General features: G+C 64.0%; 58 protein-coding genes (1 of these 58 running past the window's edge). 32 read left to right on the top strand and 26 right to left on the bottom strand.

Translation table 11 applies throughout. The annotated features are described in order from the left end of the window. Together AB6802_RS22290 and phnF are read right to left on the bottom strand one after the other, a co-directional pair. Positions 1-113, bottom strand: partial view of a hypothetical protein gene (locus AB6802_RS22290; protein ID WP_371012336.1) — the 5' end (the start) only. Its footprint begins 868 nt before the window's first position; 113 of the gene's 981 nt are visible here — the first part of the coding sequence; the start codon lies at positions 111-113; its stop codon lies beyond the left edge, outside the window. A gap of 175 nt (positions 114-288) precedes the next feature. After that, a complete protein-coding gene (gene phnF / locus AB6802_RS22285; protein WP_371012335.1) occupies positions 289-1,035 on the bottom strand; it encodes a phosphonate metabolism transcriptional regulator PhnF in 747 nt (248 codons plus the stop codon). A gap of 127 nt (positions 1,036-1,162) precedes the next feature. Here phnF and phnG point away from each other — a divergent pair, with 127 nt between their 5' ends. From phnG to AB6802_RS22270, 3 genes are read left to right on the top strand one after another with little or no spacing between them, the layout of a single operon-like run. Then, entirely contained in the window at positions 1,163-1,624 is a 462-nt protein-coding gene (gene phnG / locus AB6802_RS22280) for a phosphonate C-P lyase system protein PhnG (RefSeq protein WP_371012334.1), read from the top strand. Continuing rightward, positions 1,624-2,238, top strand: coding sequence for a phosphonate C-P lyase system protein PhnH (gene phnH, locus AB6802_RS22275; protein ID WP_371012333.1), 615 nt, complete (start codon positions 1,624-1,626; stop codon positions 2,236-2,238). Before phnG ends, phnH begins: the two co-directional genes overlap by 1 nt. Before the next feature lies 1 nt (position 2,239). Continuing rightward, positions 2,240-3,355, top strand: coding sequence for a carbon-phosphorus lyase complex subunit PhnI (locus tag AB6802_RS22270; protein ID WP_371012332.1), 1,116 nt, complete (start codon positions 2,240-2,242; stop codon positions 3,353-3,355). A gap of 2 nt (positions 3,356-3,357) precedes the next feature. Here the strand turns inward: AB6802_RS22270 and AB6802_RS22265 are convergent, their stop codons facing one another. Beyond that, complete coding sequence (locus tag AB6802_RS22265; RefSeq protein WP_188131508.1) at positions 3,358-3,531, bottom strand: hypothetical protein; 174 nt, start codon at positions 3,529-3,531, stop codon at positions 3,358-3,360. Positions 3,532-3,590: 59 nt separating this feature from the next. Here AB6802_RS22265 and AB6802_RS22260 point away from each other — a divergent pair, with 59 nt between their 5' ends. From AB6802_RS22260 to phnE (AB6802_RS22220), 9 genes are all read left to right on the top strand, one after another. Next, entirely contained in the window at positions 3,591-4,490 is a 900-nt protein-coding gene (locus AB6802_RS22260; protein WP_371012331.1) for an alpha-D-ribose 1-methylphosphonate 5-phosphate C-P-lyase PhnJ, read from the top strand. After that, positions 4,487-5,263, top strand: a complete 777-nt coding sequence (phnK, locus tag AB6802_RS22255; protein WP_065009749.1) for a phosphonate C-P lyase system protein PhnK — start codon at positions 4,487-4,489, stop codon at positions 5,261-5,263. Before AB6802_RS22260 ends, phnK begins: the two co-directional genes overlap by 4 nt. Before the next feature lie 68 nt (positions 5,264-5,331). Next, positions 5,332-6,039 carry a phosphonate C-P lyase system protein PhnL gene (gene phnL / locus AB6802_RS22250; protein ID WP_371012330.1) on the top strand — a complete coding sequence of 236 codons (708 nt, stop codon included), beginning with the start codon at positions 5,332-5,334 and terminating at the stop codon, positions 6,037-6,039. After that, positions 6,036-6,650 (top strand): DapH/DapD/GlmU-related protein, encoded by a 615-nt coding sequence (locus AB6802_RS22245; RefSeq protein WP_371012329.1) that lies wholly within the window; start codon positions 6,036-6,038, stop codon positions 6,648-6,650. The genes phnL and AB6802_RS22245 overlap by 4 nt, the downstream gene beginning before the upstream one ends. Positions 6,651-6,716: 66 nt before the next feature. After that, a complete protein-coding gene (locus tag AB6802_RS22240) occupies positions 6,717-7,427 on the top strand; it encodes a DUF1868 domain-containing protein (RefSeq protein ID WP_371012328.1) in 711 nt (236 codons plus the stop codon). Between the two features lie 116 nt (positions 7,428-7,543). Continuing rightward, positions 7,544-8,401: a phosphonate ABC transporter ATP-binding protein gene (phnC, locus tag AB6802_RS22235; protein ID WP_371012327.1), complete on the top strand. Its 858-nt coding sequence runs from the start codon at positions 7,544-7,546 to the stop codon at positions 8,399-8,401. A 148-nt stretch (positions 8,402-8,549) separates the two neighbouring features. Beyond that, positions 8,550-9,458, top strand: a complete 909-nt coding sequence (gene phnD / locus AB6802_RS22230; protein ID WP_371012326.1) for a phosphonate ABC transporter substrate-binding protein — start codon at positions 8,550-8,552, stop codon at positions 9,456-9,458. Between the two features lie 56 nt (positions 9,459-9,514). After that, positions 9,515-10,471 (top strand): phosphonate ABC transporter, permease protein PhnE, encoded by a 957-nt coding sequence (gene phnE / locus AB6802_RS22225; RefSeq protein ID WP_371012325.1) that lies wholly within the window; start codon positions 9,515-9,517, stop codon positions 10,469-10,471. A 1-nt stretch (position 10,472) separates the two neighbouring features. Next, positions 10,473-11,837 carry a phosphonate ABC transporter, permease protein PhnE gene (gene phnE / locus AB6802_RS22220; protein WP_371012324.1) on the top strand — a complete coding sequence of 455 codons (1,365 nt, stop codon included), beginning with the start codon at positions 10,473-10,475 and terminating at the stop codon, positions 11,835-11,837. Positions 11,838-12,113: 276 nt separating this feature from the next. Here phnE (AB6802_RS22220) and AB6802_RS22215 read toward each other — a convergent pair whose 3' ends face one another. The 3 genes from AB6802_RS22215 to AB6802_RS22205 form a co-directional block, all read right to left on the bottom strand. Further along, entirely contained in the window at positions 12,114-12,965 is an 852-nt protein-coding gene (locus AB6802_RS22215; RefSeq protein ID WP_371012323.1) for a sugar phosphate isomerase/epimerase family protein, read from the bottom strand. 212 nt (positions 12,966-13,177) lie between these two features. Then, on the bottom strand, positions 13,178-14,365 hold the full coding sequence (locus AB6802_RS22210) for a Gfo/Idh/MocA family protein (protein WP_371012322.1): 1,188 nt from the start codon (positions 14,363-14,365) through the stop codon (positions 13,178-13,180). Positions 14,366-14,515: 150 nt separating this feature from the next. Then, positions 14,516-15,571: a sugar phosphate isomerase/epimerase family protein gene (locus tag AB6802_RS22205; RefSeq protein WP_371012321.1), complete on the bottom strand. Its 1,056-nt coding sequence runs from the start codon at positions 15,569-15,571 to the stop codon at positions 14,516-14,518. 400 nt (positions 15,572-15,971) lie between these two features. On the opposite strand from AB6802_RS22205, the gene AB6802_RS22200 reads away from it, so the two are divergent. The 5 genes from AB6802_RS22200 to AB6802_RS22180 are packed head-to-tail and all read left to right on the top strand — an operon-like array spanning position 15,972 to position 20,216. After that, a complete protein-coding gene (locus tag AB6802_RS22200) occupies positions 15,972-16,859 on the top strand; it encodes a sugar phosphate isomerase/epimerase family protein (protein WP_371012320.1) in 888 nt (295 codons plus the stop codon). Positions 16,860-16,915: 56 nt separating this feature from the next. Next, entirely contained in the window at positions 16,916-18,085 is a 1,170-nt protein-coding gene (locus AB6802_RS22195) for a mandelate racemase/muconate lactonizing enzyme family protein (RefSeq protein ID WP_371012319.1), read from the top strand. 2 nt (positions 18,086-18,087) lie between these two features. Beyond that, the gene (locus tag AB6802_RS22190; RefSeq protein WP_371012318.1) at positions 18,088-18,804 is read left to right on the top strand and encodes a FadR/GntR family transcriptional regulator; all 717 of its coding nucleotides are present in this window, start codon (positions 18,088-18,090) and stop codon (positions 18,802-18,804) included. A 5-nt stretch (positions 18,805-18,809) separates the two neighbouring features. Continuing rightward, positions 18,810-19,790 carry a hydroxyacid dehydrogenase gene (locus AB6802_RS22185; protein WP_371012317.1) on the top strand — a complete coding sequence of 327 codons (981 nt, stop codon included), beginning with the start codon at positions 18,810-18,812 and terminating at the stop codon, positions 19,788-19,790. A gap of 39 nt (positions 19,791-19,829) precedes the next feature. Beyond that, positions 19,830-20,216: a hypothetical protein gene (locus AB6802_RS22180; protein WP_371012316.1), complete on the top strand. Its 387-nt coding sequence runs from the start codon at positions 19,830-19,832 to the stop codon at positions 20,214-20,216. A 21-nt stretch (positions 20,217-20,237) separates the two neighbouring features. Here AB6802_RS22180 and AB6802_RS22175 read toward each other — a convergent pair whose 3' ends face one another. Next, positions 20,238-21,533, bottom strand: coding sequence for an amidase (locus AB6802_RS22175; RefSeq protein ID WP_371012315.1), 1,296 nt, complete (start codon positions 21,531-21,533; stop codon positions 20,238-20,240). 171 nt (positions 21,534-21,704) lie between these two features. Between AB6802_RS22175 and AB6802_RS22170 the strand changes: the two genes are divergently transcribed. Next, on the top strand, positions 21,705-22,052 hold the full coding sequence (locus AB6802_RS22170) for a GFA family protein (protein ID WP_371012314.1): 348 nt from the start codon (positions 21,705-21,707) through the stop codon (positions 22,050-22,052). Between the two features lies 1 nt (position 22,053). Here AB6802_RS22170 and AB6802_RS22165 read toward each other — a convergent pair whose 3' ends face one another. After that, the gene (locus AB6802_RS22165; protein WP_371012313.1) at positions 22,054-22,962 is read right to left on the bottom strand and encodes an SDR family oxidoreductase; all 909 of its coding nucleotides are present in this window, start codon (positions 22,960-22,962) and stop codon (positions 22,054-22,056) included. A gap of 97 nt (positions 22,963-23,059) precedes the next feature. Between AB6802_RS22165 and AB6802_RS22160 the strand changes: the two genes are divergently transcribed. Next, complete coding sequence (locus AB6802_RS22160) at positions 23,060-23,638, top strand: TetR/AcrR family transcriptional regulator (RefSeq protein WP_371012555.1); 579 nt, start codon at positions 23,060-23,062, stop codon at positions 23,636-23,638. Positions 23,639-23,678: 40 nt separating this feature from the next. On the opposite strand, the gene AB6802_RS22155 is transcribed toward AB6802_RS22160, so the two are convergent. Next, positions 23,679-24,878, bottom strand: coding sequence for an MFS transporter (locus AB6802_RS22155; RefSeq protein WP_371012312.1), 1,200 nt, complete (start codon positions 24,876-24,878; stop codon positions 23,679-23,681). Between the two features lie 169 nt (positions 24,879-25,047). On the opposite strand from AB6802_RS22155, the gene AB6802_RS22150 reads away from it, so the two are divergent. Beyond that, positions 25,048-26,025, top strand: coding sequence for an AraC family transcriptional regulator (locus tag AB6802_RS22150; protein WP_371012311.1), 978 nt, complete (start codon positions 25,048-25,050; stop codon positions 26,023-26,025). 101 nt (positions 26,026-26,126) lie between these two features. Then, on the top strand, positions 26,127-26,558 hold the full coding sequence (locus tag AB6802_RS22145) for a DUF4437 domain-containing protein (protein WP_371012310.1): 432 nt from the start codon (positions 26,127-26,129) through the stop codon (positions 26,556-26,558). Between the two features lie 40 nt (positions 26,559-26,598). On the opposite strand, the gene AB6802_RS22140 is transcribed toward AB6802_RS22145, so the two are convergent. The 7 genes from AB6802_RS22140 to AB6802_RS22110 all read right to left on the bottom strand — a co-directional run bounded on the left by AB6802_RS22140 (position 26,599) and on the right by AB6802_RS22110 (position 33,323). After that, positions 26,599-27,684 carry an ABC transporter ATP-binding protein gene (locus AB6802_RS22140; RefSeq protein WP_371012309.1) on the bottom strand — a complete coding sequence of 362 codons (1,086 nt, stop codon included), beginning with the start codon at positions 27,682-27,684 and terminating at the stop codon, positions 26,599-26,601. Further along, on the bottom strand, positions 27,684-28,787 hold the full coding sequence (locus AB6802_RS22135) for an ABC transporter ATP-binding protein (protein WP_371012308.1): 1,104 nt from the start codon (positions 28,785-28,787) through the stop codon (positions 27,684-27,686). Before AB6802_RS22135 ends, AB6802_RS22140 begins: the two co-directional genes overlap by 1 nt. After that, a complete protein-coding gene (locus tag AB6802_RS22130; protein ID WP_371012307.1) occupies positions 28,784-29,020 on the bottom strand; it encodes a hypothetical protein in 237 nt (78 codons plus the stop codon). Before AB6802_RS22130 ends, AB6802_RS22135 begins: the two co-directional genes overlap by 4 nt. Next, positions 29,017-29,976, bottom strand: a complete 960-nt coding sequence (locus tag AB6802_RS22125) for a carbohydrate ABC transporter permease (RefSeq protein WP_371012306.1) — start codon at positions 29,974-29,976, stop codon at positions 29,017-29,019. The genes AB6802_RS22130 and AB6802_RS22125 overlap by 4 nt, the downstream gene beginning before the upstream one ends. 3 nt (positions 29,977-29,979) lie before the next feature. After that, entirely contained in the window at positions 29,980-30,885 is a 906-nt protein-coding gene (locus AB6802_RS22120; protein ID WP_371012305.1) for a carbohydrate ABC transporter permease, read from the bottom strand. A gap of 69 nt (positions 30,886-30,954) precedes the next feature. After that, positions 30,955-32,271 (bottom strand): ABC transporter substrate-binding protein, encoded by a 1,317-nt coding sequence (locus tag AB6802_RS22115; RefSeq protein WP_371012304.1) that lies wholly within the window; start codon positions 32,269-32,271, stop codon positions 30,955-30,957. Between the two features lie 356 nt (positions 32,272-32,627). Next, the gene (locus AB6802_RS22110; RefSeq protein WP_371012303.1) at positions 32,628-33,323 is read right to left on the bottom strand and encodes a TetR/AcrR family transcriptional regulator; all 696 of its coding nucleotides are present in this window, start codon (positions 33,321-33,323) and stop codon (positions 32,628-32,630) included. 109 nt (positions 33,324-33,432) lie between these two features. Between AB6802_RS22110 and AB6802_RS22105 the strand changes: the two genes are divergently transcribed. The 3 genes from AB6802_RS22105 to AB6802_RS22095 are packed head-to-tail and all read left to right on the top strand — an operon-like array spanning position 33,433 to position 35,922. Then, positions 33,433-34,629: a Tm-1-like ATP-binding domain-containing protein gene (locus tag AB6802_RS22105; protein ID WP_371012302.1), complete on the top strand. Its 1,197-nt coding sequence runs from the start codon at positions 33,433-33,435 to the stop codon at positions 34,627-34,629. A gap of 6 nt (positions 34,630-34,635) precedes the next feature. After that, positions 34,636-35,502, top strand: coding sequence for a phosphoenolpyruvate hydrolase family protein (locus AB6802_RS22100; RefSeq protein ID WP_371012301.1), 867 nt, complete (start codon positions 34,636-34,638; stop codon positions 35,500-35,502). A gap of 3 nt (positions 35,503-35,505) precedes the next feature. Next, positions 35,506-35,922 (top strand): cupin domain-containing protein, encoded by a 417-nt coding sequence (locus AB6802_RS22095; protein ID WP_371012300.1) that lies wholly within the window; start codon positions 35,506-35,508, stop codon positions 35,920-35,922. A 75-nt stretch (positions 35,923-35,997) separates the two neighbouring features. On the opposite strand, the gene AB6802_RS22090 is transcribed toward AB6802_RS22095, so the two are convergent. Next, the gene (locus tag AB6802_RS22090; protein WP_371012299.1) at positions 35,998-37,188 is read right to left on the bottom strand and encodes a M24 family metallopeptidase; all 1,191 of its coding nucleotides are present in this window, start codon (positions 37,186-37,188) and stop codon (positions 35,998-36,000) included. A 344-nt stretch (positions 37,189-37,532) separates the two neighbouring features. Here AB6802_RS22090 and AB6802_RS22085 point away from each other — a divergent pair, with 344 nt between their 5' ends. The 6 genes from AB6802_RS22085 to AB6802_RS22060 all read left to right on the top strand — a co-directional run bounded on the left by AB6802_RS22085 (position 37,533) and on the right by AB6802_RS22060 (position 43,303). Further along, entirely contained in the window at positions 37,533-39,143 is a 1,611-nt protein-coding gene (locus AB6802_RS22085) for an ABC transporter substrate-binding protein (protein WP_371012298.1), read from the top strand. A 258-nt stretch (positions 39,144-39,401) separates the two neighbouring features. Beyond that, a complete protein-coding gene (locus tag AB6802_RS22080) occupies positions 39,402-40,388 on the top strand; it encodes an ABC transporter permease (protein ID WP_371012297.1) in 987 nt (328 codons plus the stop codon). Continuing rightward, positions 40,385-41,215 carry an ABC transporter permease gene (locus tag AB6802_RS22075; protein WP_371012296.1) on the top strand — a complete coding sequence of 277 codons (831 nt, stop codon included), beginning with the start codon at positions 40,385-40,387 and terminating at the stop codon, positions 41,213-41,215. The genes AB6802_RS22080 and AB6802_RS22075 overlap by 4 nt, the downstream gene beginning before the upstream one ends. Next, on the top strand, positions 41,212-42,021 hold the full coding sequence (locus AB6802_RS22070; protein WP_371012295.1) for an ABC transporter ATP-binding protein: 810 nt from the start codon (positions 41,212-41,214) through the stop codon (positions 42,019-42,021). Before AB6802_RS22075 ends, AB6802_RS22070 begins: the two co-directional genes overlap by 4 nt. Continuing rightward, positions 42,018-42,797 carry an ATP-binding cassette domain-containing protein gene (locus AB6802_RS22065; RefSeq protein ID WP_371012294.1) on the top strand — a complete coding sequence of 260 codons (780 nt, stop codon included), beginning with the start codon at positions 42,018-42,020 and terminating at the stop codon, positions 42,795-42,797. The genes AB6802_RS22070 and AB6802_RS22065 overlap by 4 nt, the downstream gene beginning before the upstream one ends. Continuing rightward, positions 42,794-43,303, top strand: a complete 510-nt coding sequence (locus AB6802_RS22060) for an L-2-amino-thiazoline-4-carboxylic acid hydrolase (protein ID WP_371012293.1) — start codon at positions 42,794-42,796, stop codon at positions 43,301-43,303. The genes AB6802_RS22065 and AB6802_RS22060 overlap by 4 nt, the downstream gene beginning before the upstream one ends. A gap of 16 nt (positions 43,304-43,319) precedes the next feature. Here the strand turns inward: AB6802_RS22060 and AB6802_RS22055 are convergent, their stop codons facing one another. From AB6802_RS22055 to AB6802_RS22020, 8 genes are all read right to left on the bottom strand, one after another. Next, on the bottom strand, positions 43,320-44,102 hold the full coding sequence (locus AB6802_RS22055; protein WP_371012292.1) for a DeoR/GlpR family DNA-binding transcription regulator: 783 nt from the start codon (positions 44,100-44,102) through the stop codon (positions 43,320-43,322). A 167-nt stretch (positions 44,103-44,269) separates the two neighbouring features. Further along, a complete protein-coding gene (locus tag AB6802_RS22050; protein ID WP_371012291.1) occupies positions 44,270-45,571 on the bottom strand; it encodes an NAD(P)/FAD-dependent oxidoreductase in 1,302 nt (433 codons plus the stop codon). Between the two features lie 2 nt (positions 45,572-45,573). Further along, the gene (locus AB6802_RS22045; protein ID WP_371012290.1) at positions 45,574-46,947 is read right to left on the bottom strand and encodes a glutamine synthetase family protein; all 1,374 of its coding nucleotides are present in this window, start codon (positions 46,945-46,947) and stop codon (positions 45,574-45,576) included. A 408-nt stretch (positions 46,948-47,355) separates the two neighbouring features. Beyond that, positions 47,356-48,117: an SDR family NAD(P)-dependent oxidoreductase gene (locus AB6802_RS22040; RefSeq protein ID WP_371012289.1), complete on the bottom strand. Its 762-nt coding sequence runs from the start codon at positions 48,115-48,117 to the stop codon at positions 47,356-47,358. Positions 48,118-48,128: 11 nt separating this feature from the next. Then, entirely contained in the window at positions 48,129-48,941 is an 813-nt protein-coding gene (locus tag AB6802_RS22035; RefSeq protein ID WP_371012288.1) for an ABC transporter permease, read from the bottom strand. Beyond that, positions 48,941-49,834: an ABC transporter permease gene (locus AB6802_RS22030; protein WP_371012287.1), complete on the bottom strand. Its 894-nt coding sequence runs from the start codon at positions 49,832-49,834 to the stop codon at positions 48,941-48,943. The genes AB6802_RS22035 and AB6802_RS22030 overlap by 1 nt, the downstream gene beginning before the upstream one ends. A gap of 47 nt (positions 49,835-49,881) precedes the next feature. Continuing rightward, positions 49,882-51,045, bottom strand: a complete 1,164-nt coding sequence (locus AB6802_RS22025) for a PotD/PotF family extracellular solute-binding protein (protein WP_371012286.1) — start codon at positions 51,043-51,045, stop codon at positions 49,882-49,884. Further along, positions 51,026-52,162 carry an ABC transporter ATP-binding protein gene (locus AB6802_RS22020; RefSeq protein ID WP_371012285.1) on the bottom strand — a complete coding sequence of 379 codons (1,137 nt, stop codon included), beginning with the start codon at positions 52,160-52,162 and terminating at the stop codon, positions 51,026-51,028. Before AB6802_RS22020 ends, AB6802_RS22025 begins: the two co-directional genes overlap by 20 nt. 119 nt (positions 52,163-52,281) lie before the next feature. Here AB6802_RS22020 and AB6802_RS22015 point away from each other — a divergent pair, with 119 nt between their 5' ends. Further along, entirely contained in the window at positions 52,282-53,094 is an 813-nt protein-coding gene (locus tag AB6802_RS22015; protein WP_371012284.1) for a LuxR C-terminal-related transcriptional regulator, read from the top strand. 6 nt (positions 53,095-53,100) lie between these two features. Here the strand turns inward: AB6802_RS22015 and uxuA are convergent, their stop codons facing one another. Further along, positions 53,101-54,285: a mannonate dehydratase gene (uxuA, locus tag AB6802_RS22010; RefSeq protein WP_371012283.1), complete on the bottom strand. Its 1,185-nt coding sequence runs from the start codon at positions 54,283-54,285 to the stop codon at positions 53,101-53,103. 229 nt (positions 54,286-54,514) lie between these two features. Here uxuA and AB6802_RS22005 point away from each other — a divergent pair, with 229 nt between their 5' ends. Beyond that, complete coding sequence (locus tag AB6802_RS22005; RefSeq protein ID WP_371012282.1) at positions 54,515-55,213, top strand: GntR family transcriptional regulator; 699 nt, start codon at positions 54,515-54,517, stop codon at positions 55,211-55,213. The last annotated feature ends 169 nt before the right edge of the window (positions 55,214-55,382 follow it).

The following is a 55,382-nucleotide window of genomic DNA, read 5'->3' as shown; positions in this document are numbered from 1 at the left end:
TCCGCGTCGTTGGCGGTGGTGGAGTAGCCAGCGACCTGTCCGCCCTCGTTGATGGCACAGCCATAACTTTGGCTTCCGCCGAGCGTGCCGAGATCCGTTAGGCTGAAGGTCACGGGCGGGGGGCTCCCGCCCGTACAGCCGCCGAGAGCACCCATAAGCATGAGGGTGGGCAGATGCAGAGCGGGCCAACACTTGGACTTCAGCATCCTGCGGCACCCACCAGAGGTTTTGCTCATCGGACGTGGCAGTGGCGCAGGTATTATACTCTTGTCCCGCTTTCGCGGCTAGCTAATCGCCGGCTGACAGCCTGAGCTCCACCCGCTCGGCCGGAAAGCGTGATTCCGCGAACTGGATCGGCTGGCCGTCGAGCGTCACGTTGACGGCGACGGTCACCAGCACGATAGCGCCCGGCTGCAGATCGAGCGCGGCGAGATCGTCGGCGTCGGCATGACGCGCCGACAGCACCGTGGAGTGCCGCAGATAGTCATTGACGCCGAAGCGCTTGAGCGAGGCGGTGATCGACCCGGTTTCCGCCATGGCGACCTCGATGCCGGCGAAGCGCTTGGCGTCGAACCACGTGGTGGCGCGCGAGATCGGATGCCCATCGGCCTCGCCGCGCGTCTCCAGCCGGATCACTGCTGCGCCCCTGGCAATGCCCAGCGCCTCGGCGATGCGCCGGCTGGCCGGCTCGGTCGAGGAAGACAAAAGCGCGATGTGCCGTTCGGTCGTCTGCCCTTGCAGGCCCGTCGAGAAGCGCGTGCGCGCGCCGATCGGATAGGAAAGCCGCTTGCGTGACAAAACGAAGGTGCCGCGCCCTTGCTCGGCCCGGAGCACACCCTCCTGCACCAGCGCCGCAATGGCGCTGCGCACCGTGTGTCGGTTGACGCCATAGCGTTCGGCCAATGCGACCTCGGGCGGCAGCGCGGTATTCTCGGCGAAATCGCCATTCGCTATTCCCTGCAGTATCCTGTCGGCGATCTGCCGCCACAGCGATACGCCATTGCGCCGCTCTATACTGCTGGCCAGTCCGATCATTCAGCGCCCCCCAGGCGATTTTTCGAGCCTGTCATCCACCCGTCATGGACACCCGCTACGAGGTAAGTATAATTTGTATAGTTGTCTATATCAATAGACAAATTTGAGTCATGCAAGGAGCTGCATCATGCGAGGACAGGAAGCACGCGAGCAGGCGGAGCGGAAAGCCGTGATGGCAACGCTCGCGCATGCCGCGGCCGATGAGATCGCGCGTCTGTGGGACGGCTCCGGCCTGCCCTCGGACGCCGAATTGCTGCGCGGTCCTGAAACCGGGCTGGTGACGGTGCGCGGGCGGATTGGCGGCGGCGGCGCGCCCTTCAATGTCGGCGAGGCGACAGTCACCCGCGCCACGGTGCGCCTGCCTTCGGGCCAGATTGGTCACAGCTATTCGCTCGGTCGCGACAAGAAAAAAGCCCGGCTTGCGGCCATCGCCGATGCGCTCTGGCAGGACCCGGCGCAGCGCGAGGCGGTCGAGTCAAAGCTCGTTGCGCCGTTGCGCGCGGCGCTCGATGCGGCACGTGAAAAACGCCGCGTCGAGACGGCGGCGACGAAAGTCGATTTCTTCACCATGGTGCGCGGAGAGGACTGATGGATATCGCCACGCAATCGATCGACGGCGGCTTCGCCGAGCCAGTCTTCAACGCCCAGACCGTGTTCCGCGCCATCATGGACGCCATGGCACGCCCCGGCACGGTCCAGACCCTGCCCTCGCTTGCGCATCCGCCCGCGCCGCTGTCGGCGATCGCCGGCGCGGTGGCGCTGGCGCTGTGCGACAACGACACGCCGGTCTGGCTCGATCCGCCGCTGCAGGCAGCCGCCTCCGTCAAGGCATGGCTCGGCTTTCATTCGGGCGCGCCTTTGGCCAACACGCCGGCCGACGCCCATTTCGCTTTGGTTGCCAACCCGGCCGAGATGGCGGCGCTCGACGGCTTTGCCCAAGGCACGCAGGAATATCCTGACCGCTCGACGACGCTGATCCTTCTGGTCGACGATCTCGCTTCGGGCCCGGCGCTCCTGCTCGAAGGCCCTGGCATCGAGAAGACCTCCATGATCGCGCCACCCGGCATGCCGCGCCATTTCGTCGAGCAGTGGAAGCAGAACAACCAGCGCTTTCCGCGCGGCGTCGACATCATCCTGACGGGACGGGACGGCAGTCTCACCTGCCTGCCGCGCACCACCCGCATCAAGACGATGGAGGCCTGACATGTATGTCGCGGTAAAGGGCGGCGAGGCCGCCATCGCCAATGCGCACCGCCTGCTTGCCGAGCGCCGCCGCGGCGACCGATCGGTGCCGGCGCTGCGTCTCGATCAGATCGTCGAACAGCTGGCGCTCGGCGTCGACCGGGTGATGAGTGAAGGCTCGCTCTACGACCGTGAGCTTGCCGCCTTGGCGGTCGTCCAGGCGCGCGGCGATATGATCGAGGCGATCTTCCTGGTGCGCGCCTACCGCACCACGCTACCACGCTTCGGCTACACCAACCCGGTCGACACCGGCGCCATGCAGGTCGAGCGCCGCGTCTCGGCGACGTACAAGGACCTGCCCGGCGGCCAGGTGCTTGGGCCCACCTTCGACTACACGCATCGTCTCCTCGATCCCGAGCTTGCCGCCGGCGCCGAGGTCGAGACGCCGGTTGAGCGCCCGGTCGAAGCCGAAGCCATGCCGCGCGTCTCCGCGATCCTCGCCCATGAAGGGCTGATCGAGGCCGATGGCGACATGCCGCGCGACCACCTGCCCGGCGACATCACACGCGAGCCGCTGCAATTCCCGATGGCGCGCGACATCCGCCTGCAGGCGCTGTCGCGTGGCGATGAAGGTTTCCTGCTGGCGCTCGGCTATTCGACGCAGCGTGGCTATGCCCGCAACCATCCTTTCGTCGGCGAGATCCGCATCGGCGAGGTCGAGCTCGAGCTCGACGTGCCGGAACTGCCCTTCGCCGTGCCGCTGGGCTCGATCCGCGTCACCGAATGCCAGATGGTCAACCAGTTCAAGGGCTCGGCAAAGGCGCCGCCGCAATTCACCCGCGGCTACGGCCTGGTCTTCGGCCAGAGCGAGCGCAAGGCGATGGCCATGGCGCTCTGCGACCGGGCGCTGCGCGCCGGCGAGCTCGGCGAGGATGTCGTCGCCGCCGCGCAGGACGAGGAATTCGTCATCTCGCATTCCGACAACGTGCAGGCGACCGGCTTCGTCGAGCACCTGAAGCTGCCGCATTACGTCGACTTCCAGGCCGAGCTCGGCCTGGTTCGCCGCATGCGGGCTGAATACGAGGCGCGCGAAAACGAGGACAAGGCTGCCGAGGAGAAGCGGGAGGCTGCGGAATGACCCTAACGTCCGCCGCCACCGAACCACAGGCCGATAAAGCCACGCGCGCCGGCAACGGTCTCGCCGCGTGGAGGCGCCTTTGGCGCGGGCAGAACCATCTTCCACAGCACAAAAGCCACGATGCCGGCAAACACCAGCAGCAGCACGCCAAGATGCAACCAACCGGTAGAATCCATGTGGGCCTGCCCCCGCGTCTTGAGCACCAATACCTTAGCACAGAGCGGACGTGATCGCCATGACCGACATCGCCACCTACAACTTCGCCTATCTCGATGAGCAGACCAAGCGGATGATCCGCAGGGCGATCCTCAAAGGCATCGCCATTCCCGGCTACCAGGTGCCGTTCGCCTCGCGCGAGATGCCGATGCCTTACGGCTGGGGCACCGGCGGCGTGCAGGTCACGGCCTCGATCATCGGGCCCGATGATGTGCTCAAGGTCATCGACCAGGGCGCCGACGACACCACCAACGCCGTCTCGATCCGCGCCTTCTTCAAGAAGGTCGCCAATGTCGCCGTCACCACCGAGACGGCCAAGGCCTCGATCATCCAGACCCGCCACCGCATTCCGGAACAGCCGCTGACCGCCGGCCAGGTGCTGGTGTTCCAGGTGCCGATCCCCGAGCCGCTGCGCTTTCTCGAGCCGCGCGAGACCGAAACGCGCAAAATGCATGCGCTCGAGGAATATGGCCTGATGCATGTCAAGCTCTATGAGGACATCGCCCGGCACGGCCGCATCGCCACCACCTACGCCTATCCGGTCAAGGTCGAGGGCCGCTATGTGATGGATCCTTCGCCGACGCCCAAATTCGACAATCCGAAAATGCATCGTTCGCCGGCTTTGCAATTGTTCGGCGCCGGCCGCGAGAAGCGCATCTATGCCGTACCGCCTTTCACCGACGTGGTGAGCCTGGACTTCGAGGACCACCCTTTCGAAGTGCAGACCTTCGACCAGCCCTGCGCGCTGTGCGGCGCCGAAAACGTCTATCTCGACGAGGTCATCCTCGACGACCATGGCGGCCACATGTTCGTCTGCTCCGACACACACCATTGCGAGAAGCGTCGCGAGGACGGCCATCACGGTCACCTCGCGCGTGAAACCCATCTTGTCCTGGGAAAAACGGAGCCGGCCGAATGACCGACGAACCGCTGCTGCGCGTTTCCGCACTCTCCAAATTCTACGGCTCGCGCGTCGGCTGCGAGAACGTCACTTTCGACCTGTGGCCGGGCGAAGTGCTGGCGGTGGTCGGCGAGTCCGGCTCCGGCAAGACAACGTTGCTCAACTGCCTGTCGACCCGGCTGCTGCCGTCGTCCGGCACCGCCAGCTACCGCATGCGCGACGGCCAGTTCCGCGAGCTTTACCGGATGAGCGAGGCCGAGCGCCGCTTCCTGATGCGCACCGACTGGGGCTTTGTCCACCAGAACCCGGCCGACGGCCTGCGCATGACGGTGTCGGCCGGCGCCAATGTCGGCGAGCGGCTGATGGCGGTGGGCGACCGCCACTACGGCAAGATCCGCGCCACCGCCGTCGACTGGCTGTCGCGCGTCGAGATCGATGAGGACCGCATCGACGACGAGCCGCGCGCCTTTTCCGGCGGCATGCGCCAGCGCCTGCAGATCGCCCGGAATCTGGTCACCGGGCCGCGCCTGGTGTTCATGGATGAGCCGACCGGCGGCCTTGATGTCTCGGTGCAGGCCCGCCTGCTCGATCTGTTGCGGGGACTGGTCACCGATCTCGGACTGGCCGCGATCGTCGTCACCCACGACCTCGCCGTGGCAAGGCTTTTGTCGCAGCGCATGATGGTGATGAAGGACGGCCGCGTCGTCGAAAGCGGCCTCACCGACCGCGTGCTCGACGATCCGCGCGCGCCCTATACGCAATTGCTCGTTTCTTCGATTTTGCAGGTGTGACCGCATGATCCCGAAAAGTGGAGGCCGGTTTTCAGGCCAGATCATGCGGAAAAACAAAGGACTCTAATATGCCTACGCCGCTTGTTGTCTCCGATGTCGCCAAAAGCTTCACCATGCATCTGCGCGATGGCATCAAACTGCCCGTCGTCGCCGGCGTTTCCTTCTCCATCAAGGCCGGCGAATGTGCCGTGCTCGGCGGTCCTTCGGGCGCCGGCAAAAGCTCGATCCTGAAAATGCTCTACGGCAATTATGCCGTCGACGAAGGCCAGATCATCGTCCAGCACGAGAGCGGACTGATCGACCTCGCCACCGCCAATCCGCGCACCGTGCTTGCCGTGCGCCGCCGCACCATCGGCTATGTCAGCCAGTTCCTGCGCACCGTGCCGCGCGTCTCCGCGCTCGATGTCGTCGCCGAGCCGCTGGTCGAGCGCGGCGAGGACAGGGAAATCGCGAGGGAGAAGGCTCGCAGCTTGCTCGCGCAGCTCAACCTGCCGGAAAAACTCTGGGCGCTGCCGCCGGCAACCTTCTCGGGCGGCGAGCAGCAGCGCGTCAACATCGCGCGCGGCTTCATCACCGAACATCCGATCCTGCTGCTCGATGAGCCGACCGCTTCGCTCGACGCAAAAAACCGCGATGTTGTGGTCGAATTGATCGCTGCCAAGAAGGCGGCGGGCGTCGCCCTGCTCGGCATCTTCCATGATCTCCACGTGCGCGACGCGGTCGCCGACCGTATCATCGACGTCACCAGCTTCGCCGCAGGCAAGGTCGCGGCATGATGAAGCTTTCGGAATCGCCCCTGATCCACCCGACGGCGCAGGTCGAGAACTCGACATTGGGACGCTGGACCGAGATCGCCGAGCGCAGCCGCGTCGCCGAATGCGAGCTCGGCGACTATTCCTACATGATGCAGGACTGCGCCGTCTGGTGCACGACCATAGGCAAGTTCTCCAACATCGCGGCGGCAGTGCGCATCAACGCCACCAACCACCCGACCTGGCGGCCGACGCTGCACCATTTCACCTACCGCGCCTCCGACTACTGGGATGACGCCGAACACGAGAGCGAGTTCTTCGCTGAGCGTCGGGCAAAACGCGTCACCATCGGCCACGACACCTGGCTCGGCCACGGCTCGACCATCCTGCCAGGCGTCACCGTCGGCGACGGCGCCGCGGTCGGCGCGGGCGCCGTGGTGTCGAAGGATGTCGCGCCCTACACCATCGTCGGCGGCGTGCCGGCAAAGCCGATCCGCGAGCGCTTCGACCGTCGCACCGCCCAGCGCTACCAGGCTTTAGCCTGGTGGGACTGGGATCATGCTCGGCTACGCGCCGCGCTTGACGATTTCCGGGAACTGACGGCCGAGGCGTTTCTCGAAAAACACGGCGGCTGAAACCGCCTGTTTTCACACCTTTGACACAGGACTCGGACAGGAGCCAATCTTCCCAAGGAGATTGCCATGGCCGACACCGTCAGACCCTCGCTCGCCGGTTTTTTCGAAAGCACCAATCCGGCGCCGCCAACCCATCTCGGCACCCGCTATGACGCGTCGGGCAACTTCCTGCTCGAGCCCGGCAACACCGTCGTCTCCCATCTTGTATCCGGCTCACCTTCCGAAGCCGCGGTTCTTGAAGTCCGCGAGCGCATGTTGGCCATGCCCGATGCCGACCGCCTCGCTTTCACGCCGGTCTCCAGCCTGCATATGACGCTCTTCCAGGGCATCATCGAATATCGCCGCCGCCTGCCCTACTGGCCGTCCGACGTGCCGCTTGACACCAGCATCGACGACATGACCCGCCTTTACCTTCAGCGCCTCGACGGCTTCGAAGGTCGAGGCGCGTTCAACGTCAAGGTCGTCGAAGTCGTGCCGACCGGCCTTACGGTTGACGGCGCCACCGAGGAAGACCGGCTGGTCATGAAAGCATGGCGCGATGCGCTGTCGGTGCCCTTCGGCTACCGCCATCCCGACCACGACAATTATCGCTTCCACATCACGTTTGCCTATCAGCTGCGCCGCTTTGCCGACGAACGGGCTGGCGCCTGGCAGGAGTTGTTCGACGACAGCCTGGCGCTGCTCGAGCGCGAAGCGCCGGTGATCGAACTCAGGCAGCCCGCCTTCTGCAATTTCAAGGACATGAAGCATTTCGAAGAATTGCTTGTCCTTGGGTGACTCGGGAGACCTGTGACTCGTAACAAAACTGACATCAATCCGACACCCTAGCTTCACGCGCCTGCGCTAGCGAAGGTTAACAGACCTTCAAACGGCGACGGACTGGAGTTTTTGGTATGTCAGCATCATCGGCCACGCTCGAAATCCGCGGCGTCTCCCGACGATTTGGCAAGAACACGGCCGTCAGCGATATCAACATCTCGATCCCGCGCGGCCAGATGGTCGGAATCATCGGCCGTTCCGGCGCCGGCAAGTCGACCCTTCTGCGCATGGTCAACCGTCTCATCGATCCCAGCCAGGGGTCGATTTTCTTTGACGGCGCCGAGGTGTCCAGTCTGCAGGGTTCGCCGTTGCGTCGCTGGCAACGCGATTGCGCCATGATCTTCCAGCAGTTCAACCTGGTGCCGCGCCTCGACGTGCTGACCAACGTGCTGCTCGGCCGCCTCAACCACCGTTCCACATTCTCCAATCTGCTCGGCATGTTTACGCGTCATGAATGCGCCGAGGCGGTTGCCGCTCTCGAGCGCCTCGACATCGCCCGCACCGCGCTGCAGCCCGCCGGCACGCTTTCCGGCGGCCAGCAGCAGCGCGTGGCGATCGCTCGCGCCATGATGCAGCAGCCGAAGGTGCTGTTAGCCGACGAACCGATTGCTTCGCTCGACCCTCTAAACGCCAAGGTGGTGATGGATTCGCTGCGCGACATCAATTTGCGCGAAGGTATCACCGTCGTCACCAATCTGCACACGCTGGACACCGCCCGCGCTTATTGCACGCGCATCATCGGCATGGCCGCCGGCAAGGTCGTCTTCGACGGTGGCCCGGAGGACCTCGACCGCAATGCGGTGCGCACGGTCTATGGCGCCGATGCCAGCGGCGCCGAGATCTCCGAGGCAATCACATCGACCAGCGTCACCATCAAGCCGAAGATCATCGCATCCGCCGGACCGCTCGAACCAGCTTTTCCTGGCTACTAACGTCCTGTGCCCGGACCCTTTTTGATTGGTCCGAGCGCGTCATTGGGCATCGAAAACGAGCACCCCGGATCGCCCGCCCGCGTCAAAGGCAAGACTTAAAAATCAAGACGCCACCGGCGCGTGGCCGGAAAACAGGAGAGAGATCAAAATGTTCAGGAAGATGGTTTTTGGAGCGGTTTCGTTGCTCGCCATGGCGGCAAGCGCTGCCCACGCCGCCGACATCAAGGAATTCCGCGTCGGCATCCTCGGCGGCGAGAACGAGACCGACCGTCTGCGCAACTACCAGTGCCTCGCCGACCATTTGAAGACCGAATTCGGCTTCGAGAAGGTGTCGCTGTTCCCGGCCGCCGACTATGACGGCGTCATCCAGGGCCTGCTCGGCGGCACGCTCGACTTCGCCGAACTCGGCGCTTCGGGTTACGCCAGCGTCTATATCAAGGACCCGAAGGCGGTCACCCCGATCCTCACCACCCAGCAGACCGACGGCTCGACCGGCTATTATTCGATCGGCCTGGCGCTGAAGACTTCCGGCATCACCGACATCAAGTCGGCCAAAGGCAAGAAGCTCGGTTATGCCGATCCGGATTCGACCTCCGGCTATCTGATCCCGCTGACCCAGATCCCGAAGGACACCGGCGCCTCGAACGAGACCTACTTCGCCTCGACCCAGTTCAACGGCGGCCATGAAAACAACGTGCTGGCCGTGCGCGACGGCAAGGTCGACATCGCCGTGGACGATTCCTCCGGCATCGGCGATTTCAAGAACGGCTACACCTCCGGCACCTTCCACAAGGAAGTCGCCAAGGGCGCCGTCGACCCGAACGACTTCGTCGAAGTCTGGCGCTCGGGCCTGATCCCGAACGGCCCGCTGGTCGTGCGCAGCGCGCTCGGCGACGACATGACCGCCAAGCTGACCGCGTTCTTCACTGCCCTGCCGGGCAAGGACAAGGCCTGCTTCGAAGGCATCGAAGGCGGCGATTTCACCGGCTACGTCCCGGTCAAGCCGGATTTCTACAACGTCATCGTCGAAGCCCGTAAGGCAGCCATCGGCGGCTAACGGCATCTGGAAAAGGGCGGCGTCGCAAAACGCCGCCCTTTTTGCATGCTCCAATCATGACAGTCTCCGCGACACTCCATTCCGACGCGACACGCCAACAGGCGGACGCCTGGCGACGCCAGACGTCGCTCAGACGCTTCTACACCGTGCTCGGTGTCGGCCTGCTGCTGATCGCCATGTGCGCCACCATGTGGTTCGCCGATGAGGCCAATGCCGGCCATTTCTTCGACCGCCTGCCGCATCTCCTCGATTTCCTGAGCTGGCTGGTTCCGAAGGACTGGAACGATGTCTGGCGGGCGCTGTTCGATATCGCTTCGCCGAACGACAAGGGCACGCAGGAGTTCAACTTCCCGCTCGGCCGCGTCTATGTCTGGGGCGGCTTCTACATCCCTGAATATTTCGAGCTGATGCTGACCACGGTGAACGTGGCACTTGTCTCGACCTTCATCGGCTTCGTTTTCGCCGTGCCGTTCTCCTTCATCGCCGCGCGCAATCTGACACCGAGCCCTACCCTGCGGCTCATCGTCAAGCGCTTCATGGAATTGCTGCGCGCTTTCCCGGAGATCGTCATTGCCGGCCTGTTCGCGGCCATCGTCTCGATCGGCCCGGTCGCCGCCATCATCGCCATCGGCCTGCATTCGATCGGCGCGCTCGGCAAGTTGTTCTACGAGATCAACGAGAACATCGACATGCGCCCGGAAGAGGGACTGCGCGCGGTCGGCGCCAACTGGTTCGAACGCGTGCGCTTCGCTGACCTGCCGCAGGTGCTGCCCAACTTCATGTCCTACACACTGCTCCGGATCGAGATCAACGTGCGCATCTCGACCATCATGGGCGCGGTCGGCGGCGGCGGCATCGGCGAGGAATTGAAGCTCTCGATCTCGCGCGGCTTCGGCGCCAAGACGCTGGCGCTGGTGCTGTTGCTCTTCATCACCATCTTCATCGTCGACCAGTTCTCCGCCTGGCTGCGCCGCAAGCTCGTCGGCGAGCAGGCTTTCCTGATGAGCGCGTAACATGGCCATGACTGCCGAGGAATTGTCCGCTATCGAGGATCGTCATCCGCAGATATTCCGACGGCCGGTCTACAAGCGCTTCTGGCCATTGCTGCTGATCGCTGGCACGGTGCTCTATCTCGGCTATGCCCTGTGGTTCTTCAGCCTGCCGCAGGTGCTGCGCGAGTCGCATTGGGAGCGCCTGCCGCTCTTCCTGTCGCAATGGATCAGCTACGATTTGCAGCCGGAATTCCGCCTCGATCAACCTCAGATCACGCCGAAATATCCGCGCTTCTCCGCGCTTGGCGACAATCCGAATCCGGATTGGGTGATCAAGAACCCCGACGGCACCTACACCGTGCAGATCGACGGCGACGCGAAGTCCGTCACCTTCGACAAGACCAAGGCCACGGTCACGGCCAATGGCGAGGCGGTGCCGATCGCGTTGACCAGCGACAAGCCGGTCGTCACGGGCCCGGTGCCGGATTGGGTGACGGTGCATGACGACGAGATCGTCGCCAAGATGGGCTTTGCCGGCGAGGTGCGCGTCACCGTCGACCGCGTCAAGGTGCGCAAGCGCTTCCTTGGCTGGGCGAATTTCGTCTTCGACACGCGCTCGCCCTTCTTCGGGAAACCGGCCAGCGAGGTGATCTCGCTGATCGTCTCGGGTCCTGAGCTCAAGCCCGGAACCTCGAACTTGGCCTTGGCCGCCGACGACATCTGGAACAACGCCCAGTGGCAGCATGGCGATGTCTGGACGAAGCTGCTGCAGACCATCGTCATGGCCTTTCTCGGCACGCTGCTCGGCGGCATCGTCGCCTTCCCGCTCGCCTTCTTCGCCGCCCGCAACATCACGCCGAGCGGGCTACTCAGCCAGGTGCTGAAACGCTTCTTCGATTTCATGCGCTCGGTCGACATGCTGATCTGGGCGCTGTTCTTCACCCGTGCCTTCGGCCCCGGACCTCTGGCCGGCAGCGCCGCCATCTTCTTCACCGAGATCGGCACATTAGGCAAAACCTATTCCGAGGCGCTGGAGAACATCGACGACAAGCCGCGCGAAGGCGTCGCCTCGACCGGCGCCAACGGCCTGCTGGTGCAGCGCTATGGCGTGATGCCGGAAGTAATTCCGGTCTTCATCAGCCAGACCCTCTACCAGTGGGAATCGAACACCCGCGGCGCCACCATCATCGGCGCCGTCGGCGCCGGCGGCATCGGCCTGAAACTGTGGGAAGCGATGCGCACCAATTCCAACTGGGCCAACGTCTTCTACATGGTGCTGTTGACGCTGCTCGTCGTCTTCATCTTCGACAACATCTCGAACTTCCTGCGCCGCAGGCTCAGCCGCACGCTGCATGACTACAATCGGCTGCAGGCAGCGCAGGGGTAAATTTTTGGGCATCCGCGCCAAGGGTCGACCCCACTCCGTCGAGCTGCGCTCGACACCTCTCCCCCGATCGACGGGGGAGAGGAAAGGCGTAAGGCTGCCCGAGCCGCGCCTGTCCTCGAAGGCCGAGGCTTTCTTCCTCTCCCGGCGCCACCACCAGGCCCCCTTTCCTCTCCCTCCGGAGGGGGGAGAGGTGGCTCGGCGAAGCCGAGACGGAGTGGGGGAACCACCTGGCTACCGCCGCGAACGCAAATAGAAAATGGGCCAGGTGCGGGGCGCCTAAGCCGCCCCTTTCCACCCATCCCTGATATGCTTGTACCCGTCCCGATAAACCGCCTCCGGGCTCTCCGAAAAATCCCGCCACACCTTGGTCGCCGCCGCCAGATCCTTCAGCGAACGCCCGAACGCCTCAATGGTCAGCCAGTCGTCATAGCCGCTCTTGCGAATGGCGGAGAACGTCTCTTTCCAGGGAATGTTGCCGCGCCCCGGCACGCCGCGATCGTTCTCGGAAATATGGACATGGACGACGTTCCTGCGATGCTTGGTATAGGCGCTGATCGGGTCGGCCTCCTCAATGTTGGCGTGGAACGTGTCGTACATCGCCTTGATATGCGGCCGGTCGATGGCGTCGATATGCTCGGAGAGATCAGCCATCGTATTGAGAAGATAGCATTCGAAGCGGTTGAGCGCCTCGAGCCCGATGGTCACGCCCTTCTTGCCGGCATGGTCGCCGATGGCGCGCTGCGAGGCGATCGAGCGCTTCTTCTCGGCAGCCGTCGGCCCGCTGCCTGAAAAGGCGCCGAGCGTCGAATGCAGCGGACCGCTCAGCGTCGTTGCGCCAAGTGCTGCGCTGCAGTCGATCGCCCATTTCATGTAGTCGACGCCGGCCTTGCGCGTCGCGGGATCCGGCGCGATCAGGTTCATCGCCGGATCGCCCATGGCTGTGACCGCCGTGCGTTCCAACCCGATGCGGTCAAGCAGTTCGCCGAGTTTTCTGTAATCGTCCGGCGAGCCGATGAAGATCGGGATTTCGACCCCATCGAAGCCGGTCGCCTTGATGTCCTTGAGCAGCGCCTCATGCTTCTTCGAGACGCTCGTCGTCCATAAGAACATGCACATGCCGATCTTCATCGACACCCCTCCCCCAGCTTGCCTGCCAGCCACTTATGCCGACAGGCCACACTCCCCCTCATCCGGCCGCTCCGCGGCCACCTTCTCCCCGTGGGGGAGAAGAGACTTGGCGCTGGCGCCGCACCGCCTCCTCTCCCCTTGGGGGAGAGGTCGGATTGCCCCGAATTGCTCTTTGCAATTCGGTCTTGGCAATCCGGGTGAGGGGCGCGCGACTACAGTTTAGTCCACGCCCCATTCTTCTTCGACGACTTCACGCAGGCCTCGATGAAAGCCATACCTTCAACGCCATCCTGAATGGTCGGGAACACCACGTCCTTGCCTGGCTTGCCGCCCTTCCTGCGCGCCGCCCGGATGGCCCGCGCGGCCTCCTGATAAATGTTGGCGAAGCCTTCGAGATAGCCTTCCGGATGGCCGGACGGAACACGGCTGACGCGGCCGGCGACAGGCAGCGCGCCGGCGCCGTTGCGGGTCAGCAGCTGCTTGGGCTGCCCGAACGGCGTGTACCAGAGATAATTCGGATCGGCCTGCACCCATTCCAGTCCGCCCTTGGAGCCGTAGACGCGCAGCTTCAGCCCGTTCTCATGGCCGGGCGCCACCTGGCTTGCCCAGATCATGCCCTTGGCCGGGTGCGCCTTGCCGACCGGCTTGAAGCGCAGCATCACATTGACGTTGTCGTCGAGCTGGCGGCCCGGCACGAAGGCGTCGAGGTCGGCCGAGAGCGTATCGAGCTCCAGCCCCGAGACGAAACGTGCAAGATTATAGGCATGCGTGCCGATGTCGCCGAGCGCGCCGCCCGCACCCGCCTGCTTGGGGTCGGAGCGCCACGACGCCTGCTTCTGGCCGGTGGCGGCGAGGTCCTCGGTCAGCCAGTCCTGCGGATATTCCGACTGTACGATGCGGATGTCGCCGAGCTGGCCCTTGGCCACCATCTCGCGCGCCTGGCGGATCATCGGATATGCGGTGTAGTTGTGCGTCAGCACGAATACCTTGCCGGTCTTCTCGACCACCGCGGCGAGTTTCTTCGCCTCGGCCAGCGAGGTCGCCAGCGGCTTGTCGCAGATGACATGGATGCCGGCTTCGAGGAAGGCCTTGGCCGCCGGCACATGCACATTGTTGGGCGTGACGATCGCCACCGCCTCGATGCCGTCCGGGCGCTTGGCCTCGGCCTTGGCCATCTCGGCATAGGAGGCATAGCTGCGCTCCGGATCGAGGCCGAGCTCGGCGGCCGACGCCTTGGCGCGCTCCGGATTGGCCGAGAGGGCACCCGCGACCAGCACGAAGTCATTGTCCATCCGCGCCGCGATCCGGTGCACCGCGCCGATGAAAGCGCCCTGCCCACCGCCGACCATGCCATAGCGGATCGGACCGCCTCCCGTTTCCGACTTCGATGCGCCGACCATTCCTTTGTCTCCTCGTTGTTTCACCTCCTCCTTGAGGGGAGGTCGACCCGCGCAGCGGATCGGGTGGCGTCGCCCGGCGTGGAGCTCGGCATGAACCGACCCCACCCGGCCCCTTCAGTCCACCCTCCCCTCGACGGGAGGGTAAAAGTGTCAGAGTCCCATCATCGCGCGCAGTAGCTTCTTGTCGCTGGTGCCGCTGGCAAAATCGTCGAAGGCCTTTTCCGTCACCCGGATGATGTGGTGCTGGATGAAGGGCGCGCCCTCGGCCGCGCCGTCCTCGGGATGCTTCAGGCAGCATTCCCATTCGAGCACTGCCCAGGAATCGTAATTGTACTGGGCGAGCTTGGAGAAGATGCCGCCGAAATCGACCTGGCCGTCCCCCAGCGAGCGGAAACGGCCGGCACGATTCACCCAGCCCTGGTAGCCGGAATAGACGCCCTGACGTCCAGTCGGATTGAACTCGGCGTCCTTGACGTGGAACGCCTTGATCCGCTCGTGATAGATGTCGATGAAGTCGAGATAATCGAGCTGCTGCAACAGGAAGTGCGACGGATCATAGTTGATGTTGCAGCGCTTGTGGCCGCCGACAGCGTCGAGGAACATCTCGAAGGTCGCGCCGTCGAACACGTCCTCCGAGGGGTGAATTTCGTAGCCGAGATCGACACCATTGTCCTCGTAGACATCAAGGATCGGCTTCCAGCGTTTGCCGAGCTCGCCAAAGGCTTCATCGATCAGTCCGGCGGGCCGCTGCGGGAAGGGATAAAGGTATGGGAAAGCCAGCGAGCCGGTGAACGAGACCGAAGCATTGAGCCCGAGATTGCGCGACGCCTTAGCCCCGAACTTCATCTGCTCGACGGCCCATTGCTGCCGCGCCTTGGGATTGTTGTGCACCGAAGGCGGCGCGAAGCCATCCATCTGCGCGTCATAGGCAGGATGCACCGCCACCAGTTGCCCCTGCAGATGCGTCGACAACTCCGTGATCTCGACGCCGGCATCCGCGCAGATGCCTTTCACCTCGTCGCAATAAGCCTTCGACGATGCAGCCTTTTTGAGATCGAACAGCCGCGCGTCCCAAGTCGGAATCTGCACGCCCTTGTAGCCGAGGCCGGCCGCCCATTTGGTGATCGAAGCCAGCGAATTGAACGGGGCGGCATCGCCCGCGAACTGCGCCAGAAACAGACCGGGACCCTTCATCGTCGTCGGCATCGGCATCTCCCTCTCTCGTTGGTTCGCAATCAAGCATAGCGCCGATTGCGATGACGGCCAGTCCGTTTGGTTTGTTTGATAGCTGTGCCAGCACAGCACCATTCTGGTATTACCAAATCCAGCCACATGGTCAAGCCGGCGAAAAGCCCGGGCACGCACAAAATTCGGTTAATGCATATCCACTTTACCGTTTGAAATCATGAATATAGGTTCGAAATCAGGCTTTCATCCCGCGCTTCTTGCCGTTCGAATGAATTTGCGATAGAGGTCACCATAGACCCAATTGGTCGAACCAGTTTCACAAAAAATACTGGAGCCGCCTTGAGGGGAGGAGACATGCGACCGCCTCGCGTGGGCGGCGCGGGTAAACGTGACAGGCGAATTCTGGGAAGGATAGACCATGCATCTTTCGACGCACAACTGGATGCGAGCGGAGCCGTTGGAGGTGACGCTCAAGCGCATCAAGAAATTCGGCTACGAGTCGATCGAGATTTCCGGCGAGCCCGAGCAGTACAAGACCAAGGAAACGCGTGCGCTCCTGAAGGAGCACGGCATCCGCTGCTGGGGTTCGGTGACGCTGATGCTGGGCGAGCGCAACCTCGCCGCCAAGGACCAGGGCCAGCGCGAGCGCTCGGTCAAATATGTCAAGGATGTGCTCACCATGGTGAGCGAGCTCGACGGCGAGATCATCACGCTGGTTCCGGCAACGGTCGGCAAGGTGGTGCCGGACGGCACCGAGGCCGAGGAATGGGGTTGGGTGGTCGACGCCACGCGCGAATGCTTCGCCCACGCCAAGAAGGTCGGTGTGCGCATCGCCGTCGAGCCGCTCAACCGCTTCGAGACCTACCTCTTCAACCGCGGCGCCCAGGCGCTGGCGCTTGCCGACGCGGTGAGCCCGGAATGCGGCGTCTGCCTCGACGCCTACCACATCCACATGGAAGAATTTAACGTCTATGACGCGATCCGCCAGGTCGGCAGACGGCTCTACGACTTTCATGTCGCCGACAACAACCGCTTCGCCGCCGGCCTTGGCCAGATCGACTGGCCCAAGATCGTGCGCACGCTGAAGGAGGTCGGCTATGACGGCGCGTTGACCAACGAGTTCGTCGCCCCTGTCGACCGCACCCCGGCCGCTCCCTATCCCGAGATGGTCGAGCGCAATCCGGTCGACATCTCGCCCGAGCAGCTCAAATTCATCCAGGACCATGGCTCCAGCGTGCTGACCGAGAAATTCTACACCGACCAGATGCGTATCACCGCCGAAACGCTGCTGCCGCTGATCAAGTAGACCTCCTTGAAACTGACCCCTTCCGCCCTGACCGGGCGGCGGGGCCGGGGATAAAGATGCGTATCAAAAGCGTCCAGGCCTGGTGGGTGCGCGTACCGATCGAAGCGGCAAAACAGCACCGCTCCGATTTCGGGCAGGTGACGACGTTCGACGCCGCCATTTTGCGCATCGAGACCGATGACGGCCTGGTCGGCTGGGGCGAAGGCAAGAACGCCGCCGGCAGCGCCGGCAGCTACGGCGCGCTTGTCCATATGCTCAACCACGAGGTCGGCCCGCAGCTCATCGGCCGCGACCCGGCCGATATCGGCGTCATCTGGGAGATGCTCTATAACGGCGTGCGGCACGAGACGGCGGCTCATAGCGGCCATGCCATGCCGCAACTGGCGCGGCGCGGCATCAGCGTGGCGGCGATCAGCGCCGTCGACATCGCGTTATGGGACATCCTCGGCAAGTCTTTGGGACAGCCTGTCTGGCGGCTCATCGGCGGCCGCAAGGTGGAGCGCATGCAGGCCTATGCCTCGGGCGGCTGGGCATCCACTGACGCTATCGGCGAGCAATTGAAGTCCTACATCGCCAAAGGCGGCTTCAAGGCGTTGAAGATGCGCGTCGGCTCGATGGACGGCGCGCCGCATGTCTCGGCCGCGCGCGTGCGCGCCGCGAGGCAGGCGATCGGCCCCGATGTCGATCTCATGGTCGACGCGCACGGCACCTACACGGTCGCCGAGGCAAAGCGCTTCGTCGGCCTCACCGCCGATTGCGACCTTGCCTGGTTCGAGGAGCCGGTGATCGCCGATGACAAATCCGGCATGGCCGAGGTGCGCGCCTCGGGTTCGACGCCGATCGCGACCGGCGAAAGCGAGGCGACGCGCTATGCCTTCCGCGATCTGGCCATGCTGAAATCGGCCGACATCTTCCAGCCGGACCCGGCTTTTTGCGGCGGCATCAGCGAGGCAATCAAGATCGGCACCATCGCCAGCGCCTTCAATCTACGCCTGGCACCGCATCTGTGGGCAGGCGCGCCCTGCTTCTTTGCCGGCCTGCATGTCTGCGCCGCTTCGCCCGCCAGCTTCATCGTCGAATATTCGCTCGGCGCCAATCCGATGATACATGATCTCGTGCAAGAGACTGTCGAAGCAAAGGACGGTATGATAGCGATCCCGGAAAAGCCCGGGCTGGGATTCACCATATCCGAGCGGTTCCTGGAGGCGCACGCGCAACGCATTTGACGATGAAAGAAAAGAACCTTCTCGCCGAACTCGCCGCCTATCTGTTCTCCCATTCGGACAAGGAGACCGGCCGCACACCGTCGGAACGCGAACTGGCGGAGCATTTCGGCGTCAGCCGCGGCCAGATCCGCGAAGCGCTCGCTATCCTCGAAGCCATGCGCATCGTCGAGCGCCGCGCCAAATCCGGCATCTATGTCGACACCAGGCAGGCGAGCGTCGAGGCGTTGGCGCTGTTCGCCCGCGCCGGCCTGCCGCTCGATCCGGTGCAGATCTACGAGACCGTCGAGTTGCGCAAGATCCATGAGATCAAGGCGGCCGAACTCGCCTGCTCGCGCGCCACGGAAGAGAATTTCGAGCGGCTGCGTGAAATCCTCAAGGCTTCCGAGCAGCGCATCGCCGCCGGCGAAGGCCTCGCCAAGGAAGACCGCGAGTTCCACCTCGAGATCGTGCGGGCGACCAAGAATGGCGTTTTCCACAATATCTGCAGCGTCTATTACCTGATGGGCGAACTGCGCCTGCCGATCTATTTCAACGACCCGGAGCGCTCTGTGCGCTCGCATGCCGAGCACATCCAGATCTACGAGGCGCTGCTGCGCCGCGACGGCAACCTCGCCCAGGCGCTGATGAGCGCCCATCTGCAAGGGGCCGAGAGCTACTGGAAGGGGATCATCGAGGGCCGCGGCATGGAGCAGAAAACCGCCGCGCTCGAAAAGACCTGAGCCTGATGCGCAAGATCCTTTCGACGCATCCGCTGCACCCGCGCGCCACCGACATGCTGGCAGGCGCGGCACGGCTGGCTGTCGCCTCCGCGCTCGACGCCAGGACGCTGACCGCCGAAGCGCGCGATGCCGACATCGTCATCGTGCGCGCGCATCTGCCGCCGGAGCTGTTTGCCGGCGCGACCAACCTGCGCGCCGCGATCCGCCATGGCGCCGGGCTGGACATGATCCCGCTCGAAGCGGCGACGGCGGCGGGCGTGCTGGTGGCCAATGTGCCTGCCGTCAATGCCCGCTCGGTCGCCGAGCATGTGATGTTCACAGCACTTGCGCTGCTGCGGCAATTCCGCAAGGTCGACCATGACCTGCGCGCCAAAGGCTGGCTCGCCGGGCGCGAGCATGCCAATTCCAACATCGAGCTTGCCGGCAAGACCATTGGCATCGTCGGCCTTGGCGCAGTCGGCCAGGCGGTCGGCCATATCGCCGCGCACGGCTTCGACCTCAAGGTGGTGGCCACCACGCGCAGCATGCAGCCGGCGCCCGAGAAGGTCGGCTTCCTGTCGATCGACGCGCTGGTCGAGCAGAGCGACATCATCGTGCTGTGCTGCCCGCTGACGCCGGAGACGCGCGGCCTGATCAGCCGCGAGCGCATCGCCCGCATGAAGCCCAGCGCGCTGCTGATCAACGTTTCGCGCGGGCAGGTGGTCGATGACGACGCTTTGATCGAAGCCTTGACGAAGAGGCGCATCGGCGGCGCGGCGCTCGACGTCTTTGCGACACAGCCATTGCCGCCGAACCACCCCTATTTCAGCTTCGACAACGTCATCGTCACCCCGCATATGGCTGGCATCACCGAGGAATCGATGATGCGCATGGGCGTCGGCGCCGCAGGCGAGGCGCTGCTGGTGCTGGCCGGCAAGCTGCCGGTCAATCTGCGCAACCCGGAAGTGGTCAACCATTACTGGCGGCGCTTTCCCGCCGACGCATAGTGCATCCGCGGTTTCGCCCCAATTCTCAGTGACGCTGCGATGATGCTCAGCCGCCACCTCACGCTCCCGATCATCATTGCCGCATCGATCTGCGCCATGCCGGCACTCGCCGCGGAGAGCAGCTATGTCTACTGCGACAACGGCCTTCGTTGCTTCAAGCAGCCCTGCCCGTCGAGCAGTGCCCTCGACCTTGCCACCGGCAAGATCATCAAGGGCGTGTCGATCGACACCGGCGGCCTGCCGCAACAAGACCAGGCGCTCGACCTCTCGGACAAGCTCTACGCCGGCAAGATCGTCGTCAGAGGCTCGATCGAACGCCGCACCCAGACCATCACCGGCAAGGACTACACCTTGTCCTGGCTGGTCGCGACCCGCGTCGTCCGCGCCGCCAAGGACAGCGAGCGCGAGCACTGCTTCTCGCGATAAGCCGGTTGCAACAGCGGTTCGTTATCCGGCCAACAGCGCCTCGACTTCAGCCGCCACGCGCAACAGATATCGGTCTTCCCCGTGCCTGCCCATCAGCATCAGACCGGCCGGCAGCGCCATATCCGGCATCGGCAGCGAGATCGCGCAAAGGTCGAACTGGTTGGCGACCTGGGTGTTGCGCAACAACAGCCCTTCCGTCTTGTCGCGCAGCGCCTCATCGGCAGCCATGGCGGCGATCGTCGGCGCGACCATCGGCACGGTCGGCAGCGCCACCACGTCGATCGCTTCCAGGCGTTGCGCCATCGCGAGCACGAGTTCGCCACGGCGACGTATAGTCCTGATATAGGCTGAAGCAGGCACCGCCAGCGCGCGCGACAACGGCCCGGTCACATGCGGATCGACCAGCACGGGCGCGCCGGCAGCCAGCCAGTCGGCATGCACTTCGGCGCCCTCCATCGAGGCGATCGTGCCGCGCTTTGTCGCCAGACGCATCTCGGCGATGAGATCGTCGATCGGCAGGTCGACGACGCGGGCGCCAGCCCGCTCGATCCTGCCGATACAGGCCCCGAAAGCAGCAGTCACTTCCGCTTGCGTCTCGCCGAACACGATGCCACGCGCAATGCCGACGCGCAGGCCGGCAAGCGAGAGCGGCTGCAGCGGCCCGGGATCCTCACCGGCCATGACCGCGTCGGCGGCCGCGCAATCGGTAACGTTACAGGCAAGCGGGCCGATCGAATCCAGTGTCGCCGACAAAGGATAGGCGCCGCCCAGCGGCACGCGCCGCGCCGTCGGCTTGAAGCCGACGACGCCGTTGAGCGAGGCCGGAATGCGCACCGAGCCGCCGGTGTCGGAACCGATGGAAATCTCGCTCGTGCCTTCGCCGACCGCAACGCCGGCGCCGGACGACGAACCGCCCGGAATCAGGCTGGCATCTTTGGCATTGCCCGGCGTGCTGTAATGCGGATTGTCGCCAATCGCGGTGAAGGCGAATTCGGTCATGTTGGTCTTGCCGATGATCACGGCGCCCGCCTGCCTGAGCCGTGCCACGATCATTGCGTCCCGCGTTGCCGCCGGTGCGGTGGCCAGTATCAGCGAGCCAGCGGTGGTCGGCTCGCCGGCAACGTCAAACAGATCCTTGACCGACAGGATCGTGCCGTCGAGCGGTCCAAGGCTCACGCCGGCCTTGCGGCGCGCATCGGACGCGTCCGCAGCCGCTCGCGCGGCCCCGGCATAGCGTTTCGTATAAACCTTTTCGTCGGCTGCGCGATTGGCAAGACGTGACAGGATGATTTCGAGACGGTCGCGGACGGATTGCATGTCGATGTCGGACTCCGCAAGGATGAGACGTCTTTAAAAACAATTCCAGGAAAAGTGTTCAGCGGTTTTCCGCCTGGAATTGCGAAGAACAAAGGCAGCAGCGATTGCGCTGACGAAACGGATAAACCGGCAAGCGTGCCTTTGCACCCTGCCAGGAACAGGAAGATGCTGATGCTGTACAAAGGCAGCTGCCACTGCGGCAAGGTGGCGTTCGAGGTCGAAGGCGAACTCGCCATGGCCGTGCGCTGCAATTGCTCGATCTGCAGGCGCAAGGGCGCGCTGCTGTGGGCCGTGCCGCATGACCACTTGAACCTCGTCGCCTGGGGCGACGATCTGGGCCGATACACTTTCGGCAAGGCTCAAATGGCGCATCGGTTTTGCCGCACCTGCGGCATCCACCCTTTCGCCGAGGATGTCAGCCGGGGCGCCGAACGCTCCGCCTATATCAACATCAACTGCCTCGACGATGTCGACCTTGCGGCCATCGAGGTGTTCGAGTTCGACGGCCGGTCCGCATGAATTACCGGTAGCCGGTGGCATCGGCCGGCTTGCCTGCATCCTGGACCTCGGGCACATAGCGCCAGGCGTCCGGGCGCGAGCCATCGAGATCGGTGAAGCCATAGACCTGCGCCAGTCCGCCGCTGGAGAGGGACTGTCCGTTCCAGCGCGACCGCTTCGGGTCGGAAGCGAGCGCGACCACGGCGCGGCCGATGAAGCGCGGCGTTTCTGAAATGACGAAATGCGGGACATTGACGGTCGCGTCGCGCCAGTTCTCCTCCTGCACGCCGAAGGCTTCCAGCATCATCTCGGAGCGCAGCCAGCCGGGTGTCAACGACACCGAAGTTGCGCCGTGCTTTTCGAGGTCCTTGGCGTGCGCCCATGCCATGCGGTTCACCGCCACTTTCGCGAGATCGTAGAAGGGCGACAACCGGTAGTGGTCGGCATTGTAGTCTGCGGTGCCGTCGGTGACTTCGACTAGCAGCCCGCCTGGACGCTCGATCATCAGCGGCAAGGCGTGGTGCGCGGTAATCAGATGTGTGTCGATCCCGAGTCGCAAAAGCCGCAAGCCGTTCTCGAGATTGTGGTCCCAGACGGGCTTATCCCATTCCAATAGCTTTTCGCCGCCCCAGACATCGTTGACCAGTATGTCGAGCCGACCCTGCTCGGCGCGGATGCGGTCGACAAGCTTCCGCACCTCGTCCGAAACCTGATGGTCGACCTGCACGGCAATGCCTTTGCTGCCCTGCGCGGTAACCAGCTCCGCCGTTTCCTCGATGGTCTCGGGTCGATGATATTCCGACTGCTGCGCCCGCGTCGTCCGCCCGGTGACATAGACAGTGGCGCCGGCGGCGCCAAGCTCGACGGCTATGCCACGGCCCGCGCCCCGCGTAGCGCCGGCGACCAGAGCGACCTGTCCTTCAAGCGTCATCAAAACCTCCAAACTCTGGAAATGCACACAAATGAGAGCTCGCTTTTATGTCTCCCTCCATTTATAAATGATCATTCGTTTATAAATGGATGTCAAGATGACTCGCCCAAAAACCCAGTCAGACGAACACGTTCTGGAGTTGGCCTCACGGTTGATGCATAACGAAGGGCCTGAAGCGTTGACCTTCGAACGCTTGGCCCGGGCAAGCGGCCTTTCGGGCTCGACCCTGGTGCAGCGCTTCAAGAGTAAGGCGCTGCTGAAGCAACGCACCCTGCTCCATGCCTGGGACAGACTAGACCGAAACACTGAGGAAGCTGCGCGCTGGGCGGCGAAAACGCCAACGGGCGCTATCGAACTGCTGGTTACCCTTTCCGGTTCTTATGGCGATATCCAATCTTATGCCGAGGGCCTGCTTATCCTGCGCGAGGATCTGCGCGATCCCGTCCTGCGGGCGCGCGGCGCTACGTGGAAGGCAGCACTGAGCAAGGCACTTGCCGACTGCTTCGCCGGAGAGGCGAACATGCCGGAAGATATCGGCCTGCTGATGGCATCGCACTGGCAAGGTTCGCTATTATGGTGGAGTTTCGATCCCGACGAGATGGACCTCACCGCCTATGTCGAGCACAGCCTGAAGCGCTTCGTGTCAGCCCTTACAGCTCCGGCCCGGAGCCGTTGAAGACCCGGGCCGAATCAAATCGCGGATTACAGATAACCGGCTATTCGGCGCGCTTTGGTCCGATGGAGAAAGCCACGATGGCCGCAAGCAGCGTGGCTATCGCGCTGTAGGCAAAGGCGCTGGCGACGCCGGCATGGTCGACCAGCAGACCGCCGAACACGGCGCCAAGCGCGATCGCCACCTGGAAGGTCGCGACCATCAGGCCGCCGGCGCTCTCGGCCTCATCGGGCGCGGCGCGCACCAGCCAGGTCTGCAGGCCGACCGGCACCGCGCCGAAGGCAAAGCCCCAGGCCGCGACGGCTATCGCTGCCAACACTGGCGAAGCGCCGAGCGTGAGCATGGCAAGGGCCGCCAGCGCGATCAGCAGCGGCGCCAGCCCGACGGCAAGCTTGAGATTGCGCTCGGCCAGGAACGCGCCGGCGAAATTGCCGAAGAAGCCGCCAATACCATAAGCAAGCAGAACCAGCGAAATGGTCTCGATCGGCATGACGGGCACCGTTTCGAGGAACGGGCGCACATAGGTGAAGCCGGCAAACTGGCCGGAGGCGACAAGCAGCACGACAAGAAGGGCAACACGAATCGAGCGCCGCTTCAACACGTCGAACAAGGTGCGGAAGCCTGCAACGCTAGAAGGTGGCAGTCGCGGCAAAGTGACGAGTTGCACCAGCAGCGCCAGCGCGCCGACGACCGCGGCGATCATGAAGGCAGTGCGCCAGCCCCAGACATCGCCGACATAAGCGCCGACCGGCGCCGCGGTGACGGTGGCGATCGACACGCCCGTCAGGATGATCGACATGGCGCGCGGCATCAGCCGCATCGGCACCAGCCGCAGCGCCATGGCGGCAGACATTGCCCAGAAGCCTCCCAGCGCGACGCCAAGCACGACGCGGGCCAGAAGCAGAATGGTGAGCGAGGAGGCGAAGGCGGCGAGCAGGTTGGAGGCGATCAGCAGGATCGACAGGATCCACATCACCAGCCGGCGATCAAGGCTTCGGGTGGCAATGGCCATGGTCGGCGCCGCGATCGCGCCGACGATCGCTGTCGCCGTCACCGCCTGGCCGGCGGCGCCTTCGCTGACGCCAAGGTCCTGCGCCAGCCGGGTGAGCAGGCTGGCGGGCAGGAATTCGGCGGTGACGAGCCCGAACACCCCAAGCGCCAGCGAGACCACGGCGCCCCATGCGGGTTCGGATCGTTCTTCCGTTTCAGGATTGTCAAGGACGGCCGTGGCGGGTTCGGTCATGACAAAACCTCCGATCTGATTGCAGCGCCACTTAGGAAATGACCGGCTCGAGCTCCACCCGTTATAGGATTAGACGGGGCGAGCAGTCCGTGTTGTTTGCGGCGCAACATTTAGCTGCAGTGCAACATAGGGAGTGACCGCCTGGCGTTTCCATGCTATAAACGCCAAAATGAATTACAATTCGTCCAAATCGGCACTACCGGCATCCGGCGACCCTCTGACCGACATGCTGCGCGGCTTGCGCCTCGACGGTGTCGATTACGGCCGCTGCGTGCTCGGCGAACCCTGGGCGGTCTCCTTTCCCAAGCAGAAGGCGGCGCGCTTTCATTTCATTGGGCAGCAAGGCTGTTGGCTGTTCTCGCCGGCGAGGGAGTGGATCGAGCTGTCGGTTGGCGACGCGCTGCTCATCCCGCGCGGCGATGAGCACATTCTGGCCAGCGCCCCGGGCGTTCCCCCAGTTCCGATCGGCCGCTACACCATCGAGCCGGTCTGCGAAAACATCTACGACGTCTCCAATGGCTGCGACGGCTGCAAGACGCTGTTGTTTTGCGGCTCGATGCATTTCAACCTCGACGGCTCGCATCCGCTGCTCGACATGATGCCCGCCCTGATGCAGGCGCATAAGCTGATGGCGAACGCGCCGGGCATTCAGCATCTGCTCGATGCGATGGCCGGCGAGGTGACGATGGATCGCGTCGGCTCCGGCGGCATTCTTGCCCGCCTGGCCGACGTGCTTGCCGCCACGATCATCCGCTCCTGGGTGGAGAATGGCTGCGGCGACGCTTCCGGATGGATCGCCGCGGTCAGAAGTCCGGATGTCGGCAAGGTGCTCGCCGCCATCCACCTGCAGCCCGAACGCGACTGGTCGGTCGAGACGCTGGCGCGTATGATGGGGGCTTCGCGCTCCGCCTTTGCGCAGCGCTTCGCCACCGTGGTCGGCGAAACGCCGGCTAAGTATGTGCTGCGCGTACGCATGCACCAGGCCAGGCAATGGCTGACCCGCGACGGCATGCGGGTCTCGGTGGCGGCGGCAAGGCTGGGCTATGATTCCGAGGCGTCCTTCAGCCGCGCCTTCAAACGGGTGATGGGCGAGGCGCCGAGCCGTTTCCGCAACACGGCCGGCGGCGAGGACAGCGCGACCGCCTGAGCCTTTGAAATCCTCTGTCTGGAGAAATCGCCAAGTTTTTTGGACGACACGCCATTGCCTGCCCATGACGGCGACATAATCTGGCCTGGTGGAGGAACCCGATGACCAGATATTTCGCAATGCTTGGGCTTGCCGCGCTCTGTCTCGTGCCTCAGCGCGCGTTGGCGCTTGAAGACAGCTACCTGCCCGCCGACAAGATCCCCTATGCCGTTGAGGCGCCGGACCAGCCGCAGCGCCTCGGACCGCTATGGGGCGAGCGGGCGAAGGGACCGGCCGGCACGCTGCTGAAGGTCCCTGGCAATTGGCGCGCGCCCGTCCATGCCCACACCGCCGATTACCGCGCCATTGTCATCAAGGGGCTGTGGGCGCACTGGCAGATGGACGGCGGCGAAGCGACCAAGGTCGTGCTGCCTGTAGGTTCCTACTGGACGCAGAAGGCCAACGAGATGCATGACGATGCCTGCCTCTCGGACACCGAATGCGTGATCCTTTTGATCAACGACACGCCCTACGAGACCTATTTGCCGAAATAGGATGCAGCCAACGACAGCAGGCAGGCAGAAAGGCCGGCTGCTAGCCTGCGTGCCGCAGGCTGACGCCGCTGCCCTTGTCGAACAGCACCACCTTGTCGGGGTTCCAGGCAAAGCGCACCGACTGCTCGATCGCGACATCGGTTCTGGCCGGCACGGTGGCCCTGAGCATCGTGTCGCCGACCCTCAGCGTCAGGATCTTTTCGACGCCGTGGTTCTCGACATCGTGGACGAGTGCTTCCACCGGCGCGCCGCTCTCCAGATAGACGTCCTCCGGACGGATGCCGAAGACGAGCGGGCGACCCTCGGTCGCGCCACTCGTCCCGGCTCCCCCTTTAAGCGGCAGTTCGAAATTGATCGGCGCCATCACCGCGCGGTTGTCGACCAGCCTGCCGTCGATGAGGTTCATCGGCGGCGAGCCGACGAAGCTCGCGACATAGGTGTCGCGTGGATTGTTGTAGATCTCGTGCGGCGTGCCGGTCTGCACGATGCGGCCGTGATTCAGCACGCCGACCTTGTCGCCCATCGACATCGCCTCGATCTGGTCGTGGGTGACGAACAGGAAGGTGGCGCCGAGCTGCATCTGCAGGTTCTTCAATTCCGTGCGCAGCGCCTCGCGCAGCTTGGCGTCGAGCGCCGACAGCGGCTCGTCCATCAGGAACACGCGCGGCTTGCGTACGATGGCCCGGCCGATCGAGACGCGCTGCATCTCGCCGCCCGACAGCCGGTCGGTCTTGCGGTCGAGCAGATGCTCGATCCTGAGCGTGCGCGCCACGCGCGCGACACGGTCCTGGATCTCGGCGTCCGGCAGCCGGCGGATCTTCGGCTTCAGCGGGAATTCCAGATTCTGCCGCACCGTGTAGCGCGGATAGAGCGAATACTGCTGCAGCACCAGCGCCACGTCGCGCTCGGCGGCGCCCCAGTCGGCGACGTCGACGCCGTCGATCAACACCTGCCCCTCGGTCGGCTTTTCGAGGCCGGCGACCATTCTCAGCGTCGTCGTCTTGCCGGCCCCGGTCTCGCCGAGCAGCACGAAGAACTCGCCATCGGCGATCTCGAGACTGAGTCCCGACAACGCGGTGTGGTTGCCGAAGGTCTTGGAAATGTTCTTGAGTTGGATGTGGGCCATTACAGTCTCACTCCGAGCGACCTGCCGCTCGCCGCGTCGAAGAAATGCGCCTGCGAAGGATCGATCCGCGCATAGACCTTTTCGCCCGCACCGCTGATGAAGCCGCTCTTGGTGCGGGCGCGCAGCATCTTGGAGCCGACCTTGAGGTCGACGATGTCGAAGGAGCCGAGCGGCTCGACGATCTGCGTTTCGACAGGCAGGAAACCGTCCGTCGCCTCGCGGCGCACCAGCACGCCTTCGGGCCGTATGCCCAAGGTGAGCTGGCCGCCGGCATGGCCGTTGAGCTTGGAAAGCAGCGCGCGCGGAAACTCGAAGCCGGCGGCCGCGCCGCCGACGGAAACAGAAGCTGCCGACGCATTGTCGGCCACCGTGGCCTCGGCGACGTTCATCACCGGACTACCGACGAATTGCGCGACGAACAGGTTGGCCGGATGCGAATAGACCTCGTCCGGCGTGCCGACCTGCTGCAGCACGCCTTCATGCATGATGACGATGCGGTCGGCGAGGCTCATCGCCTCGATCTGGTCGTGCGTCACGTAGATGCTGGTCGAGCCCTGCTTGATATGCAGCCGCTTGATCTCGGCGCGCATTTCCTCGCGCAGCTTGGCGTCGAGCGCGCCGATCGGCTCGTCCATCAGCATCGCCTTGGGGCGCCGCACCAGCGCCCGCCCGATGGCCACGCGCTGCATGTCGCCGCCCGACAGCGCCGAGGGCTTCTTGTTGAGCAGATCGCCGATCTGCAGCGTCTTGGCCACCGAGCGTACTTCTGCGTCGATCTCGCTCCTGCTCTTGCGCGTCGCGCGCAGCGGGAAGGCGATGTTCTCGTAGACGTTCATATGCGGGTAGAGCGAGAATGACTGGAACACCATGGCGATGTCGCGGTCGGCCGCCTTGAGGTGCTGCACCGGCTTGCCATCGATCAGGATGTCGCCCTGGTCGATCGTCTCCAGCCCGGCGATAGCGCGCAGGGTCGTCGTCTTGCCGCAGCCCGACTGTCCGAGCAGCACGATGAACTCGTTGTCGTCGATCTTGAGGTTCAGGTCCTTGATGACCTGGACGGCGCCGAAGAATTTCTGGACGCCGCGAAGCTCGATCTGGGTCAATGCTGTGCCCCCGCGTTGCGCGCCTGCTGTTCGGCCCCGTGTCCGGTGCCGGCCTGCTCGTCGCGCGGAATCTTGGAGGTGATGTTGAAGCCGATCAGGCCGATCAGGATGATCGTCACGCCGTAAGTGTGGAGCGGCATGTTCCAGGGTTGGCAGAGCGCGACGATGCCCAGCACCATCAGGATCTGCGACCCTGGCTCGAGATACTTCTCGTTGATGGCGCGAAAACTCATTTGCGGATCGCTCCGAAGGACATGCCGCGCAACAGATGATTGCGGAGCAGGAAGGTGAAGATCGCGACCGGCAGCAGGAACAGGAAGGTGCCGGCGGCGATTACTGTCCAGTCGGGCAGGCCGGAGCCGACCTGGCTCGGAATGAAGGGCGGTGCGGTCTGCGCGCGGCGGTTGGTCATGATCAGCGCGAAGGCGTATTCGTTCCACGCCGTGATGAAGCAGAACACGGCCGTTGCGGCGATGCCGGTCGCGGCCTCGGGCAGCACGATCTTGAAGAAGGCTTCCATACGCGTATAGCCGTCGACGAGCGCTGCCTCCTCGTATTCCTTCGGGATCTCGTCGATGAAGCCCTTCATCAGCCACACCGAGAAGGACAGGTTGAAGGCGGTGTAGAGGATGATCAGGCCGAGATGGGAATCGTTCAGCCCCGCGGCCCGGTACATCAGGAACATCGGGATTGCGACCACCACCGGCGGCAGCATGCGCGTCGACAGGATGAAGAAGAGCAGGTCGGCCTCTCCCTTCACCTTGAAACGCGAGAAGCCGTAGGCGGTGAACGTGCCCATGCCGACGGCGAGCACGGTCGAGGTGATCGCCACGATCAGCGAGTTCAGGAAGCGGCTCGGATAGCCCGACCACTGCACCTCACCCTTGCCGTCGCGCACGATCTTTTCGCCGCCGTCGAAGACGACGCGCTCCCACCACGGGGCTGCCGCGTATTCTTCCGGCGTCGGCGGATTGCGCAGCTGCGAGCGTTTGGTGAACAGCTTCACGAAGGGCGAGATTTCCGGCTGGAACACGACCGTCGGCGGGATCGTCGTGGCAAGGTTGCGCGGCTTGAATGCCGTCGAGGCGATCCAGTAGATTGGCGCCAGGAAAATGATCGTCACCAGCAGAACGATGACGATGGCGATGCGGTTGAAGGTGATTTCGGAAGAGGTGCGGACGGCGGCCATCTGTCAGCGCTCCTTCACTTTGTTCAGGTATTTGACGTAGATGTTGGTGATCGCCAGCACCATGATCAGCACGATGTAGGCCATGGCGCAGGACCGCCCGGTCTGCCATTCCTGGAAAGCCATCTTGTAGAGCCGGATCGAGATAAGTTCAGCCGTCGGCTGGCTTGTCAGAATGTAGGCGAGATCGAAGGTCTTGAACGCTTCCATGGTGCGGAAAATAACCGCGATCATCAGGATCGGCGCGACCAGCGGCAGAGTGATGCGAAAGAACGTGTAGAACGGGCCGGCGCGGTCGATCGCCGCGGCCTCGTAGAGATGTTTCGGCACCGCCGAGAGGCCGGCCAGCGACAGCAGCATGACGAAGGGCGACCACATCCAGATATCGGTCAGGGCGACTGCATAGAGCGCCATTTTCGGATCTGCCAGCCACTCGAAATTGCCGAGCCCGAGCGCATAGTTGATGACGCCCCATGACGGGTCGTAAAGCAGTTTCCAGAACAGGCCGACGACGGCCATCGACAGCATCATAGGCAGCAACAGCAGCGTAGTGATAAGGCCCTTGAACGGAATATCCCGGTTGAGCAGCATCGCCACGCCAAAGCCGACGAAGAGCTGTCCGACGACCGAGACAATGACGTATTTCGCGGTGATGGCGAAGTTCGACCAGACATAAGGGTCGTTGAGCAGGTCGCGATAGTTCTGCAGCCCGACGAAATTAGCCGGCGCATTGGTCGACGCGCGGAAATCGGTGAAGGAATAGCCGAGCGAATAGATCAGCGGGAAGATGTTGAAGACGATCAGGAACAGGATCGTCGGGATGATGAAGAGATTGCGGATCGAAATGTCGCTGAGGCCGCGCGCCGCGGCCCGCGAGGACCTGTCGAGCGTGGTGATCATCGTGGTCGCCAAAACCCTGCTCCGGAAGCTTGAAAAACAAACGGAGGAGGCCTCTCAGGCCTCCTCCGCGAGGCATGTCGATTACTTCACGCGGCCGTATTTTTTGAAAGTCGCGTTCCAGTCGGCGGCAAGTGCGTCCAGCGTTTCCTTGGCGGTGCCGGAGCCGCCGATCATGTAGGGATAGATGCGCTGGTTGAGTTGCTGCAGCAGTTCGGCATATTCCGGCACGGCCCAGAAATCCTTCACCTTGAACATGGTCTCGTAGAAGGCCTTGTTGTAAGGCGTGGCACTCTGGAACTCAGGCGATTTCAGCACCGCCGCGCTGCAGGTATAGCCGCCAAGCGCCGCCCATTTCTTCTGGGTGTCGTCCTTGATGAACCATTCGAGGAACTTCATCGCCTCGTCCTGCTTCTGCGAATAGGAGACGATGGAGATGCCCTGGCCGCCGAGAGCCGCGAACTGGTCGCCGTTCGGGCCCGGAGGATTGGCGAAGAAACCGGTGTTCTTGGCGTTCGGGTTCGACGACTCGTTGATCAGCGAGGGGAAGAAGGCGAAGTAGTTCATGCTCATCGCCGCGAGGTTCTCGGTGATCGCCTGGTTGTCCTCGACGAAGAACGACTTGGCCCAGCCCGGAGGCGTGAACTTGTAGAGTTCCTTGTAGGCATCGAGCGCCGCGACGGCCTTGTCGGAGTTGACGATACCGTCGACCTTGTATGTCGAGTAGTCGCCGAGTTCGCCGCCGTAGGAGAACAGGGCGTTCTCGAAGCCCATCGCCATCGCATCATAGGAATTGTCGGTGTAGATGGCGATGCCGTATTTCTTTTGGTCCGGACGGTAGAAGAATTCGGCGATGTCGCGCAGCGCCTTGAAATCCTTCGGCACGTCGAGGTCGTAGCCATACTTGGCCTTGAAGGCTTCCTTTTCCTTCGGGTCCTCGAACCAGTCCTTGCGATAGGACCAGCCGACGGCGTCGCCTTCGAGCGGGATCGCCCAATACTTGCCGCTGTTGCCGGGATATTCGGCGTAGTATTTGACCGTCGCCGGCGCCATCACCTCTTTGAGATTGTGCTTGTTGAAGAAGTCGGTCAGGTCGACATAGTGACCGCCGGTCGAGCCGGCGCCGAGCCACTGCGAGTCGCCGACCACGAGGTCATAGGCGTCGCCATGGGCGTTGAACTCGGTGAAAGCCTTGGTCTGAAAGTCGGACCACGGCGTGGTTTCGACCGTGATCTTGACGCCGGTTTCCTTCTCGTACTCGTTGCCGAGTTCCTGCAGGTAGTTGGCCGGATCCCACTCCGCCCAGAAGATGGTGAGCGACTTTTCCTGCGCGTGGACGGACGTCCCGCAGGCAAGCGCCAGGCCGACACCAGCAAGCACGCTGGTCACTAACTTGCGCATAATGATTTCCTCCCTTGTGCGCATTCTACCGTGTCATGCGTGCCGGCGACGAAGCCGGCCCTGGTAGTTCCTCCTGTGATGGCGCCTCTCCGGTTCCAGGCCTCCTCGCCCCTGCCGGAAAATGGATCGCGGCCTTCACTTTTGATCCGCTTTATCTGTCTTGATCTGGTATTACCAATTCTGGCTTGGCGTCAAGCGCTTTCTTGAAGCGACGATAGCAGTCAGATGAGCCAACCATTACGATATCCGTCTGTTTTTCCTCGTTTTTCCTACTATTTGATACGTGGAGCGCTTGTCAGGAGCGGGTCACCACCATTAACATCCAAAACTGTCTCCGCAATCTGGTCGAACCAGATTCACGCGGTTGTTCCCTGAGACGCGACCAACATTCCTGCCGATTTCGCCTCCGATTCCGCCATCGCCGCCCGCACCAGCGCGCCCGCCGCCCATTGCGCGACCGACATCATTTCGGCGCTGTCCAGCCCCCAGATATCCTTCAGCACGGTGACCACCTCGACGCCGAACATCAGCGACAGCGCCTGCGCCAAGCGCTTGAACTGGCGCGGCTTGAGACGCCCCTTGAGTGGCGCGATGGCATCCTTGAGCAAATCGACGCGATGCCCCCGCGTGAAAGCCGGCTCGGACCCGAGTGTGCCCGCCTGGCGCCGCGCCCATTGATCGAGCGACAATTTCAGCGCCGCCTTGAACGTCGCCTCGAAAGCCTCGATGCGCGGCATGGCGGTGGCAAAAAGATCGGCCACGCGCCGCTCCGCATCGTTGGAATTGGATGTCCAGGTAAGGATCGGTCCGAGCCCCTCGTCGACCACCGCCTGCACCAGCGCCGCCTGGCTCGGGAAATAGCGGTAGGCCGTCGCCCGCGAGACCTGCGCCGCCTCGGCCACCTCGCTGACCGAAGGCGTCAGGCCCGACTGCATCAGCCTCGTCGCGGTCTCCAGCATCAGGCGCCTGGTGCGGGCGCGCGGCCCCTTTTCGGCGGCCGGCGGCTGATCGTCGCTGTCGCGGACAGCGGCTTGTTGACGTGAGACATCCATATCAATACGATACGCGCGTCTCAAAAAAATGCAATGGCCCGCGCATCGAGGACGGCCATGCAAAAAAGGTCGGTGGCCTCCCCAGGCGCGCCGGGTGATGGGGAATGCGATGAAGCGCATCTACGTCGTGGGCACTGCCGACACCAAGGGCGAGGAACTGGCCTTCCTCGCCGATGCCGTCGCCGCTGCCGGCGGCCTGGTCGCCCGTGTCGATATCGGCACGCGCGGCGCCACCGTTCCGGTCGACGTCGCGGCCAGCGAAGTCGCGGCACATCATCCTGACGGCGCAAGCGCGGTGCTTGGCAACGATGACCGCGGCACGGCGGTGGCCGGCATGGGCGCGGCTTTCACCAGCTTCATCCAGTCCCGCAACGATGTTGCCGGCGTCATCGGTATCGGCGGCGGCGGCGGCACATCGATCGTCACCGCCGGCATGCGCGCGCTGCCGCTTGGGCTACCGAAGATCATGATCTCGACGCTCGCCTCCGGCGACACAGCACCCTATGTCGACGTTTCCGACATCATCATGATGCCGTCGGTGACGGACATGGCAGGCCTCAACCGGCTGTCGCGCGTCGTGTTGCACAACGCCGCCAAGGCGATCGCCGGCATGGCCGCGAAGCCGGCGCCCTCGGCCACCGGCAAGCCGGCGCTGGGCCTCACTATGTTCGGCGTCACCACGCCTTGCGTGACGGCGATCGTCGAACATCTGCGCGCCGACTATGACTGCATGGTCTTCCATGCCACCGGCGCCGGCGGCCGCTCGATGGAGAAGCTTGCCGATTCCGGCCTGCTTGCCGGTGTCCTCGACATCACAACGACAGAGGTCTGCGACTTGCTGTTCGGCGGCGTGCTGCCGGCGACGGAAGATCGCTTCGGCGCGATTGCCCGCACCGGCCTGCCCTATGTCGGCTCGGTCGGCGCGCTCGACATGGTCAATTTCTGGGCGCCGCCAACCATTCCCGAGCGCTATCGCGGACGCCTGTTTTACGAGCACAATCCCAACGTCACGCTGATGCGCACCACCATCGAGGAATGCCGCCGAATCGGCGAATGGATCGGCGGCAGGCTTGCCCAATGCGACGGTCCGGTCCGCTTCCTGATCCCTGAAAAGGGCGTATCCGCCCTCGATATCGAGGGCGGCGCCTTCTTCGACCCGGAAGCCGACGCTGTGCTGTTCGACGCGATCGAAGGCACGATCAGGCCGACGAAGAATCGCACCGCGACGCGCCTGCCATTGCACATCAACGATCCCGCCTTTGCCACGGCCGCGGCCGAAGCCTTCCTCGATATTGCCAAGAATTGAGACCCGATGGCCGCCATCCCGCGCAAGAAGATTCTGGAAAAATTCCGCAAGATGATTGCCGACGGCGTGCCGATCGTCGGCGGCGGCGCCGGCACCGGCCTGTCGGCCAAGGCCGAGGAAGCCGGCGGCATCGACCTGATCATCATCTACAATTCCGGCCGCTACCGCATGGCCGGGCGCGGCTCGGCCGCCGGCCTGCTCGCCTACGGCAACGCCAATGAGATCGTCAAGGAAATGGCTTATGAGGTGCTTCCGGTGGTGAAGAGGACGCCGGTGCTGGCCGGCGTCAACGGCACCGATCCCTTCGTCATCATGCCGCTGCTTCTGGCCGAGCTGAAGACGATGGGCTTTTCCGGCGTGCAGAATTTCCCGACCATCGGCCTGTTCGACGGTAAAATGCGGCAGAGTTTCGAGGAGACCGGCATGGGCTTCGGCCTCGAGGTCGACATGATCGCCGAGGCGCACAAGCTCGACCTTCTGACCACGCCTTACGTTTTCAATCCTGACGAGGCGCGCGCCATGACCAAGGCCGGCGCCGACATCGTCGTTGCCCATATGGGGGTGACGACCGGCGGCTCGATCGGCGCCACCTCGGCCAACTCGCTCGACGACTGCGTGACCGAGATCGACGCCATCGCCGATGCCGCGCGCTCGGTGCGCAAGGATGTCATACTGCTTTGCCATGGCGGCCCGATCTCGATGCCCGACGATGCCCGTTACATCCTCGACCGCTGCAAGGGCCTGCATGGCTTCTACGGTGCGAGCTCGATGGAGCGGCTGCCGGCGGAAGCGGCGATCGCCAGGCAGACGGCGGATTTCAAGGCCGTCACGCTTCGCGAGCACAAGACACCACCCACGAAAAAGAAGGGATGAGCAATGGCCGACAGGAGCAAGGTTTTCGTCTACCCGAAAGATGTCAGCGCCTTCGGCTTCGACTGGGGCAAGCTGTCGCTGACCGTCGCGCCGGAAGTGAACGGCGCTGAGCGCTTTTCCGGCGGTGTCGTTGACCTGCCCTCGGGCAAGGGCCACACACGCCACAACCATCCCGGCGCCGAGGAAATCATTTTCGTCATCTCCGGCAATGGCGAGCAGATGGTCGAGGATGAGCAGGGCAATCCGGTGGTCGCCAAGGTCGGACCCGGCTGCACCATCTACGTGCCGGAAAGCCGCTTCCATTCGACGCTGAATACCGGTGATGGGCCGATGCAGCTCTTCGTCGTCTATTCGCCCGCCGGGCCGGAGCTGATGTTGCGGGAACTGCCGGATTTCAAGCTGCTACCGGCGGGGCAGTGATGAAACTTTCCTTCTCCCCGTTCTACGGGGAGAAGGTGCCCGAAGGGCGGATGAGGGGCAGCGCCGACCTTCGATCTACGAAATCCCACCCCTGTTCCACCCGCGCCCGCGATCGCCGAACATCACATAGCCGGCGTCGGTCACGGCGACCGTATCCTCCAGCTTGATGAAGCCGCGCGTCGGGTGGAGCATGGTCGTCTCCACCGAGAGCACCATGTTGGTCTCCAGCGGCTTTGCCGCATAGGTGCCTTCATAGGCGACCGGATGGTTGGTCATCAGGAACGGCGCCTCATGCGTGATCAGCCCCATGCCGTGGGCGAAAAAGTCCGTATAGGGAGCGACCTTCGAGGCTTTCAGCACGCCCTCGGCATGCGAAATCATATCGCCGCCCAGCGTGCCCGCCTTGACCTTGGAGAAGGCTGCCTGCTGCACCGTCTCGATTTCAGCCAACAGGTCCTCGAGTTCCGCGTCCGGCTCGCCGAGCACACCCATGCGGCAGAGATCGCCGATATAGCCATGATAGTTGCCGCCGGAATCGATCGACAGCACCTCGCCCTTCTTCCAAGCTTGATTTGAGGAAGCGCGGTTGTGGCTGGAGCCGAGCGTCAGCAGGCAATATTCGAAATGCGCGCCGCGATTGGTCTCCTCGCGCCGCAACTGCTCGATGATGTCGGCCTTGGTCGTGCCTTCGCGCGCCCAGGCGATCGTCGCCAGCATGGAATCGGTGATAAGCTCGGAGGCGGTGCGCAGCTGTTCGAGCTCGGCCTTCGTCTTGATGGCGCGCATGTTCTCCAGCATGTCGGTGGCGTCGATCAGCTTGGCATCGGGCAGCGCCTTGCGGATCAGCGCGTAGGCGTCGGACGGCAGGAAGCCCGGCTCGATGCCGATGCGCGCCGCGCCCTTGCCGATCTGCTTGAGATGCTCGACCGCCAGATTGGCGGCGTCGAGCGTGCCCCAGCAGGCGGCGTGCAGTGTCGGCGTCCAGAACGGATGGTTCTGGTGCTCGCCGCCCTCCATCTTGTTGCCGATATAGGCCGCATGCTCCGGCCCGCCTTTCTCGTAAAGGACGATCGGCAAATAGCGGCTGTGCCCGATCGCATCCATCGCGGCAAAAAAGATGAATTTGTAGCCGCCGAGCAGATATTGCGTGTTGTGCTTGGAGGTGGCGAACAGCACGTCGATGCCGGCCTCGTCCATCAACCGGTCCACCCGCGCCTGGTCGAACGGGATGCTGCTGACTTCGGTCTTGCCCGGAGCGATGTTCATCTGCCTCTCCTTGGAAATTTATCGGCCTGCAGGCGGCCAATCCGTCTTTGAATCCCGATACCGGCTAAATCTGCATTATTTTGGTCGTCCTGGTCCAGCCAGAATTGACATATGGTCGTCAATTCCGACATCAGAACCATTCTCCGTGCATCATCCCGCGCAATCTGGTCCGACCAGATTGTTGCGCTTCTATCTTGCGGTTATAACTGGTCCAGCGGACGAAAATTTCAAAGCCAAGCCAGCATGCGCCAAATCCGTCTCTGGCGAAACCTTGGCCAAGGGCCATAATCCTCAACTGTTCGAGATTGCCGCGCCTGCTCAGGCGCGAAGAGGGGAGTTGAAATATGTCCGAATTCACCATTTCACGCCGCCGCCTGCTGGCCGGCTCCGCGTTGCTTTTGACCTCGACCGCACTGCCGACCATCGGCCTGGCGCAGACGCCGAAGAAAGGCGGGCGCCTCGTGCTTGCCGCCGATTCCGAACCGCGCAATCTCAACCCGGCGATCGTCGCCTCGAACGGCGTCTTCTTCATCTCCAGCAAGATCGTCGAGACGTTGGCCGAAGCCTCCTTCGACGGCAAGGATGGGCTGCAGCCGCGGCTGGCGCTTTCCTGGGAAGGGGCGGCCGACGGCCTGTCGGCGACCTTCAAATTGCGCGACGGCGTGAAATGGCATGACGGCAAGCCCTTCACGTCCGCCGACGTCGCCTTCTCGGCGCTGCGGATCTGGAAGCCGCTGCAGAATCTCGGCCGCACCGTGTTCAAGGACCTCGAGGCCGTCGACACGCCCGACGATCTGACCGCAATCTTCAAATTCGCCAAGCCGACGCCGTTTCAGCTCATCCGCAATGCGCTGCCGGCGCTGTCGAGCGTCGTGCCTAAGCACGTTTATGAGGTTGGCAAGATCGAGGACAATCCGGCCAACAACGCGCCGATCGGCACCGGCCCGTTCAAATTCGCCGAATACAAGGCCGGCCAGTATTACCGGCTGACCCGGAACGATGCCTATTGGGGCAAGGACGAGCCCTATCTCGACGAGATCGTCTACCAGGTGCTGCCCGACCGCACATCCGCCGCTGCGGCGCTCGAGGCCGAGGAGATTCAGCTCGCCGCCTTCTCCGCCGTGCCGCTCGCCGACCTCGACCGCATCTCCAAGGTGCCCGGCCTCAAGGTCATCCCCAAGGGCTATGAGGGGCTGACCTACCAGCTCGTCGTCGAGATCAACCATCGCCGCAAGGAACTGGCCGACCTGAAAGTGCGCCAGGCGATTGCGTATGCCATCGACAAGGACTTCGTCGTCAAGACGGTCTTCCTCGGCTATGCCGCGACCGCGACCGGCCCGGTGCCGAAGAACGATCCGCAATTCTACACCGCCGATGTGCCGACCTATCCCTTCGACGTCGCCAAGGCCAACGCGCTGCTCGACGAAGCCGGCTACAAGCGTACCGACGACGGCAAGCGCTTTGCGCTGAAACTCCTGCCGGCGCCCTATTTCAACGAAACAAAACAGTTCGGCGATTATCTGCGCCAGGCACTGGCCGCCATCGGCATCGACGCCGAGATCGTCAACAACGACTCGGCAGCCCACATCAAGGCCGTCTACACCGACCACGCCTTCGACCTCGCCGTCGGCCCGCCGGTGTTTCGCGGCGACCCGGCGATCTCGACCACCATCCTGGTGCAGAGCGGCATTCCCGACGGGGTGCCCTTCTCCAACCAGGGCGGCTACAAGAACGCCGATCTGGACGCGCTGATCGCCAAGGCATCGGAAACGCTCGACACCTCGGCGCGCACCGAACTCTACAAGGAGTTCCAGAAGAAGGTCGCGGCCGATCTGCCGCTGATCAATGTCGCGGAGTGGAGTTTCATCAGCGTGGCGCGCGATACGGTCGGCAACATCGCCAACAATCCGCGCTGGGCGGTTTCAAACTGGGCGGACACCTATTTGGCCGGCTGATCTCCTTGCGGATTGCCTGTCGGGGTGCTCAGTTTCGAGAATGAGAGTTCCCTCGCGCCCCCCTCTGTCCTGCCGGACATCTCCCCCACGAGGGGGGAGATTGGCAGCTTCCGCGCCCCGCCCATTCTTGGAACGTTGGAGGGTGGCGAAAGCCGCGCCGACGGCTGATCTCCGCCCAAGGGGGGGAGATGTCCGGCAGGACAGAGGGGGGCGCCGTAGAGCTCGACGCCCATGGCTTAGCCTCAACCAGGCTTCCCCATGACCCGCGCCCTCACCCTTATCCGCCGCCGCCTCGTCGGCAGCGTCTTCGTGCTGCTGATCGTCGTCATCGGCAGCTTCCTCCTCCTCGAAGCAGCCCCCGGCGATGCTGTCGACGCCTACATCGTCTCGACCGGCGGCGATGCCGGCATGATCGAATTGCTGCGCCACCGCTGGGGCCTCGACCAATCGGAATTTACCCGCCTCGCCAACTATCTCTGGGCGCTGCTGCATCTCGACCTCGGCCAGTCGGTTACTTTCTCCAGGCCGATCCGCGAAATCATCCTCGAACGCCTGCCGACCACGCTGATCCTGATGGGCAGCGCCACCGCGCTGTCCTTTGGTCTCGGCTCGGCGCTCGGCATCTATGCCGGCGCCAGACCCGGCAGCTTCCGCGACCGCTTCCTGTCGATCGGTTCGCTGGCGCTTTACGCCGTGCCCGGCTTCTGGCTCGGCCTGGTGTTGATCGTCGTCTTTGCCGTCGACCTGCGCTGGCTGCCGATCGGCGGCATCGAGAGCATCGCCTCCGGCAAGACCGGTCTGGCAAGGACCGCCGACATCGTCGTCCACCTCGTGCTACCGGTCTCGGCGCTCGGCTTCATCTATCTGGCACTCTATCTGCGCATGATGCGCGCCGGCATGGCCGAAGCCTGGCGCCAGGACTTTGTCCTTGCCGCCCGCGCGCGCGGCCTGTCGCGCCGCCGCATCGTGCTTGCCCACGTCGCCCGCAACGCGCTGTTGCCACTGATCACCATGCTCGGCCTGCAATCGGCGCAGATGCTGGGTGGCAGCGTCGTCATCGAAAGCGTCTTTGCCGTGCCCGGACTTGGACGGCTGGCGCAGGAGGCCGTCGCCGGACGTGACACGCCACTGCTGCTTGGCATCATCCTCACCAGCGCCGTTCTGGTCATCGTCATCAACCTCCTCGTCGACCTCGCCTACGCCTTCCTCGACCCGCGCGTCGGCGCCGGCGAGGCCGGCGCATGAGCCGGCTGCGTCGCTTCTTTCGCACACCGGAGGCAATCGCCGGTTCGCTCATCCTCGCTTTGCTGGTCGCCATGGCCCTCGCCGCGCCGCTGCTGTTCCCGGGCGACCCGCAAGCGATCGCCGGTCCGGCGTTGCTGCCGCCGTTCCAGAACTGGGCGCTGCCGCTCGGCACCGACCGTCTCGGCCGCGATGTGCTCGCCGAATTGTTCCACGGCGCCCGCACCTCGCTGGCGGTGGGGCTGGCGGCGGCGACCGCCGCCCTTCTGATCGGCGCCGTGGTCGGCACGCTGGCCGGCTTCGCCGGCGGCCCGATAGACGAAGTGCTGATGCGCATCACCGACGCCTTCCAGACCGTGCCGAGTTTTCTGCTTGCGCTGGCCTTCGTCAGCATCGTCGGGCCATCGCTCGGGGTCGTCGTCGCGGCGATCGCGCTCGGCGCCTGGACCGGGCCGGCGCGGGTGGCGCGCGCGGAAGTGCTGTCGATCCGCGAGCGCGACTATGTCGCCGGTGCGCGCGTCATCGGCATGCATCCGCTCGAAATCGCCTTTCGCGAGGTTCTGCCCAATGCCTTGCCGCCGGTGCTGGCGCTGTCTTCGGTGATCGTGGCGGCGGCGATCCTGACCGAGGCGGCGCTGTCCTTCCTTGGCCTCGGCGATCCCAACCGCGTCACCTGGGGCGGCATGATCGCCGAGGGCCGCACGGTTTTGCGCACCGCGCCGTTTCTGTCGATCGTTCCGGGCGTGGCGCTGGTGCTGACCGTGCTCGGCGTCTATCTCGCCGGCGAAGGCGTGGTCGAAAGCACTGCCATGCGCAGGAGCCTGTCGTGACCGCGCTGCTGTCCATTCGCGATCTTGCGGTGCGGTATCGGCGCGATGGTGTCGAGGTGACGGCGCTGAAAGGTGTGAGCCTGGACGTCGAGGGCAGCGAGCGCCTGGCGATCATCGGTGAAAGCGGTTCGGGCAAGAGCACACTGGCGCTGGCGGTTGCGGGGTTGTTGCCGGGAAGTGCCGGGATTGACGGACGCATTGAGTGGTTTTTGCCGGCGGACGCTGGCGCAAAGGCCCCCCACCTCGGCCGCGACATCGGCTTCGTCTTCCAGGACCCCTCCTCCAGCCTGGACCCGATCATGCCGGTCGGCAAACAGATCGCCGAAGTCGTCCGCACGCATCTCGGCCTCGGCTGGCGCGACGCCTACGCCCGGGCGAAAACCCTGCTCAAACGTGTGCATCTGCCCAACCCCGACGCCATCCTGCACGCCTATCCGCACCAGCTCTCTGGCGGCCAAAAACAGCGTGTGGCGATTGCCGCCGCCATCGTCGCTGGCCCGAGACTACTCATCGCCGACGAGGCGACCAGCGCGCTCGACACCATCGTCCAGGCCGAGATCGTCACGCTTATTCGGCAACTGGTCGCCGAGGACGGCATGACGCTGCTCTTCATCAGCCACGACATCGCGCTGGCAGCCACGCTTGCCGACCGCATCGCGGTGCTGCGGCATGGCGAACTGGTCGAATTCGGCGAAACCCGCCAGGTCATCGAGGCCCCGCGCCACGCCTATACGCGCGCCTTGCTCGACGCTTATCTCGGCCTCGACGCCCAGCCGCTGCTTGATCGGCAAGGCACCCGGGTATGAGCGTGCTCACCGTCTCCAATCTAACCAAGCACTATCGCCGCGGCGGCGAGCGCTTTGCCGCCGTCGATGATGTCTCGTTCGAGATCGCGCCGGCGGAGACGCTGGCGCTCGCCGGCCCGTCCGGCAGCGGCAAATCGACGATCGCAAGGCTGGTGCTGAGGCTGATCGAGCCCGATACCGGTCGCATCGAATTTGAAGGCGAGGATTTCCTCGCCCTGTCGGGCGCCACGCTGCGCGCCAGGCGGGCAAAGCTGCAGATGGTGTTCCAGGATCCGCTGGCAGCCTTCAATCCGCGCGCCACCGTGGCGCGTGTGCTGGATGATCCGTTGCGCATCCACGATATTGCCTCGCGCGCAGAACGCCCGAGCCGCATCGCGAGCCTGCTGGAGCGCGTCGGCCTCCACGCCGCTCTTGCCATGCGCGCCATCCACGAGATTTCCGGTGGTCAGCGCCAGCGTGTGGCGATCGCGCGCGCCATCGCCACCCGGCCGTCGCTGATCGTGCTCGACGAGGCGGTATCGGCGCTCGACGTTTCGGTGCGCGGACAGATCCTGGACCTGCTGCTCGACCTGCAGCGACAGGAACGGATCTCCTATCTTTTCATTTCACATGACCTCGGCGTCATCCGTGCCATTGCCCATCGCGTCGCGATCCTCGACGCCGGCCGCATCGTCGAAAGCGGCGATGCCCGCGCCGTCATCGCCGACCCGCAATCGGCGATCGGCAAGGCGCTGGTGGCAGCGATGCCGAAACTGAACAGGGAAACAACATTATGACCACCGAAGCCGACGCAGCCAGAGCCGAGAAACTGTCGCGCGAGCTGGACTCCGCCTTCCGCAACCGCGCCGATCTCTATCGCCTCTTCCTCGACGAGCTGACCGCTGAGCTCGGCGCCGCGCAAGCGGAAGCGGTGATGATCCGCAGCATCGAGAAGCGCGGCCGGGAAGTCGCGGCCGCGGCCTTCGCCGGCTTCGGACCCAATGACGCGCCGGCGATTGGCGAAGCCTTTCTCGCTGTCAGCCCGGACGGCGGCCGCATGTATCCGACCGATGTCGATCGCGGCCCCGACCACATCGCCTTCAAGGTGAAGCGCTGTCCGCTGAAAGACGCCTGGGTCGAGGCCGGCGTCGGCGAGGACAAGCTCGCCACGCTCTGCCGCATCGCCGGCGCCTTTGATCGCGGCCTGTTCGAAGCGACCGGCGTGCGTTTCGCCAATGTCACCTGGACGCCAGGGCATGGCAGTGGCTGCTGCCACATCGCGCTGACCAATCGGGACGCTTAGCCGGCTACGAGCCCGCTTAAGCAAAGACGTGCAGCTCGCCGCCGGCTTCGTCAATGGCGGCGCGCAGCTCCGCCTCCGGCTCCCTGTCGGTGACAACGTCGGAAAGCTCGCTCAGCGCGCACACGCGCTCCAGGCTGCTGCGGCCGAACTTGTCATTGGTGACGACCAGCATCGCCGACAGCGACCGTGCCATCATCGCCCGCTTCACCGCCGCCGCGCCGGAAATCGTGTCGCTCGGCCCGTCGCCGTTGACGGCCGACGCACCGATGATGGCGATATCGGCATTGTAGCGGCGAACGAATTCGACGGTATCCTCGCCGAGCACGCTGGCTTCGCGGCTGTCATAGGTGCCGGGGCAAAGGATAACGCGAAAACTCGGATTCGCGCCGGTGACGGAGGCGATGCCGACCGAATTGGTGATGACGGTCAGATCCCGCCGCAACTGCGAGAGACTGCGCGCCACCTCGTAAGTCGTCGAGCCGCCATCGATCATCACGATGCGGCCGTTCTCGACCAGGCCGGCAGCGCCACGTCCGACGCGGGCGCGCTCCTCGACCAGCGTGAGCCCGCGCTCGGAAATCACCGGCTCCGACGTCATCAGCGAGATGGTCGCCCCGCCATAGGTGCGGTTGATCAGCCCGGCATCGCCGAGCTCGATCAGGTCGCGACGGATGGTCTCGCCTGCCACACCGATACGCCGCGCCAGCTTGGAGATACGGATCGAGGCCGAGCGCCGCACCTCCGACAGGATCAGCTCATGGCGTTCTTTCTTGGTCAGCCGGCTCGGCTCGATATCCATGGTCGCCCTTCGCGGGATTTCGTTCCCGGCGTGGGGACATTAGCCATGCCAGGGACAGGAAGCCAGCCAGAGCGATTCATTGTTTCACGGAAACGATGAACCGCTCTATCCCTTTGTTCGACGCAATTCCGGACGGAAAACCGTTTCACACTTTTCCTGGAATTGCTCTAATGCCTGAGCCGGTCGCGCATGGCGTACCACAGCATGCCGAGCACATAGAGCGGCCCACGCAACGCCGTGCCGCCCGGGAAGGGCAGCGGCGTCAGCGTCGAGAACAGGTCGAGCCGTGAGGCATCGCCGGTGATCGCTTCCGCCAACAGCTTGCCCGAAAGCGTCGACAAGATGACGCCTTTGCCGGAATAGCCATGCGCGAAATAGACCTCGCCATAGTGCCCGACATGCGGCAGCCGCGACGTCGTCACCGACACCAGTCCGCCCCACGCATGGTCGATCCGGCAGCCGCGCAATTGCGGAAAGGTCTTTTCCATATGCGGCCGCACGAAGCCGGCAATGTCGGCTGGCGGCGACGGCGTATAGCGCTCGCCGCCGCCGAACAGCAGCCGGCCGTCGGCCGACTTGCGATAGTAGTTGACCACGAACAGCGTGTCGGACACCGCGACATCGGCCGGGATGATATCGGCCTTGCCATCCAGCGGCTCGGTGGCGACGATATAGTTGCCGACCGGCATGATGCGGCTGTTGACGCGCGGCTCCAGCCCTTGCAGCAGCGCATCGCCGGCCAGCACCACATGCCGGGCGCGGACAGAACCCTTGTCGGTATGGACGCGGATCGATGGTTCGCGTTCCAGCCGCACCGCGACCGAGTTCTCGTGGATGACGACACCTGCAGCGGCAGCCGCGCGGGCAAGCCCCAGCGTGTAGTTCAGCGGATGCATGTGGCCACCGAGCGGCTCGAAAACCGCGCCTTGGTAGGGTGTGTTCACCTTTTGCCGCGCCTGCGCCGCCGAAAGGATCTCGACATCGGTGAACTTCATCACCTTGGCGAGGCACTCGGCCTCCGCCTCGAAATCGCTGAGATCCGAGTTGTTGACGGCGCCGACCAGATGGCCGGTCAGGCGCAGGTCGCAATCGATGGCGTGGCGCTCGATGATGTCGAGCACCAGCCCGCGCGCTTCGAAGGCGAGGTCGAACAGCGCCTTCGCCCGCTCCGGCCCGAACGTCTTGACCAGCCCCCTGGCGCCCTTGCGCAGGCCGGGAATCATCTGGCCGCCATTGCGGCCCGAGGCGCCCCAGCCGATCTTGCCGCCTTCGAGCAGCACGACCTTCAAGCCCCGCTCGGCGGCATGAAGCGCTGCCGACAGGCCGGTGCAGCCGCCGCCGACCACCACCAGATCGGCTTCGACGTCACCCGCAAGCGCCGGATGGTCCGGCGCCGGACTGGCGGTGGCGACATAATAGGATTTGCCGATATCGAGACCGGCATTGAAACCTGTTGAACGGGTTGCCATGGTCACACCTTGAGCAACAGATGGTCGCGTTCCCAGGACGTCACCACGCTCTGGAACAGGTCGAGCTCGACGCTCTTGACGCGCAGGTAGGTCTGGAAGAAATCCTCGCCGAGTAGCGCCCGCACCGGCTCGCAGGCGGCCAAACGGTCGAGCGCTTCCTCCATTGTCTTGGGCAGGTTGCTGCGGCTGCGATAGGCATTGCCGAAGGCCTCGGGCGAGCGGGCAAGCTTCTCCTCGATGCCGAGATAACCGGCGATCAGCGAGCCGGCCATCGCCAGATACGGGTTGGCGTCGGCGCCAGGCAGCCGGTTCTCGATCCGCCGCGCGGCGCGTCCGCCCATCGGCACGCGCAGGCCGCAGGAGCGGTTGTCGTGCGACCACTCGATGTTGGCCGGCGCGCTGTGGTTCGGCCGGATGCGGCGATACGAATTCACATGCGGCGCAAACAGCGGCATGATTTCGGGGATGTATTTCTGCAGGCCGCCGATGAACTGCGAAAACATCTCGGTGTCGTCGCCATCCTTGCCGGCAAACAAAGGCTCGCCCTTCTCGTCGACGATCGACATGTGCAGATGCATCGAGCTGCCGGCCTGCGCCGCGATCGGCTTGGCCATGAAGGTGGCGTGCATGCCATTCGCCTGCGCGATCTGGCGCGCCAGCCGCTTGAACAAGAGCACCTTGTCGGCAAGCGCCAGAGGATCGCCGTGCAGCAGGTTGATCTCGAGCTGTGCCGTGCCGGATTCGTGGATCAGCGTGTCGAGCGGCAGACCGGCGGTCGCGGCATGCTCGTAGAGGCGCCGCGTCACCGCTTCGAATTCCTCCAGCGCCTGCATGTCGTAAGGATGCTGCACGCTTTCCGGCCGGCCGTTGCGCCCGACCGGTGCGGTCAGCGGCCGGTCCGGATCGGGGTTGGGCGCGGTCAGGTAGAATTCGACTTCCGGCGCCATCACCGCGCGCCAGCCGCGCTGGCGGTAAAGGTCGAGCACCGTCCTCAGCACGTGGCGCGGCGAGGCCATCCAGGCGCGGCCGTCCAGGTGGAAGGCGTCGGCAAACACATAGGCCTTGCCGGGGTTGCCAGGCGCTGGGCACAGCGTGGAAATGTCCGGCACCATGCGCATGTCCGGGTCCGAATAGGCAAAGCCCTCGTCGATGGAACCGGAATAGCGGCCGTCGATGGCGACGAGAAAGGCGCTGCTCGGCAGATAGAGCGCCCGGTCCTCGAGTGACTGCAGGAACTTGGCCGTCGGCAGCGCCTTGCCGCGCAGCACGCCGTTCACATCGGGCACGAGGCATTCGACCTCGCTTACCGCATGCGTCTTCAGCCAGTCTCGCGCGTCGGCGCCGCTGGAAAGGGAAGTGTCTTGTTTGTCAGGCATTGATCATGTCCGTACGAAGAGGAATCGCTTCGGCGGGCATGTCCGTTCCGGTGGGGCGTTGTCGAGGCTGCTTTATCCGAGGAACGGACGCCCGCCTGATGACCGGCCAAGCGGCCGGATCGAGCGGCGGGAGACCCCTTCGGTCCAACCGTCGCGAACGACGTGCGAACCGACTTTCGTCTCCTCGGCGCGTTGCAGATTCTCGTGCCGGCAGCAGCGCATGATCAGCGATGACCCGTCAAAACGCAGGTCTTCATGGCCGTGTTTGAGAACGGTCGGCCAATCAAAACAGAAATACCGGCGATGAAATCCATGTCACGTCTCGTTGATGGATATGGTTTGACCGATCATCCAGCCAGAAGCAAGTGCGCATGTTGCGAGCTGCTATCGTGGACCGATGGCCTCGGCTCAGCCGATGCTCTCGCCACCATCGATCACCAGCGCCTGTCCCGTCATGAAGGACGAGCGATCGGAGACGAGAAAAAGGATCGCCTCGGCGATCTCTTCAGCGCTCGCCCAGCGACCCATCGGGATTTTGGTGCGCACATAGGTCTCGATCGCACCGCGCCCGCCCATCTGGGCGATAAAAGGCTCGTTGAAGGGCGTGTCGACCCAGCCCGGGCAGAGCGCATTGACGCGTACATTGTGCCTGGCGTAGTCGAGCGACATCTGTCTGGTCATCGCCACCACCGCATGCTTGGACGTGGCATAGGCGATCATCTCGCGATCATAGAAGACGCCGGAATTGGACGCGGTGTTGAGGATGACGCCGCCGCCCTGGGCAATCATCGCCGGCATGGCCGCCTTGGCCGCGAGGAACTGCGCCCGCACATTGATCCGCCAGGAGGCATCCATGCCGTCGGTGCCGACTTCGGTCAGCGTGCCGCCGACCTGGATGCCGGCATGGTTATGCAGGATATCGATCCGGCCGTATTTGCTGAGCGTCCCGGCAATGAGCGCCTCGATCGCCTTGTCGTCATTCACATCGGTAGCCATCGCCTCGGCCCGACCGCCGGCTTCGCGGATGTCTAACGCAGCCGCCTCGCCAGCCATCGGATCCCGGTCGGCGATGATCACGGCGGCCCCTTCGCTCGCCATGATCATGGCGCCGGCACGGCCGATGCCGGAACCAGCGCCCGTCACCACGGCGATGCGATCTTTCAAAATCATGGATTTGTCTTTCAAGGCGATGGCTTTCGGCGACCGAGCTGCCATTGTGCGAGCAGCACGAGCAGGACCGATGCGGCGAGCACGATCGTCGCAATGGTGTTGATTTCCGGCGTCACGCCGCGTCGGATCGAGGCAAAGACATAGATCGGCAGCGTCGTCTGCGCGCCGGCGACGAAGAAGGCGATGATGAAATCGTCGAAGGAGAAGGTGAAGGCGAGCAGGAAGCCGGCGATCACCGCCGGCATGATCTGCGGCAGCACGATCGAGCGGAACGTCGTCAGCGGCGTGGCATAGAGGTCGCTGGACGCTTCGACCAGGTTGCGATCGAGGCTCGCGTGCCGCGTGCCGACGATCATCGTCACCAGCGCCATCGAGAACAGGCCGTGCGCGGCGATGATCGACCCATAACCGAGCGACAGCCGTGGCGGCTGGTCGCCCGGCCAGAGCGACGCGATGAACGGATTGACCACGCCGAACAGTTGCACCAGCGCCACCAGCGTCGAAATGCCGATGACGACGCCCGGAACGACGATCGCCGCGCCGAGCAGGCTATCGAAGACCGCCCGCGTCCGCGCGCCGACCCGCTGCAGCCCAAGCGCCGCGGCCGTACCGCAGAAGGCGGCAAGCAACGCGCTGGTGGTGGCGATGAACAGGCTGTTCTTCAGCGCCTCGACCAGGAACGGGTTCGACAGTGCCTTGCCATACCATTGCACGGAAAAGCCGGTGAACTCGCTGGCGTGCTGGCCGGCGTTGAAAGAAAACAGCACCACCAGCGCGATCGGCAGGTAAAGGAAGGCAAAGACGGCAACGACGAAGGCGCGCATCAAATCAGGTCCACACGGCGAGCGCCCGACAGCCGGGTCGAGATGCGGTTGGCAATGACCAGCACCACCACCGAGACCGCCACCAGCGTGATGGCGATGGCCGATCCGAACGGCCAGTTGCGCGACTGCAGGAAGAGGTCGACCAGTGCGTTGCCTATGAAGAACACCTTGCCGCCGCCGAGCAGCGTCGGGATCAGATATTCGCCGAGCAAAAGGATCATCACCAACGAGAAGCCGGTCATCACACCTGGCAGCGACAATCTGAGCGTCACGCCAAGGAAGGTCGACAAGGGCGTGGCGCCGAGATCGGCCGAGGCTTCCAGGAGCCGTCGGTCGAGCCGCTCGAGGCTGACATAGATCGGCAGGATCATCAGCGGCAGATAGCCATAGACGATGCCGAGCAGTACGGCGCCCGGCGTGTTGATCAGCCTGAGGTCTTCGATGCCGACATAGGCGAGCAGCGCCGGGATACCGCGCCCGCCAAGGATGTACATCCAGGCATAGGTGCGCATCAGAAGGCTGGTCCAGAACGGAATGACGATCAACGCGAGCAGGATCAGCCGCCAACGCTCCGGCGCGCGCAGCGCCAGATAATAGGCGACGGGATAGGCGACGAACAGGCAGGCCAACGCTCCGACCGGCGCCAGCACCATAGTGTTCCAGAAGGCGGTCGCCCGCGCCGGCAAATTGGCGTATTGCGCCAGCGTGAAGGCCGCCTGGTAGCCGCCTTCGGGCGCCCGCTCGCCGACACTGAAGATGGCGATGGCGACGAAGGGCAGGACCAGGAAGACGACCAGCCACAGCGTCGCCGGAGCGAGCAGCAGCGCCGTCACGAGATTCTTGCGAAAGAGACTGCCGCGCATCGGGAAAGCCACTCCGGGACCGGCGGGCATTTGTCCTCCGGTCGCATTGTCTGGTTCGGGTTTGTGGCCGGTGCCGCTCAAGCCGACTTGAAGCGCGCCATCAATTCGGCGCGGCCCGGATCGGTGAGCGTCGCGGCGGCGCCGAACTCGAGGGGTTTCAACAGGTCCGCGGCCGGATAGAGGATCGGATTGTCCAGCACCTCCTTCGGCAGCAGCGCGTTGACGCGGGCGTCGGTCGAGGGCGCGCCATTGGCGAGATGCTCCTTCACCGCGACCTTGGGATTCATCAGATAGTTGAGCAGCGCATAGCCCGCCGGCTTGTTCGGCGCATCTTTCGGGATGGCATAGAAGTCGGTCCAGATCTCGCCGCCTTCCTTGCCGAGCACATAGGCGATCTCGGGAATGTCGCGATGCAGCTGCGCGCCGTCATTGGTCCAGCACATCGTCATCCAGGCATCGCCGGCGCGCATGCCCGGCTGATAGTCGCTCGACACCGCGAACAGATGCGGCTTGACCTTGATCAACAATTCTTCCGCCTTGGCCAGTTCGTCCTGCTTCAGCGAGTTGAACGAATAGCCATAATATTTCAGCGCATTGCCGATCGTGGTCAGCTGATAATCATGCACCATGGTGCGGCCGTCGGCCTCAGTCATGGCCGTGTCCCAGAACTCCTTCCAGCTCGTCATCGGCTTGGTGAGCTTCTTGGTGTTGACGGCAAAGCCGGTCGTCCCCCAGTTCTTCGGCACGGCGTAGATTCTGCCGTCGATGGTGCCTTCGGCGGTGAAGCGGGCATCTTCCTTGCTGCCATCAAAATTGCCGAGCTTGGCCATGTCGAGCGGCTCGATGATGCCGAGCTTCTTGTAGGTCGAGATCGTGTAGTTGGTTGGCACGAACAGGCTCCAGCCCGAGCCGCCGGCCTGCAGCTTGGCCAGCATCTCCTCGTTCGAGCCAAAGACATTGACCTCGACGGCGACACCCGTGTCAGCCTTGAAGTTCTCGAATGTCTGCGGGTCGTGATAGTTCGGCCAGGTGGCGATCGACATGCGGTCGCCAAGGTTCTCGGCGGCAAAGGCCGGCGTCGGCATGATGCCGAGCTCGCGCGCCATGACCGCGGTGGCGACACCAAGGCCGGTGAGGCCAAGGAAGTCGCGGCGGCTGATCGAGCCGCGCTTCAGGCGCATCAGTTGATCGACGAATTTCTCGGGGCTTATCGGCAGTCCGTCACGATAGGATTTCGGCATGTTGGTCTTCCCTCTGGTTGGTCCCGTTATTCTTGGCTTCCGGAAACGCCAGCGGCGCTCCGGCGGCAAAGCCGATGGCGACGGATTCGCCCGGCTTGAACAGGTTGCCCTGGCCGATGATGTGGTCGGCCTTGGCAAGCAGTGATCCGATACCTTCAACCTCGATCGCGTATTCCGCGGTCGAGCCGAGGAAAATCCGGTTGCGGACGATGCCTGTGAACGCGCCGCCGCCGGGTGCGGAGAGGCTCAGCGATTCCGGACGCAGGCTGACCGACACGGCCTCGCCCCGGGCGAGCGGTGCCCGCTTGCGCGCCGCAATCACCGTGCCGTCGGCAAGCGATACATCGACGAGATCGCCCGAAATGCCGACCACCTTGCCGCTCAACAGATTGGTCTTGCCGACGAAATCGGCGACGAACAGATCGGCCGGCTCGTCATAGATCTCGCTCGGCTGCCCGAGCTGGACGACGCGGCCGCCATTCATGACGCAGACGAAGTCGCTCATCGACAACGCCTCTTCCTGGTCGTGGGTGACCAGGACGAAGGTGATGCCGATTTCGCGCTGCAGGTTCTGCAGTTCGATCTGCATGTCGGTGCGCAGCTTCTTGTCGAGCGCCGCCAGCGGCTCGTCGAGCAACAGCACGGCGGGCTTGTTGACCAGGGCGCGGGCCAGTGCGACGCGCTGCTGCTGGCCGCCCGACAATTCATGGATCTTGCGGCGGCCATAGCCGGCGAGCTGCACCATGGCGAGCGCCTCGCCGGCCCTTGAGGAGATCTCGCGCGACGACAGCCTGGGTCTCGCCTGGCGCAGCCCGTAGGAGATGTTTTCCTCGACATCCAGATGCGGGAACAGCGCATATTGCTGGAACACCATGTTGACCGGACGCCGGTAGGGCGGCGTTCCGACCATGTCGCGGCCGCGGATCAGCACCTGGCCTTCGCTCGGCTGCTCGAAGCCGCCGATCATGCGCAGGCACGTCGTCTTGCCGCAGCCGGACGGTCCAAGCAGCGCCACGAAGGCGGATGGCGGGATGGCAAGGTCGATGCCGCTGACGGCGGTGACGGCGCCGTAGCGCTTGGTGACCGCGCGAAACTCGATATCGGGCACTGCAGTCAAACCACGGGCTCCAGCGACAGGGTGAGGCAATTTCCTCGACGCTATCAGAGCCAATAGCGGCTAGTATATACCTCGCAGGTGGTATATTCAGCCGATTTTATCGTTTAGAGGGGTATAGTTTGGCGACGTCCCGCAGCGACGACTACAACGCTCTGGCAAGCGCCATCGCCGCGACGCGCGAGGCCGCCGGTGACCATTTCGGCAGGGCGATCGTCGGTTGGCTGCGCGGACATGTCGGTTTCGATCACTGCGTGATCTTCGGCTATCGCGGCGCAACACGCCCGCCGCTTCTGTTCGAGACCTTCTCGCCGACCGAAAGCCACATCTTCGTCGCGCTGTATCAGGAAGGGCCCTATCTTCTCGACCCGTTTCACCACGCCGCGGTCGAGCGCAAGGAGGGGTTCTGGCGTATGCGCGAGCTCGCGCCGGACCGCTTCTATGCCAGCGAATATTACCGCTCCTATTACAGCCAGACGCGGCTGGCCGAGGAGGTCGGCTTCTTCGTGCCGCTGGCCGGCAAGGATGCGCTGGTGCTGTCGCTGATGCGGCTGCGCACTTCGGGGCCGTTCGGGACCGCCGACGCCAGGCTGCTGCGCGACATGGCGCCGGCCGTGATCGGTTTTTGCAAGCTGCGCTGGCCGGCCCTGCCGGCCGACGAGATTGTCGCCCCACCCTCCGGTGAGCCCATCGCGATGGCCAACGAGATGGATCGCACGCATATCTGGAAGAGCCTGTCGCTGACGTCACGCGAGAAGCAGGTCGTCGACCTCGTGCTCCAGGGCCACTCCACGGAATCGATCGCCAGGGCACTGAGGATCGTGCCGGGAACCGTCAAGGTTCACCGCCGCAACATCTACCGCAAGCTCAAGATCAAGTCGCAGGCCGGCCTGTTCGCGCGCTTCGTCGAAATCATCGACGCGCGCCTCGGATAACCCGCCTCAAGCCAGTTCGAATCGTTCCACGGCCCGCATGATGCCGCGCAGTTCGGCGAGGCCTTTGAGGCGGCCGATCAGCGAGTAGCCGGGGTTGATCTTCGTCTTGCCAATGTCGTCGGCAAGCAGGTGGCCGTGGTCGGGTCGCATCGGGATGCGCCAGTCGGAGCGGCCTTCCTTGCGCCGGCGCGCCTCTTCCTTCATCAGCGCCAGGATCACTTCGGCCATGTCGGTTGAGCCTTCCAGATGCTCGGCCTCGTAGAAGGAGCCGTCCGCCTCGCGCGTCACGTTGCGCAGATGCGCGAAATGGATTCTTGGGCCGAATTCCCCGATCATCGCGACCAGGTCATTGTCGGCGCGCACGCCGTAGGAGCCGGTGCAGAAGGTCAGGCCGTTCGATGGGCTGTCGACCGTCTCCAGGATGAAGCGTGCATCGTCGGCGGTAGAGACGACGCGCGGCAGGCCGTAGAGCGAGAAGGGCGGATCGTCGGGATGGATGCACATGCGCGCCCCGACTTCCTCGGCGGCCGGGATGATCTCCTTCAGGAACCAGGCAAGGTTGGCGCGCAGCTCCGCCGGGCCGATCGCCGCGTAATCGGCGAGCGCGTCGCGCATCGTGTCGCGGTTATAGGTGCGTTCCGTGGCCGGCAGGCCGGCGATCAGATTGCGCTCGATCTTATCGATGTCCTCGGCGCTGAGCTCGTGCAGCCGCGTCTCCGCTTCCCTGAGGCGCGCCGGGCTGTAGCTCGCCTCGGCATTCGGCCGCTTCAGCACGAAAACATCGTAAGCGGCGAAGTCGAGCGCATCGAAGCGCAAGGCGTAGCCGGTGGTCGGCAGCCGGTACATCAGATCGGTGCGGGTCCAGTCGACTACCGGCATGAAATTGTAGCAGATGGTGGAGATGCCGGCCTTGGCCAGCGACCGGATCGTATCCCTGTACCAAGCGGCGTAACACTCACGCTCCGGTGTGCCGGTCTTGATCGAATTATGGACCGGAATGCTCTCCACCACCGACCAGGTCAGCCCCGCCGCCTCGATGATGCGCTTGCGCTCGAGGATGGCCTCCAGCGGCCAGGCGCTGCCGTCATAGATGTTGTGCAGCGCCGACACGATCCCTGTCGCGCCGGCCTGCCTGACATGGTCGAGCGTGACCGGATCGTTTGGGCCGTACCAGCGCCAGCATTGTTCCATGATTGTCCCTTCCGTGATTGCCAGCGACCATATTGTCGGACGGCAATGGCCGTCAAATCGACTGGGCGCGGCAAGATCGCGGACCGCCTGGGGACACCTGCCCTGCCCTCCCTTGCAGCGGCGCGCGTTAACCGTCTATCGTGCGGCTCCAAGAACTGCTGCCCAAGTATCGCGGCGGCGGATTGAACGGCGCGACAGTTTTCAGGACGAATGAAGTAACGCTTAGCCAATGATCGACAAATCGCAATTCGGACTGACCGCTGTCGATAGCGCTCCACTGCATGAGAAAGTCTATCTGGAGCTCGTGCGGGCGCTGATGTCGGGTCAGTTGCAGCCCGGTCAGAAACTGACGTCGCGCAAGCTCGCCAAGGAGCTCGGCACCAGCGATATGCCGGTACGCAGCGCCTTTACGCGGCTGCAGGCGCTGCGGGCGCTGAGCCCGATGCCGAACGGCAGCGTCGAGGTGCCGCTGATCTCCGCCGAGCGCTTTCAGCAACTGACCGCAGTGCGTACGATCCTGGAAGGCACGGCGACCGAACTCGCCACCAAGCGCATCAACGGCAACAATTTGCGCGCCATCCGCCGTCACTGCGCCGAGCTGACCCAGGCCGCCCGCAGCGGCGATATCGACGACTATCTGCGCAGGAACCACGACTTCAAATTCTCGATCTACCGCCATTGCGGCAACGAGCAGATGATTTTCCTGATCGAGACGGTGTGGATGCAGGTCGGTCCATTCCTCAGAAACCTGCGCGTCGGATTCGAGGACGATCTCGCCGGCATTCTCGGCATCGACTATCACGAGGAGGTGGTCGCGGCGATCGAGGCGGGCGACGGCGATCGCGCCCGTTCGGCCATCGTGCGCGACATCGACGAGGGCGCGACACACATCCTCGGCCAGGTGAAGTTCCCGCAATTGCGCAACTAGAGCGTTTCACCGTTTCACGGAAACGGCGAACCGCTCTATCTCTTTGTTTTGTCGCAATTTCCAGACGGAAAACCGCTCACACTTTTCCTGAGATTGCTCTAGGGCCTGTTGAGAATCAGCGTGAGTTGATGACGGATGCGCAAGCGTAGATCATTGCGCTGAAGTTTCG

This window comes from Mesorhizobium sp. RCC_202, assembly GCF_041355295.1.
Lineage (GTDB): Bacteria > Pseudomonadota > Alphaproteobacteria > Rhizobiales > Rhizobiaceae > Mesorhizobium.
This window is presented reverse-complemented; position numbering and strand designations above follow the sequence as displayed.

Bases quoted from the DNA above. Each gene is read 5' to 3' on its own strand.
- phnE (WP_371012324.1), top strand. From the start codon at position 10,473: ATGGCCATGACTGCCGAGGAATTGTCCGCTATCGAGGATCGTCATCCG.
- AB6802_RS22025 (WP_371012286.1), bottom strand. From the start codon at position 51,045: ATGCCGAAATCCTATCGTGACGGACTGCCGATAAGCCCCGAGAAATTC.
- AB6802_RS22100 (WP_371012301.1), top strand. From the start codon at position 34,636: ATGGCCGCCATCCCGCGCAAGAAGATTCTGGAAAAATTCCGCAAGATG.
- AB6802_RS22185 (WP_371012317.1), top strand. From the start codon at position 18,810: ATGCGCAAGATCCTTTCGACGCATCCGCTGCACCCGCGCGCCACCGAC.
- AB6802_RS22215 (WP_371012323.1), bottom strand. From the start codon at position 12,965: ATGAAGATCGGCATGTGCATGTTCTTATGGACGACGAGCGTCTCGAAG.
- uxuA (WP_371012283.1), bottom strand. From the start codon at position 54,285: ATGGAACAATGCTGGCGCTGGTACGGCCCAAACGATCCGGTCACGCTC.
- AB6802_RS22060 (WP_371012293.1), top strand. From the start codon at position 42,794: ATGACCACCGAAGCCGACGCAGCCAGAGCCGAGAAACTGTCGCGCGAG.
- AB6802_RS22270 (WP_371012332.1), top strand. From the start codon at position 2,240: ATGTATGTCGCGGTAAAGGGCGGCGAGGCCGCCATCGCCAATGCGCAC.
- phnF (WP_371012335.1), bottom strand. From the start codon at position 1,035: ATGATCGGACTGGCCAGCAGTATAGAGCGGCGCAATGGCGTATCGCTG.
- AB6802_RS22085 (WP_371012298.1), top strand. From the start codon at position 37,533: ATGTCCGAATTCACCATTTCACGCCGCCGCCTGCTGGCCGGCTCCGCG.
- AB6802_RS22240 (WP_371012328.1), top strand. From the start codon at position 6,717: ATGGCCGACACCGTCAGACCCTCGCTCGCCGGTTTTTTCGAAAGCACC.
- AB6802_RS22180 (WP_371012316.1), top strand. From the start codon at position 19,830: ATGATGCTCAGCCGCCACCTCACGCTCCCGATCATCATTGCCGCATCG.
- AB6802_RS22265 (WP_188131508.1), bottom strand. From the start codon at position 3,531: ATGGATTCTACCGGTTGGTTGCATCTTGGCGTGCTGCTGCTGGTGTTT.
- AB6802_RS22035 (WP_371012288.1), bottom strand. From the start codon at position 48,941: ATGCGCGCCTTCGTCGTTGCCGTCTTTGCCTTCCTTTACCTGCCGATC.
- AB6802_RS22140 (WP_371012309.1), bottom strand. From the start codon at position 27,684: ATGGCCCACATCCAACTCAAGAACATTTCCAAGACCTTCGGCAACCAC.
- AB6802_RS22210 (WP_371012322.1), bottom strand. From the start codon at position 14,365: ATGGTCGGCGCATCGAAGTCGGAAACGGGAGGCGGTCCGATCCGCTAT.
- phnK (WP_065009749.1), top strand. From the start codon at position 4,487: ATGACCGACGAACCGCTGCTGCGCGTTTCCGCACTCTCCAAATTCTAC.
- AB6802_RS22080 (WP_371012297.1), top strand. From the start codon at position 39,402: ATGACCCGCGCCCTCACCCTTATCCGCCGCCGCCTCGTCGGCAGCGTC.
- AB6802_RS22075 (WP_371012296.1), top strand. From the start codon at position 40,385: ATGAGCCGGCTGCGTCGCTTCTTTCGCACACCGGAGGCAATCGCCGGT.
- AB6802_RS22160 (WP_371012555.1), top strand. From the start codon at position 23,060: ATGACTCGCCCAAAAACCCAGTCAGACGAACACGTTCTGGAGTTGGCC.
- phnC (WP_371012327.1), top strand. From the start codon at position 7,544: ATGTCAGCATCATCGGCCACGCTCGAAATCCGCGGCGTCTCCCGACGA.
- AB6802_RS22040 (WP_371012289.1), bottom strand. From the start codon at position 48,117: ATGATTTTGAAAGATCGCATCGCCGTGGTGACGGGCGCTGGTTCCGGC.
- phnE (WP_371012325.1), top strand. From the start codon at position 9,515: ATGACAGTCTCCGCGACACTCCATTCCGACGCGACACGCCAACAGGCG.
- AB6802_RS22105 (WP_371012302.1), top strand. From the start codon at position 33,433: ATGAAGCGCATCTACGTCGTGGGCACTGCCGACACCAAGGGCGAGGAA.
- AB6802_RS22045 (WP_371012290.1), bottom strand. From the start codon at position 46,947: ATGCCTGACAAACAAGACACTTCCCTTTCCAGCGGCGCCGACGCGCGA.
- phnD (WP_371012326.1), top strand. From the start codon at position 8,550: ATGTTCAGGAAGATGGTTTTTGGAGCGGTTTCGTTGCTCGCCATGGCG.
- AB6802_RS22125 (WP_371012306.1), bottom strand. From the start codon at position 29,976: ATGGCCGCCGTCCGCACCTCTTCCGAAATCACCTTCAACCGCATCGCC.
- AB6802_RS22065 (WP_371012294.1), top strand. From the start codon at position 42,018: ATGAGCGTGCTCACCGTCTCCAATCTAACCAAGCACTATCGCCGCGGC.
- AB6802_RS22130 (WP_371012307.1), bottom strand. From the start codon at position 29,020: ATGAGTTTTCGCGCCATCAACGAGAAGTATCTCGAGCCAGGGTCGCAG.
- AB6802_RS22145 (WP_371012310.1), top strand. From the start codon at position 26,127: ATGACCAGATATTTCGCAATGCTTGGGCTTGCCGCGCTCTGTCTCGTG.
- AB6802_RS22175 (WP_371012315.1), bottom strand. From the start codon at position 21,533: ATGCAATCCGTCCGCGACCGTCTCGAAATCATCCTGTCACGTCTTGCC.
- AB6802_RS22165 (WP_371012313.1), bottom strand. From the start codon at position 22,962: ATGACGCTTGAAGGACAGGTCGCTCTGGTCGCCGGCGCTACGCGGGGC.
- AB6802_RS22245 (WP_371012329.1), top strand. From the start codon at position 6,036: ATGATGAAGCTTTCGGAATCGCCCCTGATCCACCCGACGGCGCAGGTC.
- AB6802_RS22150 (WP_371012311.1), top strand. From the start codon at position 25,048: ATGAATTACAATTCGTCCAAATCGGCACTACCGGCATCCGGCGACCCT.
- AB6802_RS22260 (WP_371012331.1), top strand. From the start codon at position 3,591: ATGACCGACATCGCCACCTACAACTTCGCCTATCTCGATGAGCAGACC.
- AB6802_RS22205 (WP_371012321.1), bottom strand. From the start codon at position 15,571: ATGCCGACGACGATGAAGGGTCCCGGTCTGTTTCTGGCGCAGTTCGCG.
- AB6802_RS22090 (WP_371012299.1), bottom strand. From the start codon at position 37,188: ATGAACATCGCTCCGGGCAAGACCGAAGTCAGCAGCATCCCGTTCGAC.
- AB6802_RS22005 (WP_371012282.1), top strand. From the start codon at position 54,515: ATGATCGACAAATCGCAATTCGGACTGACCGCTGTCGATAGCGCTCCA.
- AB6802_RS22170 (WP_371012314.1), top strand. From the start codon at position 21,705: ATGCTGTACAAAGGCAGCTGCCACTGCGGCAAGGTGGCGTTCGAGGTC.
- AB6802_RS22200 (WP_371012320.1), top strand. From the start codon at position 15,972: ATGCATCTTTCGACGCACAACTGGATGCGAGCGGAGCCGTTGGAGGTG.
- AB6802_RS22110 (WP_371012303.1), bottom strand. From the start codon at position 33,323: ATGGATGTCTCACGTCAACAAGCCGCTGTCCGCGACAGCGACGATCAG.
- AB6802_RS22030 (WP_371012287.1), bottom strand. From the start codon at position 49,834: ATGCCCGCCGGTCCCGGAGTGGCTTTCCCGATGCGCGGCAGTCTCTTT.
- AB6802_RS22055 (WP_371012292.1), bottom strand. From the start codon at position 44,102: ATGGATATCGAGCCGAGCCGGCTGACCAAGAAAGAACGCCATGAGCTG.
- AB6802_RS22195 (WP_371012319.1), top strand. From the start codon at position 16,916: ATGCGTATCAAAAGCGTCCAGGCCTGGTGGGTGCGCGTACCGATCGAA.
- phnH (WP_371012333.1), top strand. From the start codon at position 1,624: ATGGATATCGCCACGCAATCGATCGACGGCGGCTTCGCCGAGCCAGTC.
- AB6802_RS22190 (WP_371012318.1), top strand. From the start codon at position 18,088: ATGAAAGAAAAGAACCTTCTCGCCGAACTCGCCGCCTATCTGTTCTCC.
- AB6802_RS22095 (WP_371012300.1), top strand. From the start codon at position 35,506: ATGGCCGACAGGAGCAAGGTTTTCGTCTACCCGAAAGATGTCAGCGCC.
- AB6802_RS22050 (WP_371012291.1), bottom strand. From the start codon at position 45,571: ATGGCAACCCGTTCAACAGGTTTCAATGCCGGTCTCGATATCGGCAAA.
- phnG (WP_371012334.1), top strand. From the start codon at position 1,163: ATGCGAGGACAGGAAGCACGCGAGCAGGCGGAGCGGAAAGCCGTGATG.
- AB6802_RS22155 (WP_371012312.1), bottom strand. From the start codon at position 24,878: ATGACCGAACCCGCCACGGCCGTCCTTGACAATCCTGAAACGGAAGAA.
- phnL (WP_371012330.1), top strand. From the start codon at position 5,332: ATGCCTACGCCGCTTGTTGTCTCCGATGTCGCCAAAAGCTTCACCATG.
- AB6802_RS22115 (WP_371012304.1), bottom strand. From the start codon at position 32,271: ATGCGCAAGTTAGTGACCAGCGTGCTTGCTGGTGTCGGCCTGGCGCTT.